Source organism: Pseudomonas sp. H3(2019), from assembly GCF_007713465.1.
In the GTDB taxonomy this organism is placed as follows: Bacteria; Pseudomonadota; Gammaproteobacteria; order Pseudomonadales; family Pseudomonadaceae; genus Aquipseudomonas.
This window is the reverse complement of record NZ_VMSG01000010.1, coordinates 1-56714: the sequence shown is the minus strand read 5'-3', so window position 1 is coordinate 56714 and position 56714 is coordinate 1. Positions and strand designations below refer to the sequence as shown.

General features: G+C 60.1%; 56 protein-coding genes (1 of these 56 running past the window's edge). 37 read left to right on the top strand and 19 right to left on the bottom strand.

Features of this window, described 5'->3' with window-relative positions:
* From tssC to FPT12_RS12180, 10 genes are all read left to right on the top strand, one after another.
* A protein-coding gene (gene tssC, locus FPT12_RS12225) for a type VI secretion system contractile sheath large subunit (protein WP_145016484.1) crosses the window boundary here: on the top strand, window positions 1-1326 show its 3' portion. The gene continues 168 nt to the left of window position 1, outside the view; the window shows 1326 of its 1494 coding nt (coding positions 169-1494); the start codon falls outside the window, past its left edge; the stop codon is at window positions 1324-1326.
* Between the two features lie 74 nt (window positions 1327-1400).
* On the top strand, window positions 1401-1901 hold the full coding sequence (locus tag FPT12_RS12220; protein ID WP_145016483.1) for an Hcp family type VI secretion system effector: 501 nt from the start codon (window positions 1401-1403) through the stop codon (window positions 1899-1901).
* Between the two features lie 15 nt (window positions 1902-1916).
* Window positions 1917-2360 carry a type VI secretion system baseplate subunit TssE gene (gene tssE, locus FPT12_RS12215; protein WP_145016482.1) on the top strand — a complete coding sequence of 148 codons (444 nt, stop codon included), beginning with the start codon at window positions 1917-1919 and terminating at the stop codon, window positions 2358-2360.
* Window positions 2344-4134 (top strand): type VI secretion system baseplate subunit TssF, encoded by a 1791-nt coding sequence (gene tssF / locus FPT12_RS12210; protein ID WP_145016481.1) that lies wholly within the window; start codon window positions 2344-2346, stop codon window positions 4132-4134. The genes tssE and tssF overlap by 17 nt, the downstream gene beginning before the upstream one ends.
* A complete protein-coding gene (gene tssG / locus FPT12_RS12205; protein ID WP_145016480.1) occupies window positions 4098-5123 on the top strand; it encodes a type VI secretion system baseplate subunit TssG in 1026 nt (341 codons plus the stop codon). Before tssF ends, tssG begins: the two co-directional genes overlap by 37 nt.
* Window positions 5124-5125: 2 nt before the next feature.
* A complete protein-coding gene (tssH, locus tag FPT12_RS12200; RefSeq protein WP_145016479.1) occupies window positions 5126-7675 on the top strand; it encodes a type VI secretion system ATPase TssH in 2550 nt (849 codons plus the stop codon).
* Window positions 7676-7702: 27 nt separating this feature from the next.
* A complete protein-coding gene (locus FPT12_RS12195) occupies window positions 7703-8248 on the top strand; it encodes a hypothetical protein (RefSeq protein WP_178098730.1) in 546 nt (181 codons plus the stop codon).
* A 138-nt stretch (window positions 8249-8386) separates the two neighbouring features.
* Entirely contained in the window at window positions 8387-9028 is a 642-nt protein-coding gene (locus FPT12_RS12190; protein ID WP_145016477.1) for a hypothetical protein, read from the top strand.
* Between the two features lie 77 nt (window positions 9029-9105).
* On the top strand, window positions 9106-11115 hold the full coding sequence (gene tssI / locus FPT12_RS12185; protein WP_145016476.1) for a type VI secretion system tip protein VgrG: 2010 nt from the start codon (window positions 9106-9108) through the stop codon (window positions 11113-11115).
* Between the two features lie 13 nt (window positions 11116-11128).
* Entirely contained in the window at window positions 11129-11671 is a 543-nt protein-coding gene (locus FPT12_RS12180) for a toxin-antitoxin system YwqK family antitoxin (RefSeq protein ID WP_145016475.1), read from the top strand.
* Window positions 11672-11680: 9 nt separating this feature from the next.
* Here FPT12_RS12180 and FPT12_RS12175 read toward each other — a convergent pair whose 3' ends face one another.
* Window positions 11681-12076: a DUF4280 domain-containing protein gene (locus FPT12_RS12175; protein WP_123583801.1), complete on the bottom strand. Its 396-nt coding sequence runs from the start codon at window positions 12074-12076 to the stop codon at window positions 11681-11683.
* Between the two features lie 189 nt (window positions 12077-12265).
* On the opposite strand from FPT12_RS12175, the gene FPT12_RS12170 reads away from it, so the two are divergent.
* A complete protein-coding gene (locus FPT12_RS12170) occupies window positions 12266-13333 on the top strand; it encodes a phosphotransferase family protein (RefSeq protein ID WP_145016474.1) in 1068 nt (355 codons plus the stop codon).
* Between the two features lie 38 nt (window positions 13334-13371).
* Window positions 13372-14139 (top strand): SDR family oxidoreductase, encoded by a 768-nt coding sequence (locus FPT12_RS12165; protein WP_145016473.1) that lies wholly within the window; start codon window positions 13372-13374, stop codon window positions 14137-14139.
* A gap of 59 nt (window positions 14140-14198) precedes the next feature.
* Here the strand turns inward: FPT12_RS12165 and FPT12_RS12160 are convergent, their stop codons facing one another.
* A complete protein-coding gene (locus FPT12_RS12160) occupies window positions 14199-15626 on the bottom strand; it encodes an FAD/NAD(P)-binding protein (RefSeq protein WP_145016472.1) in 1428 nt (475 codons plus the stop codon).
* Window positions 15627-15696: 70 nt separating this feature from the next.
* Window positions 15697-16260: a helix-turn-helix domain-containing protein gene (locus FPT12_RS12155; RefSeq protein ID WP_145016471.1), complete on the bottom strand. Its 564-nt coding sequence runs from the start codon at window positions 16258-16260 to the stop codon at window positions 15697-15699.
* On the opposite strand from FPT12_RS12155, the gene FPT12_RS12150 reads away from it, so the two are divergent.
* From FPT12_RS12150 to FPT12_RS12120, 7 genes are all read left to right on the top strand, one after another.
* Complete coding sequence (locus FPT12_RS12150) at window positions 16255-17283, top strand: DMT family transporter (RefSeq protein WP_145016470.1); 1029 nt, start codon at window positions 16255-16257, stop codon at window positions 17281-17283. The genes FPT12_RS12155 and FPT12_RS12150 overlap by 6 nt on opposite strands.
* A gap of 243 nt (window positions 17284-17526) precedes the next feature.
* Window positions 17527-20445 carry a monovalent cation/H+ antiporter subunit A gene (locus FPT12_RS12145; protein WP_145016469.1) on the top strand — a complete coding sequence of 973 codons (2919 nt, stop codon included), beginning with the start codon at window positions 17527-17529 and terminating at the stop codon, window positions 20443-20445.
* Entirely contained in the window at window positions 20445-20789 is a 345-nt protein-coding gene (locus FPT12_RS12140) for a Na+/H+ antiporter subunit C (protein WP_145016468.1), read from the top strand. Before FPT12_RS12145 ends, FPT12_RS12140 begins: the two co-directional genes overlap by 1 nt.
* Entirely contained in the window at window positions 20786-22471 is a 1686-nt protein-coding gene (locus tag FPT12_RS12135) for a monovalent cation/H+ antiporter subunit D (RefSeq protein WP_145016467.1), read from the top strand. The genes FPT12_RS12140 and FPT12_RS12135 overlap by 4 nt, the downstream gene beginning before the upstream one ends.
* Entirely contained in the window at window positions 22468-22956 is a 489-nt protein-coding gene (locus FPT12_RS12130) for a Na+/H+ antiporter subunit E (RefSeq protein WP_145016466.1), read from the top strand. The genes FPT12_RS12135 and FPT12_RS12130 overlap by 4 nt, the downstream gene beginning before the upstream one ends.
* Window positions 22953-23231 (top strand): K+/H+ antiporter subunit F, encoded by a 279-nt coding sequence (locus FPT12_RS12125; RefSeq protein WP_145016465.1) that lies wholly within the window; start codon window positions 22953-22955, stop codon window positions 23229-23231. Before FPT12_RS12130 ends, FPT12_RS12125 begins: the two co-directional genes overlap by 4 nt.
* The gene (locus FPT12_RS12120; RefSeq protein WP_145016464.1) at window positions 23228-23596 is read left to right on the top strand and encodes a Na+/H+ antiporter subunit G; all 369 of its coding nucleotides are present in this window, start codon (window positions 23228-23230) and stop codon (window positions 23594-23596) included. Before FPT12_RS12125 ends, FPT12_RS12120 begins: the two co-directional genes overlap by 4 nt.
* A 103-nt stretch (window positions 23597-23699) precedes the next feature.
* Here FPT12_RS12120 and rnhA read toward each other — a convergent pair whose 3' ends face one another.
* Together rnhA and FPT12_RS12110 are read right to left on the bottom strand one after the other, a co-directional pair.
* Window positions 23700-24152 (bottom strand): ribonuclease HI, encoded by a 453-nt coding sequence (gene rnhA, locus FPT12_RS12115; RefSeq protein ID WP_145016463.1) that lies wholly within the window; start codon window positions 24150-24152, stop codon window positions 23700-23702.
* A gap of 92 nt (window positions 24153-24244) precedes the next feature.
* Window positions 24245-25003 carry a class I SAM-dependent methyltransferase gene (locus FPT12_RS12110; RefSeq protein WP_145016462.1) on the bottom strand — a complete coding sequence of 253 codons (759 nt, stop codon included), beginning with the start codon at window positions 25001-25003 and terminating at the stop codon, window positions 24245-24247.
* 65 nt (window positions 25004-25068) lie between these two features.
* Between FPT12_RS12110 and gloB the strand changes: the two genes are divergently transcribed.
* From gloB to fabI, 8 genes are all read left to right on the top strand, one after another.
* Window positions 25069-25836 (top strand): hydroxyacylglutathione hydrolase, encoded by a 768-nt coding sequence (gene gloB, locus FPT12_RS12105; protein WP_145016461.1) that lies wholly within the window; start codon window positions 25069-25071, stop codon window positions 25834-25836.
* 99 nt (window positions 25837-25935) lie between these two features.
* Entirely contained in the window at window positions 25936-27369 is a 1434-nt protein-coding gene (locus tag FPT12_RS12100; RefSeq protein WP_145016460.1) for a LysM peptidoglycan-binding domain-containing protein, read from the top strand.
* A 196-nt stretch (window positions 27370-27565) separates the two neighbouring features.
* Window positions 27566-29392, top strand: a complete 1827-nt coding sequence (locus FPT12_RS12095) for an extracellular solute-binding protein (RefSeq protein WP_145016570.1) — start codon at window positions 27566-27568, stop codon at window positions 29390-29392.
* On the top strand, window positions 29389-31230 hold the full coding sequence (locus FPT12_RS12090) for an extracellular solute-binding protein (protein WP_145016459.1): 1842 nt from the start codon (window positions 29389-29391) through the stop codon (window positions 31228-31230). The genes FPT12_RS12095 and FPT12_RS12090 overlap by 4 nt, the downstream gene beginning before the upstream one ends.
* Before the next feature lies 1 nt (window position 31231).
* Window positions 31232-32305 carry a microcin C ABC transporter permease YejB gene (locus FPT12_RS12085; RefSeq protein WP_145016458.1) on the top strand — a complete coding sequence of 358 codons (1074 nt, stop codon included), beginning with the start codon at window positions 31232-31234 and terminating at the stop codon, window positions 32303-32305.
* 1 nt (window position 32306) lies between these two features.
* Complete coding sequence (locus FPT12_RS12080; protein WP_054597120.1) at window positions 32307-33326, top strand: ABC transporter permease; 1020 nt, start codon at window positions 32307-32309, stop codon at window positions 33324-33326.
* Window position 33327: 1 nt separating this feature from the next.
* Window positions 33328-34938 (top strand): ABC transporter ATP-binding protein, encoded by a 1611-nt coding sequence (locus FPT12_RS12075; RefSeq protein WP_145016457.1) that lies wholly within the window; start codon window positions 33328-33330, stop codon window positions 34936-34938.
* 19 nt (window positions 34939-34957) lie between these two features.
* Entirely contained in the window at window positions 34958-35752 is a 795-nt protein-coding gene (gene fabI / locus FPT12_RS12070) for an enoyl-ACP reductase FabI (protein WP_145016456.1), read from the top strand.
* Window positions 35753-35821: 69 nt separating this feature from the next.
* On the opposite strand, the gene FPT12_RS12065 is transcribed toward fabI, so the two are convergent.
* Window positions 35822-36676: a LysR family transcriptional regulator gene (locus FPT12_RS12065; protein WP_145016455.1), complete on the bottom strand. Its 855-nt coding sequence runs from the start codon at window positions 36674-36676 to the stop codon at window positions 35822-35824.
* A 114-nt stretch (window positions 36677-36790) separates the two neighbouring features.
* On the opposite strand from FPT12_RS12065, the gene FPT12_RS12060 reads away from it, so the two are divergent.
* Window positions 36791-37216 (top strand): VOC family protein, encoded by a 426-nt coding sequence (locus FPT12_RS12060; RefSeq protein WP_145016454.1) that lies wholly within the window; start codon window positions 36791-36793, stop codon window positions 37214-37216.
* 19 nt (window positions 37217-37235) lie between these two features.
* Here the strand turns inward: FPT12_RS12060 and FPT12_RS12055 are convergent, their stop codons facing one another.
* A complete protein-coding gene (locus FPT12_RS12055) occupies window positions 37236-39404 on the bottom strand; it encodes a xanthine dehydrogenase family protein molybdopterin-binding subunit (RefSeq protein WP_145016453.1) in 2169 nt (722 codons plus the stop codon).
* 2 nt (window positions 39405-39406) lie between these two features.
* Window positions 39407-39868: a (2Fe-2S)-binding protein gene (locus tag FPT12_RS12050; RefSeq protein WP_145016569.1), complete on the bottom strand. Its 462-nt coding sequence runs from the start codon at window positions 39866-39868 to the stop codon at window positions 39407-39409.
* Window positions 39869-40150: 282 nt separating this feature from the next.
* On the opposite strand from FPT12_RS12050, the gene FPT12_RS12045 reads away from it, so the two are divergent.
* Both FPT12_RS12045 and FPT12_RS12040 read left to right on the top strand, forming a co-directional pair.
* Entirely contained in the window at window positions 40151-40654 is a 504-nt protein-coding gene (locus tag FPT12_RS12045; RefSeq protein WP_145016452.1) for a VOC family protein, read from the top strand.
* A 36-nt stretch (window positions 40655-40690) separates the two neighbouring features.
* A complete protein-coding gene (locus FPT12_RS12040; RefSeq protein ID WP_145016451.1) occupies window positions 40691-41524 on the top strand; it encodes an AraC family transcriptional regulator in 834 nt (277 codons plus the stop codon).
* Between the two features lie 10 nt (window positions 41525-41534).
* Here FPT12_RS12040 and FPT12_RS12035 read toward each other — a convergent pair whose 3' ends face one another.
* Window positions 41535-42122 carry a LysE family translocator gene (locus FPT12_RS12035; protein ID WP_145016450.1) on the bottom strand — a complete coding sequence of 196 codons (588 nt, stop codon included), beginning with the start codon at window positions 42120-42122 and terminating at the stop codon, window positions 41535-41537.
* Window positions 42123-42400: 278 nt separating this feature from the next.
* On the opposite strand from FPT12_RS12035, the gene FPT12_RS12030 reads away from it, so the two are divergent.
* Window positions 42401-42685, top strand: a complete 285-nt coding sequence (locus FPT12_RS12030; RefSeq protein WP_145016449.1) for a hypothetical protein — start codon at window positions 42401-42403, stop codon at window positions 42683-42685.
* 69 nt (window positions 42686-42754) lie between these two features.
* Here the strand turns inward: FPT12_RS12030 and FPT12_RS12025 are convergent, their stop codons facing one another.
* A complete protein-coding gene (locus tag FPT12_RS12025; protein ID WP_145016448.1) occupies window positions 42755-42955 on the bottom strand; it encodes a hypothetical protein in 201 nt (66 codons plus the stop codon).
* 194 nt (window positions 42956-43149) lie between these two features.
* Here FPT12_RS12025 and FPT12_RS12020 point away from each other — a divergent pair, with 194 nt between their 5' ends.
* Complete coding sequence (locus FPT12_RS12020) at window positions 43150-43479, top strand: DHCW motif cupin fold protein (protein WP_145016447.1); 330 nt, start codon at window positions 43150-43152, stop codon at window positions 43477-43479.
* A gap of 81 nt (window positions 43480-43560) precedes the next feature.
* Here the strand turns inward: FPT12_RS12020 and fabV are convergent, their stop codons facing one another.
* Window positions 43561-44757: an enoyl-ACP reductase FabV gene (gene fabV / locus FPT12_RS12015; protein ID WP_145016446.1), complete on the bottom strand. Its 1197-nt coding sequence runs from the start codon at window positions 44755-44757 to the stop codon at window positions 43561-43563.
* 293 nt (window positions 44758-45050) lie between these two features.
* Between fabV and FPT12_RS12010 the strand changes: the two genes are divergently transcribed.
* Entirely contained in the window at window positions 45051-46406 is a 1356-nt protein-coding gene (locus FPT12_RS12010; protein ID WP_218570722.1) for a hypothetical protein, read from the top strand.
* Window positions 46407-46420: 14 nt separating this feature from the next.
* Here FPT12_RS12010 and FPT12_RS12005 read toward each other — a convergent pair whose 3' ends face one another.
* The 4 genes from FPT12_RS12005 to FPT12_RS11990 all read right to left on the bottom strand — a co-directional run bounded on the left by FPT12_RS12005 (window position 46421) and on the right by FPT12_RS11990 (window position 49514).
* On the bottom strand, window positions 46421-46756 hold the full coding sequence (locus FPT12_RS12005) for a hypothetical protein (RefSeq protein WP_145016445.1): 336 nt from the start codon (window positions 46754-46756) through the stop codon (window positions 46421-46423).
* A 112-nt stretch (window positions 46757-46868) separates the two neighbouring features.
* Complete coding sequence (locus tag FPT12_RS12000) at window positions 46869-47258, bottom strand: c-type cytochrome (RefSeq protein ID WP_145016444.1); 390 nt, start codon at window positions 47256-47258, stop codon at window positions 46869-46871.
* Between the two features lie 64 nt (window positions 47259-47322).
* On the bottom strand, window positions 47323-48321 hold the full coding sequence (locus FPT12_RS11995; protein ID WP_145016443.1) for a LacI family DNA-binding transcriptional regulator: 999 nt from the start codon (window positions 48319-48321) through the stop codon (window positions 47323-47325).
* Window positions 48322-48608: 287 nt separating this feature from the next.
* Window positions 48609-49514, bottom strand: coding sequence for a LysR family transcriptional regulator (locus FPT12_RS11990; RefSeq protein WP_145016442.1), 906 nt, complete (start codon window positions 49512-49514; stop codon window positions 48609-48611).
* Window positions 49515-49731: 217 nt separating this feature from the next.
* Here FPT12_RS11990 and FPT12_RS11985 point away from each other — a divergent pair, with 217 nt between their 5' ends.
* Entirely contained in the window at window positions 49732-50529 is a 798-nt protein-coding gene (locus FPT12_RS11985; protein ID WP_145016441.1) for a pirin family protein, read from the top strand.
* Window positions 50530-50610: 81 nt separating this feature from the next.
* On the opposite strand, the gene FPT12_RS11980 is transcribed toward FPT12_RS11985, so the two are convergent.
* From FPT12_RS11980 to FPT12_RS11970, 3 genes are all read right to left on the bottom strand, one after another.
* Window positions 50611-51015 (bottom strand): thioesterase family protein, encoded by a 405-nt coding sequence (locus FPT12_RS11980; protein WP_145016440.1) that lies wholly within the window; start codon window positions 51013-51015, stop codon window positions 50611-50613.
* 22 nt (window positions 51016-51037) lie between these two features.
* Window positions 51038-51808: a phytanoyl-CoA dioxygenase family protein gene (locus tag FPT12_RS11975; RefSeq protein ID WP_145016567.1), complete on the bottom strand. Its 771-nt coding sequence runs from the start codon at window positions 51806-51808 to the stop codon at window positions 51038-51040.
* A 99-nt stretch (window positions 51809-51907) separates the two neighbouring features.
* Entirely contained in the window at window positions 51908-52528 is a 621-nt protein-coding gene (locus tag FPT12_RS11970; protein ID WP_145016566.1) for a cell wall hydrolase, read from the bottom strand.
* Between the two features lie 230 nt (window positions 52529-52758).
* Between FPT12_RS11970 and FPT12_RS11965 the strand changes: the two genes are divergently transcribed.
* The 3 genes from FPT12_RS11965 to FPT12_RS11955 all read left to right on the top strand — a co-directional run bounded on the left by FPT12_RS11965 (window position 52759) and on the right by FPT12_RS11955 (window position 55469).
* Window positions 52759-53076 (top strand): DUF2388 domain-containing protein, encoded by a 318-nt coding sequence (locus tag FPT12_RS11965; protein ID WP_145016439.1) that lies wholly within the window; start codon window positions 52759-52761, stop codon window positions 53074-53076.
* Window positions 53077-53254: 178 nt separating this feature from the next.
* Window positions 53255-53590 carry a DUF2388 domain-containing protein gene (locus FPT12_RS11960; RefSeq protein WP_145016438.1) on the top strand — a complete coding sequence of 112 codons (336 nt, stop codon included), beginning with the start codon at window positions 53255-53257 and terminating at the stop codon, window positions 53588-53590.
* Window positions 53591-53705: 115 nt separating this feature from the next.
* Window positions 53706-55469 carry an L-lactate permease gene (locus FPT12_RS11955; protein ID WP_145016437.1) on the top strand — a complete coding sequence of 588 codons (1764 nt, stop codon included), beginning with the start codon at window positions 53706-53708 and terminating at the stop codon, window positions 55467-55469.
* Window positions 55470-55555: 86 nt separating this feature from the next.
* Here FPT12_RS11955 and FPT12_RS11950 read toward each other — a convergent pair.
* The coding region (locus FPT12_RS11950) for an MATE family efflux transporter (protein ID WP_145016436.1) at window positions 55556-56714 on the bottom strand (1159 nt) is incomplete at its 5' end.

Sequence of the window (56714 nt, the reverse complement as noted above, 5' to 3'; positions counted from 1 at the left end):
AAAGACATGGTCGTCGACAAAGACACCGTGGCGATGATCAATGACCGCATCAGTCGGATCGACGAGTTGATCAGCACCCAGCTCAACGAAGTCCTGCATCACCCCGACCTACAGAAACTCGAAGCCTCCTGGCGTGGCCTGCACCTGCTGGTGCAGAACACCGAAACCAGTTCCCGACTGAAACTGCGTTTGCTCAACGTGACCCAGAAAGAGCTACAGAACGATCTGGAAAAAGCCGTCGAGTTCGACCAGAGCGCGCTATTCAAAAAGATCTACGAAGAAGAATACGGAACCTTCGGTGGTCATCCGTTCAGCCTGCTGGTCGGTGACTACACCTTCGGCCGGCATCCGCAGGACATCGGCCTGCTGGAGAAACTTTCGAACGTTGCCGCTGCGGCCCATGCGCCGTTCATTGCCGCTGCCAGCCCGCGACTGTTCGACATGAACAGCTTTACCGAGCTCGCGGTGCCGCGTGACCTGTCGAAAGTCTTCGAGAGCCAGGAACTGATCAAGTGGCGCTCCTTCCGCGAAAGCGAAGACTCGCGCTACGTGTCGCTGGTGTTGCCGCACTTCCTGCTGCGCCTGCCTTATGGCCCGGAAACCTTGCCGGTGGAAGGCATCAACTACGTTGAAGACGTCAACGGCAGTGACCACAGCAAATACCTCTGGGGCAATGCGGCCTGGGCCCTGTCGCAACGCATCACCGAAGCCTTCGCCAAATACGGTTGGTGCGCGGCGATTCGCGGTGCCGAAGGCGGTGGCGCCGTCGAAGGACTGCCCGCCCACACGTTCCGCACCACCTCCGGCGATCTGTCGCTCAAATGTCCGACCGAAGTGGCAATCACCGACCGTCGTGAAAAAGAGCTCAACGACCTCGGCTTCATCGCCTTGTGCCACAAGAAGAACAGTGACGTGGCGGTGTTCTTCGGTGGCCAGACCACCAACAAGTCCAAGCTCTACAACACCAACGAGGCGAACGCCAACGCGCGGATCTCGGCCATGCTGCCTTATGTGCTCGCGGCGTCCCGCTTCGCCCACTACCTGAAGGTCATCATGCGCGACAAGGTCGGCAGCTTCATGACCCGCGACAACGTGCAGACCTACCTCAACAACTGGATCGCCGACTACGTGCTGATCAACGACAACGCTCCCCAGGAAATCAAGGCGCAGTACCCGCTGCGCGAGGCCCGGGTGGACGTTTCGGAAATCGCCGGCAAGCCGGGTGCCTATCGGGCCACGGTGTTTTTGCGGCCGCACTTCCAGCTCGAAGAGCTGACGGCCTCGATCCGCCTGGTCGCCACCCTGCCGCCACCGGTAGCCGCCTGACCTGCCTCCCGCCGGCCTGGCCGGCGGGTTTTTCTTTGCTTATCTAACGCGATTTTCTTCAGGAGTTACAGGCGATGGATTCAATCATTCTCGACCTCGGCGGCGACATCAAAGGCGATAGCTTGCTCGAGGGTTACAAGGACAAGATCGAAGTCATGTCCTACAGTCACAACGTCGCAATGCAGGTGACCAACGACGTCAGCAACTCGGAGCGTACCTCCGGCAAGCCGCACATCGGCGAGTTTACTCTGACCAAGTTCGTCGACAGCTCGACCCCGACTCTCAACGAGTACTGCTGCGCCGGCAAACCGATCCCGGAAGCCAAGATCACCATCGGGCGTAATGCCGCCGAAGGCAGCGGCCAGTTGATGCCCTTCATCATTTACACCCTGACCAACGTGGTGCTGTCCAACGTCAGCGTCAGCGGGGGCACGGGCGGTAAACCGGTGGAAACCCTCTCGCTGAACTTCACCAAGATCAAGTGGGAACTGACCGCCCAGAAAGACGATGGCACCAAGGAAGGCACGGCCGCTTCGACCTGGGACCTGGCCGCCAACAAGCTGATCAAGGGCTGATGGAGTACCCCGACAATGACCGGCACCGGCATTCTGCCGCCGCTATTCGAACGCCTTGCCGCCAGCGAGGCGGATACCGTGCAGGCATTCGATCGCCAGGCACTGTTGGAGTCGGTCCGTGTCGAGTTGCTGCGTTTGTTCAATACCCGTCGTGGCCAGCGCCCGCTGACCACGCCGCCAAGCGTTATTGACTACGGCATCGCTGACTGGACTGCACTGCAGCAACAGCGCAGCGACGACCGTCGTCAACTGTCGCGGCAGATTCGCGAAGCCATCGACGCCTTCGAACCACGCCTGCGACTCGATGCGGTCGACGTCACACCGGTCCCCGAAAATCCGCAACAGCTGAGTATCAGGCTGCAAGGTGAGCTACGCAGCGGCAAGCAGCATTGGCCTGTCGCATTCGTCATCGAGAACGCCGGCGATGGACTTGAGGTGCGCAATGAGCGACTCGATTGACCCGCAATTGCTTGATTATTACCAACGGGAACTGACCTGGCTACGCCATGCCGGGAGCATTTTCGCCGAACGCTATCCCAAGGTTGCCAGACGCCTGGAGCTGTCTCCCGGCGAATGCCCGGACCCGCATGTCGAACGTTTACTGGAAGGTTTCGCCTTGCTCGCGGCGCGCCTGCAACGGCGACTCGACGACGATTACGCCGAGTTCAGCGACGCACTGCTGGAACAACTGTATCCGCTGACCATGCGGCCGCTGCCGTCTTGCGCCATCGTCCAGTTCGAGCCGGATCCGAGCAAGGGCAACCTGGCCGGTGGTTACCCGCTGCCGCGCGACACGCCGTTGTACGTCACCACCCGCCACGGTGAAAGCATCCACTTTCGCACCAGTGCCGCCGTTCACCTCTGGCCGCTGGAAATCAACGAAGCCTTGCTGCTGGGAAGCGACGAAGCCCAGGCCCTGACCGGCGTCGCCCAGGCACGCTCGGCCCTGCGCTTGAGCCTGCGCTGCCTGGGTCAAAGCCAATGGGCAGAGCTCGGTATCGAGCAGTTGCGCCTGCACTTGGCCGCGTCACCCGTGATCAACGCCAACCTCTACGACTTGCTCGGCGCCCATGCGATTCAGCTCCTCGCCGGGCCACCCGGCAGTGCCCCGAAAGTGCTGGCCGGGCTGCCGAAAATCGTCGGTTTCGCCAATGATGAAGTCCTGCTACCCGATGAAGACGGCGTGCATCCGGGGATGCGTTTACTCGCCGAGTACTTTGCCTTCCCGGACAAATTCAATTTCTTCGACGTGCCGCTGGCGGGTGCAATCAGCGACAACCAGACGCTGTATCTGTACATTGTTTTCGACCACGCACCCGGCAGCCGCCTGCACTTGCAGGCCAGCGATATCGCGCTGGGTTGCGCGCCGGTGATCAACCTGTTCCCGCGGACTTCCGAACCACTGCGCCCGGACGGCACTCGCAGCGAATACCGCCTGGTTGCCGACAGCCATCGGGAAAACAGCGTCGAAATCCACAGCATTCGTGCCCTGCGCGCCAGCACCTTGCACGGAGTGCAGCGTGTACCGGCGTATTACGGCAGCCAGCACGGCGGCAACCACCGCTGCTATTGGCACGCCCGGCGCATCAGCGGCATGACCCCAAACCGCTTGGGCACCGACCTGATGCTGAGTCTGGTGGACACCCAGCTCGACCCGTTTGAAGAAGTGACTGAACTGAGCCTGACCGCCGAGCTGCTCTGCACCAATCGGCATCTGGCCCAAAGCCTGTCGGCTGGAACACCGCTGGGCTTCGAGCGGCCGGGGCCGATTGCCTCGGCGCGCTTGCGTAATCCGCCGAGCCCGCAAAGCCTGCCGCGGCTGGACGGTGAATCACGCTGGCGGCTGGTCTCGCAATTGACCCTCAATCATTTGTCATTGGTCGAAGGTCCGCAGGCGCTGGACGCACTCAAGGAAATCCTCGCGTTGCATAACCTGCGTGACGAGGCCAGTGCTCTGCGGCAGATCGAAGGTCTGCTGAGCCTGAGCTGCGAGCGCGTCATTGCACATGTTGGTGAGGACGCCTGGCGCGGCTGGCGCAATGGTCTGGAGGTTCGCTTGCAGCTCGATCCGCAGCATTTTGTCGGCACCAGCGCAGTGCTGTTTTCAGCGGTGCTGGCGCAGTTCTTTTCACTCTATGCCACGGCCAATCGCTTCGTGCGCACGGTGCTGGTTGAATCAGACAAGGAGATCAAGGCATGGCAACCCCAAGCCGGCATGCCGCTCTCCCTCTGAGCCTGAGCCAACAGCTGCGCCGCGATCCTCAGGCGTTCGAGTTGTTGCAGGCCTTGTTGCTGCTCGAACGCGAGCATCCGCAAGCCGAATCGCTGGGCAGCGGCACTGCGCCGCAGGCTGAAGCGCTGCGTCTGCGCGGCCCGCTGACGCCGTTGTTCGCTGCCAGCCAGGTTGAAAGCCTGAGCGACGAAACCGGCCACAAACCGACCCTGACCACCCCGGTTTTCGGCCTCGGCGGGCCGGATGGGCCACTGCCTTACGCCTATCAGGAATGGCTGCAACAACGGGCCCGCGCCAAGGATTATGCACCGGCCGAATTCCTCGACCTGTTCCAGCACCGACTCCTCAGCCTGCTCTACAAAGTGCTGCGAAAACACCGGATTGCCGTGGGCTTTTCGGTGCCGGGCACGACACCGGTGCACGCTCAGTTACGAGCGTTGACCGGCCTGCTGCCCAAGGCCCTGCATGATCGTCAGGCGATTCCCGATGCCGCCGTGCTGGCGTGCAGCGCGTTGTTTGCTGACGGGCGCCGTTCGCTTGCAGGCTTTGCCGCCATCGTGCGCGAACAGTTCGAATTGCCGGTCGAGCTCAGCGCCTATCACGGCGCCTGGCGCGAGATTCCACCCGCCAGTCGCAGCCGCTTGCGGCCTGGTGGGCGCAACCTGCAACTGGGGCGCAGTGCCGTGGCCGGCACGCGAGTCTGGGACGAACATGCCGGAATTCGTCTGACCCTCGGCCCGCTGACACCCACCCAGGCCGCTGCTTTCTTACCGGACGGTGAAACGCACGCGGACTTGGCCAGCCTCAGCGCGCTGTATTTCGGCCCGGACCTGGAGTGCACACTGGTGCTGCTGGTGCGTGGCGCCAGCCCGATCAAACTCGGTCGCCAGACACCGCCGCTGTTGAGCTGGAACGGTGGCCTGCAACGCCAGTCCAGCCTCACCCTGCAACGCATCGAGACTCGTCTTCGTCAGCTGGAGATCACCTGAACATGGAACTGGCCAGCCTGATCGGACGCCTCAACCCGGACAACCGCCGCGCCCTGGAACGGGCCGCCCAGCGTTGCCTGCAACGCGGTCATCATTACGTTGAGATCGAGCACCTGTTGCTCGAACTGCTGGAAATCGAGGGCGGTGACTTCGCCTACCTGCTGCCACGTTTCGGCCTGGAACGCGATGCCCTGACGGCGGAAATCAACAAGGCCCTGGAACTGTTCAAGACCGGCAGCACCCGCACCCCGGCACTCTCGGCGCAGACCATCGGCCTGTTGGAAGACGCCGTGGTCCAGGCCAGCGTGCTTGGCCTTGAGAGCATCCGTTCCGGCCTGTTGCTATTGGCGTTGCTCGACCGTGATGAACGCCGCAGCCTGTTGCTCAACAGTGCGTCGTCGCTGCTGCGCATTCCTCGGGATGCCCTGCGTAGCAATCTGCTGGAATGGACCGAAAGCTCCCGCGAACACGTCGGCGGCCCACGTCCGGTAGCCACGGCCGCCGGTAAACCCCAGCAGAAACAGGACTCGGTGCTCGACCAGTTCACCCAGGACCTGACCGCCGACGCGCATGCCGGGCGCATCGATCCCATCGTCGGGCGTGACGGCGAAATTCGCCAGTGCATCGACATCCTGCTGCGCCGTCGCCAAAACAATCCGATTCTGGTCGGCGCGCCCGGTGTCGGCAAAACCGCGGTGGTCGAAGGCCTGGCCCTGCGCATCGCCGCCGGGGACGTACCGCCGTCGCTGCAAGAAGTCAGCCTGCGAGTCCTAGACCTTGGTTTGTTGCAGGCCGGCGCCGGGGTCAAAGGGGAATTCGAGCAACGGCTCAAAGGCGTGATCGATGCCGTCCGCAGCGCGGAAAAACCGATCATCCTGTTCATCGACGAAGCCCACACCCTGATCGGCGCCGGCGGTGTCGAGGGCGGAAGCGACGCCGCCAACCTGCTCAAACCGGCGCTGGCCCGTGGTGAACTGCGGACCCTCGCTGCGACCACCTGGCTTGAGTACAAAAAATACTTCGAGAAAGACCCGGCCCTCGCCCGACGCTTCCAACTGGTGCAGGTCGAAGAACCGGATGAAATCACTGCCGTGGAAATGCTCCGTGGGGTGGCCGCCAAACTCGAACAGCACCACGGCGTGCAGGTGCTGGATGCAGCGATTCATGAGGCGGTGAAGCTGTCCCATCGCTACATCTCTGGCCGGCAACTGCCGGACAAGGCCATCAGCGTGCTCGACACCGCCTGCGCGCGGGTCGCCCTCGGTCAACACGACGTCCCGCCACCACTGGAAAGCCTGCGTCATCGCCAGCAAAGCCTCAAGGATGAAGTCGAACGCCTGCGCCGCGAACAGGCCACCGGCCTCGATCACCGTGAGCGCATTACCGTGCTCGAGACCGAGTCCACCAGCAACGTGCAGGCCATTCGCGAGCTGGAGATTCGCTGGAGCGAAGAACGCGTCGCCGTGCGCGAGCTGCTGGAAACTCGGCGCGAGCTGCTGGCCTTGAGCGAACGCGCCGACAATGACAAACCGGACGACGTCACTGATGGACGCCTCGACCATCTGGCCGCCGAACTGCTGCGCCTGGAAGCCGGCCTCGACGCCATTCGCCAGGACGACCCGCTGGTGCCGGAACAGGTCGACGCGAAAACCGTCGCCGCGGTGATTGCCGGCTGGACCGGCATTCCGGTGGGCAAGATGCTCGCCGATGAAGCCCACGCGGTGCGAACTCTCGGCCAGCGCATGAGCCAACGGGTGATGGGCCAACGCACCGCGCTGAACACCATCGCCCAACGCTTGCAGGCGTATCGCGCCGGCCTCACCGATCCGCAAAAACCGGTCGGCGTGTTCCTGCTGGTCGGCCCCACCGGCGTCGGCAAAACCGAAACCGCCTACGCCCTGGCCGATGCGCTGTACGGTGGCGAACGCAACCTGATCAGCATCAACCTCTCGGAATATCAGGAAGCCCACACCGTCAGCCAACTCAAAGGCGCCCCGCCCGGCTACGTCGGCTACGGCAGCGGCGGCGTGCTCACCGAAGCCGTGCGCCGCAAACCCTATTCCGTGGTGCTGCTGGACGAAATCGAAAAAGCCCACCCGGATGTGCTGGAGGCTTTTTACAACGTCTTCGACAAAGGCCTGATGGAAGACGGCACCGGCCTGGTGGTGGACTTCAAGAACACCGTGATGCTCGCCACCAGCAACGTCGGCGCCGAACTGCTACTCGACACACCGACCGCGCACATGGACAGCGATGCCTTCACCGAAGCCCTGCACAAAGTCTTGCTGAAAGCCTTTCGGCCGGCATTTCTGGCGCGCATGACCGTGGTCGCATACAGGCCGCTGGATGAGACGACGCTGGAAGGGATTGTGTTGGCGAAACTGGAGAAATTGCGTGCTCGCTACAAGGCCGCGACCGGCAAGCAGTTTGAGTTTGATGCCGGGATTGTGCAGGCCGTGTTGGCCAAGTGCAGCGCGGCGGGTGCGCGGGATGTCGAGAATGTGCTGATGACGCAGGTGACGGGGAAGTTGGCGGAGTGGGTGTTGGAATAGCTGTCCTCCTCCGATTGCCCAGTAATGATGAAAGCTGGTTATTTGAATGCTTTTTCTTTTACAGGAGTGACGAAAATCATGGCGTATGCGCAATCCACACTCACGGCGGCAAATATTTCCACACACGATCCCTGGACGCCCTTGGTGAACTCAATCATCAACACTGGAAAAATCTACGGCGAGGACGTGGAGGTGATTGGCGCGGTTGGCGGTACCGGGCTGGTGACGACTACCCGCGCGGGGATGCTGGTGCTTGACGGTCTCAAGATCGGTCAGAACAGGGCTCATATATCCATTGTCCCCAATGACTCCGGGATGTGGACTTATTTCCATGTCACGTTGGTCGGAGGAACAAACAATGGTTCGATCTATTACCAGCTTGAAGTTGACGAAGACAAAGAGCTTGATGTTAAAACATCTTCTAAAAGCCTGATGAAAGAAGAAGGCAAAAAGGCAAAAATATCCACAGCCACCCATACAATCAACTCCCAGCCAGAGAACCTGCTTGGTGAGATAACGATACTGATGCAGAAGTTGATCGGGAAGAGTTTTTCAGAAGGTGAAGCGACTTAGTCGAGGGATTACCACATGTTTTACCGTGAACAGAAAAATAGAAAAGCGGACAGATTTATTTTTGAAAGCCGCAAATCACTTAGGCGACATTGAAAATATATTTACCCCCTTTTCCACCGTTAATGAAAGGTTAACGTTATGTATCAGATCCAGGCTTTTTCTCAAAATAAAATTATGGCTCGGGTATCAACTCCAATACCAACAGCCGGCCTATGTTTCAGGGTGACTTTCAAATGGGCCGCATGCAATATGGCTGGCGGCAGATTCAAATACAACGAGTCCGAGATCAACGCGGATAAAACAGCAAGTAAACATGTAGCCTATCGCCAGGAAACCCTGCGCATGTACGCAGCTCACAATAATAACCTTAGTGCATCCGCGTTCAGCAGATACGTGCTACTTGACTGGCATGAAACTCGAGATTTCGTAAATAATTGGGGGCAAAGAATTGTCGATGCTGACAAAGCCGTTTTTTCCGGTATATCCGTTTTTCGCCAGAGAGATGAATCCATTCGCGAATGCCTGCATGAAATAGGTACAGGTCCGGGAGTAACTGTGCTCGCAGTTTTTTATGGACACAATTCAAACGGCTCCGCTTGGGGCCATGTAGTTGCATTTTGCGGAAGAGGCGCCCCCGGTACTGGAGGCCCCTGTTTTTTTGATTCCAATTATGGGGTTTATGGTTTTTCTGAAAACGACGACATTGGAACATGCTGCTGGGACTTCATCAAACACAACTATGGCAGTCCCGATGCCTTCAACACCATGGTACTCAGATGAGTATTAAGATTACAGAACGGGGACAATTTTATTTTTACAATAAATTCAAATCATTGATCTCTGTTTGAGGTTGTTCAATGCCCCGCACCACAGACAGCAATACAACCCTCTCCCTCACCGCCTCTTCACTGTCGGCGCTTTACCCTGAGTCCCTTTCCGGTGAGGAATCCCTGAACGCCCTGGGCTCGCAAATCCTGAATGGCCTCAACGATGGCACCTCGCTCACGCTCAACTCAGCCATCTCCACCCACCTCACCACCACTTTGCACAACGACACCCTGACCCGCCCGCTCGATGCACTGGTCGCCGAGATCCGCCAACTCCCTGCCGACGCCACTGCCGAGCGCTATCAGTTGGTACTGCGTCCCTGGCTCTGGTGGCTGACCCTGGCCAGCAACAACCGGGTGTTCCAGAACCTCGCCACCTCGGACATCGTCACGACGATTTTCAAGGCTCACGGCTTCACCGATTTCCAGCTGAAGCTCACCGGCAGTTACACCCCACGCGAGTACTGCGTGCAGTACGGCGAAACCGATTTCGCCTTCGTTTCGCGGTTGCTGGAGGAGGAAGGGATTTTCTGGTTTTTCACCCACGAGGATGGCAAACACACGCTGGTGCTCGGGGACAGCAACGATGCCTTCGTGCCCATCTCCAACGGGCCGAAGGTGACGTATCTCGGGCAGCGAATGGGCGAGCGCGAATTGCATGGCATCCGTTCCGGACAAGTCTGTGTGCAGGCGGTGGCCGGGGTATATCGGGCGACGGATTATGAGTTCACCACACCGACCACGTCCCTCTACGATCAGGCTGAAGCCGTGGCCGGGCCGCGTTCCATCTACGAACATCCGGGCGGTTACAACGCCAAGGCCCGGGCTGATGCGCTGACCAAGCAGCGGGTGGACGGCTTGCGCAGTCAGGAAAAGCGCTTCGTCGGCGAGAGCGATTGCCGTTGGCTGGTGCCAGGGCACTGGTTCACGCTGGCCGGTCACGATGACCCGACGCTGAATATCGATTGGGTGGTGACGGCGGTCACTCATGAGGCCAGCCATGACAGCTACCGCAACCGCTTCAAAGCCATCCCCAAAGCCACGCCTTATCGTCCGGCGCGGCTCACGCCCAAACCACGGATGCACACGCAAACGGCACTGGTGGTCGGCAAATCCGGCGAGGAAATCTGGACCGACCAGTACGGCCGGATCAAGTTGCAGTTCCCCTGGGATCGCGACGGCAAGAATGACGAAAGCAGTTCCTGCTGGGTCCGCGTGGTGCAGCCGTGGAGTGGCAAAGGCTTCGGCATGCAGTTTGTGCCACGGATCGGTCAGGAGGTGATCGTGACCTTTATCGACGGCGACCCGGACCGGCCATTGGTCACCGGCTGCGTCTATAACGGCGACAACGCCCTGCCCTATGCGCTGCCAGCGAACCAGACCCAGTCCGGGATCAAGACCCACTCATCCAAAGGTGGCGGCGGTTTCAATGAGCTGCGTTTCGAGGACAAGAAGGACGCCGAAGAGGTGTTTCTGCAGGCGCAGAAGGACTTCAAGATCAATGTGCTCAACGACACCACTGCCAGCGTCGGCCATGATGAAATCCTCACGGTAAAGAACGCCCGCACCCGTACGGTCAAGGAAGGCGACGAGACCGTGACCCTGGAAAAAGGCAAACGCAGCGTGACGATCCAGACCGGCAGCGACAGCCTCGATGTCAAGGACAGCCGCACGGTGAAGGTCGGTGCCAATCAGAACCACAGCACCGGCGGCAACTACGAACACAAGGTCACTGGCGATTACAGCCTGACGGTGGACGGCAACCTGACCATCAAGGTGAGCGGCACCCTCACGCTGCAAAGCGGTGGCAGTTTCGCGATCAAGAGCGGCGCCGATCTGGCGGCCCAGGCCAGCACCTCGATCAGTCAGAAGGCGGGCACCTCCCTGAGCAATCAAGCCGGTACGGAGCTGACCAACAAGGCCGGCACCACGCTGACCAACGACGCGGGAATCAGCCTGACCAACAAGGGCGGCGCCGAGCAGACCGTGGACGGCGGCGGCATGCTGACCATCAAGGGCGGACTGGTGAAGGTCAATTGAGGAGCGACAGAGGATGTCATCGGACAAACTGGAACTGGAACGCGGTGACAGCCGACTCGACGGGCGAATGCTCGACGGCCAGCTGGAAGGTCCGCTGCACATCAAGGAAACCGGAAAGCCCCAGGCAGCCTTGAATTACAGCCAGGGCGAACTGCATGGGACGAGTCTGCTGTATCACCCCAATGGCAAGCTGTCGGCGCAGATGCCCTTTGTGCATGACAAGTTACAGGGCGTCGCGACGTTTTATGCGCCGCAAGGCTGGCTGCAACGCAAGGCCACGTATCGCCGAGGTCTGCTGCATGGCGAAGCGAGCAACTATTTTCCCGATGGGCAAGTGGCTGAAGTGGAGTGTTACCGCGACGGCGTACGTGAAGGGGTTTACCAGCGGTTTCACCCCAACGGCAAACCAGCCGTCAGCGCCCGCTACCTCAACGGTCAGTTGCTTGAACCGGAGCAAGCCTTTGCCAGCGATGGACGACCGCTGGGCGCCGAGGGCAAGCCGATTTCGCGAATGCGCTGGTGGTGGATACGCTGGACGGATCCGCAGCAAGCCTGAACCCGTCGTTCAAGGGATCAACATCTGCATCTGCCCCGGCATCGCGATCTTGATCACCCCGGCCCAGTTGCACATCAAGGTGCTGTTGGCATCCAGCGCGGGCATGTTTCCCAGTAACAGGGTCGGCGGGCCACCCGGAATCCACGGGGCGGCGGTGGCCGGAATGCACGGCATCGGCGTCAGAACCCCGAGGGCAGCAGCGGTGGCCGCTGCGACCATTGGATTGGCCGGGCTCATGCACATGCCAAACGGCATGATGTTCAGCAGTGGAATGTGATCCATGATGTTCGCCGCCGGCATGCCCCCGGTCAGCGTGCGGTTCACCGGCAGCACGTTGAGCACCCCCGGCGCCGCACCGAAACTGCATTGCAGGGTCGCGGTGGCGCACACTTGCGGACAGCCCATGTCGAATCTCCTTCCTGAAAGCGATGCTCCTCTGAACCATAGTCCGCCGAGCCTGTTCTCGCACATCAGGAACGCTGATTATCCAGCAACACGCTAACCTATAAGACCTTGTCGCGCTTGTGGCGCCCTCGGGGCGCCATTAGATTAGACAATGATGTCTGGCCACCAAAATAAGCAGAAGGGATAAGCATGGCGCTTACTGACCAGTCCACCCGCATCCGCTCTGGCGAAGAACTCGATGCCAGCCTGATCGATCCGTACCTCAAGGCGCACATTGCGGGCCTGAGCGGGTTGCCACAGATCAGCCAGTTCCCCGGTGGCGCTTCGAACCTGACGTACCTGCTCGAATACCCCGAGCAGGAGTTCGTGCTGCGCCGGCCGCCGTTTGGCCACAAGGCCAAGTCCGCCCACGACATGGGCCGTGAGTTTCGCATTCTCAATCAGCTCAAGGACGGTTTTCCGTACTGCCCGAAAGCCTACGTGCACTGCACCGACGATTCGGTGATCGGTGCCGAGTTCTATGTAATGGAACGGGTCAAGGGGATCATCCTGCGCTCCGAACTGCCACCGGAACTGAGCCTCGACGCCGCTAAAACCGAAGCCTTGTGCAAGAGTTTCATCGACAAGTTCGTCGAGCTGCACCGCGTCGATTACCAGGCCTGTGGCCTGGCCGACCTGGGCAAGCCGCAAGGTTATGTCGCGCGGCAGATTCATGGCTGGAGCGAGCGCTACGAAAAAGCCCTGACCCCTGATGCGCCGAGCTGGCAAGCGGTCAAGGACTGGCTCAACGACAAAATGCCAGCCGACCACCCGACGTCGAGCATCGTCCACAACGACTACCGCTTCGACAACGTGATCCTCGACCCGAACAACCCGATGCAGATCATCGGCGTACTGGATTGGGAACTGACCACCCTCGGCGATCCGCTGATGGATCTGGGCAACACCCTCGCCTACTGGATCGAAGCCGGCGACCCGGCACCGGTGCAACTGATGCGCCGTCAACCGAGCCATGCGCCCGGCATGCTGACCCGTCGCGAGTTCGTCGATTACTACGCCGAGCGCTCGGGGATCCAGATCGACAACTTCGACTTCTATTACACCTATGGGCTGTTCCGCCTGGCCGGTATCGTGCAGCAGATCTACTACCGCTTCTTCCATGGCCAGACCCAGGACAAACGCTTCGCGCAGTTCATTCACATGAACAAACTGCTGGAGCACATGAGCCTGCAAGTCATCCAGAAATCCAGCCTCTGATCGCGCCCCTGGCGCCACGCCCATCACAAGGAAAAACCATGTCCAAGACTCAGTTGTTCGACCTCGACGGTAAAATCGCTTTCGTCTCCGGCGCCAGCCGTGGCATCGGTGAAGCCATCGCCAAACTGCTGGCCCAGCAAGGCGCCCACGTGATCGTGTCGAGCCGCAAACTCGACGGCTGCCAGCACGTGGCCGACGCGATCATCGCCGACGGCGGCAAAGCCACCGCCATCGCTTGCCACATCGGCGAGATGGAACAGATCACTCAAGTGTTCGCTGGTATTCGCGAGCAATTCGGTCGCCTGGACATCCTGGTCAACAATGCCGCGACCAACCCGCAGTTCTGCAATGTGCTGGACACCGACCTCGGCGCCTTCCAGAAAACCGTCGACGTGAACATTCGCGGCTATTTCTTCATGTCGGTGGAAGCCGGCAAGCTGATGCGCGAAAACGGTGGCGGCAGCATCATCAACGTCGCCTCGATCAACGGCATTTCGCCGGGCCTCTTCCAGGGCATCTACTCGGTGACCAAGGCGGCGGTGATCAACATGACCAAGGTCTTCGCCAAGGAGTGCGCGCAGTTCGGCATTCGCTGCAACGCCCTGCTGCCAGGCCTGACCGACACCAAGTTCGCCTCGGCGCTGGTGAAAAACGACGCGATCCTGAAGACCGCGTTGCAGCAGATCCCACTCAAGCGTGTGGCTGATCCGAGTGAAATGGCCGGTGCGGTGCTGTATTTGGCGAGTGATGCGTCGAGCTATACGACAGGGGTTTCGCTGAATGTGGACGGTGGCTTCTTGTCCTGATTCTCTGTCTTCTGCTACATGATCGTTCCCACGCTCTGCGTGGTAACGATCATCATCTTTCAAAGCGCCAGCCGCAGTGCCAGCGCCTTGGCCTGGCTGGCCACATCGGTCACCGCCGTGCTTTCCCACCACACCCCACGCAGGGGCGGGCCCATGGCGAACAAACGTCGGGCAACTTGCCCCTCGGCATCCATTACCGCCCCACTCGCATCTGCCGCGATCCCCAGCGCCAATGGCCCCGGTTGAATCAATCCCTGGGCCAACAACTGCTGCGGTAATGGCCGGGCGACCCGGCGCCAGTCGTATTCGATGCCGCTGGAGTTGATCAGCGCATCGCCACTGACCACCGTCACTTCAGACTCCCCGCGCCGACGAATACGAATGCTCACTCGGCCCTCCGCCGAGGGCGCCAGGCCCTTGAACGACGCAGCCTGAATCCGCAAGCGCCCTTCCTGGTGCAAACGCGCCACCAGCTCGGCACTCAAGGGTGGCGATCGATGATGATGACTTTCCCACCACGGCCGCACATGCCGCACAAACTGCCGGCGCTGCACATCCGTCGCCTGGCTCCACAGCCGCCCGATATGCGCCCGCACGGTATCCAGCGGCGCCTGCCAGTCGATACCGTCCGCCATCGCGGCACGACAATGACGTCGCAGTTCATGCATCAGCTGACGCGGGCTGCGAATGTCGGGATCTTCGGCCAGAAAATCCACCCACGCCGGTGGCTGACGCCGCACATGCGGTAACAAGCCGTGACGGGAAAACACTTCGATCGGTCCACGATGCCCGGCCTGCTCCAGCGACACCACGGCATCGACCATGGTCAGACCCGAGCCGATGATCAACACCGTCGACTGCGGATCAAGCTGCGTCATGGCCGCCACATCCCAAGGGTCCACTGCGGCGGCGTTCAAGCCACTGGATTCGGTTTGCGGGGTTCGTGCGGCCGGGAACAGGCCGGTCGCCAGCACCGCAAAAGTGCCGCGCAAGCGCGTTCCATCACTCAAGGTCAGTAACGTCGCGTGTTCATCGGTTTGCAGGTCGACCACTTCCCCGCGCACATGCTCGACGCTTGAGCCATAACGCGCGCCGACCGCCTGGGCTTCGGCCAACCGTTGCTGCACATACAGGCCGAACATGCCCCGAGGCGGGAACAACTCGGCGACCGGCACCGACTGCTGGTCCGACTCGGGCCAGCCGCCATTGGCAATAAAGGCCGTCAGCCATTGGGTCAGGTCATCGGCGTTGTCCGGGTCGACGCTCATCCGCGCAGCATTGCCGTTCAGCGTATGACCCAATTCAACCGCGCTATAGGCCTCGCCCCGACCCAACTCGGCGCGGGGTTCGATCACCAGCACCTGACGCTTGCCGGGCAAGCGCAGCAACTGCATGGCCAGTAACGCGCCGCTCAAGCCACCGCCGACGATCAGGATGTCAGCGTTGCGAATAATGTCTGTTGCTTGTCCGCCAGGAGTTTCAGTCATGCGGTTCTCACGGATCGAGGGGAATGTCTGAAATGTATCACTGCGTGGTTATCGGGACCGATGATATGTTTCAGAGCACCACATTACGCACAAACCGCGTCGCCACCGTCCCGTCATTGCGATAGGCGTGGGGCCGGTTACTGGCGAAGCTGATGAACTCGCCTGTCGCGAGAATGCGCTCTTCATCCCCCAGCACCAACGTCAGGCTGCCTTCAAACACATACAGCTGTTCACTCCAGCCATCGGCATCCGGCTCCGAAAGGTATTGCTCGCCCGGCTCCAGCCGCCACTCCCAGAGTTCGACTTCACGGCTGGCATTGGCCTTGGCCAACAGCACGGCTTTACTGCCGGGGATCAAGCCGGCCCACGCCAGTTCGTTGATGCGGCTCGGGTCGCGCACCTCGGGGGCCTGAATCAGGTCGCTGAAAGCTACGTCCAAGGCTTCGGCCACCCGATCGAGGGTGGTCAGGCTGACGTTTTTTTCACCCGCCTCAATGGCCACCAGCATCCGTCGGCTGACCCCGGATTTTTCCGCCAACGCAGTCTGGCTCAACTCTGCGGCATGACGCAGGCGTCGGACGTTCTGGCTGACGTGTTGCAAGACGGAGGCCCGTTGGCCGGAATCTTTGTGCACTATATTGCTCACTTAGTGGGTTTGCGCAGTATACTGCCCAACTTCGGGCGCATTGTGCGTCCCCCTCAGGTAGCGCGCAAGGCCATGACGTCGGTGAATACTTCCAAACCCTCTGCCTTTTTCTCGCGGTTCAGCAAAGCTGAATGCGTGCTGGTACTGATCACAATGGTCTGGGGCGGGACGTTTCTGCTGGTGCAGCAAGCGATGACGGTCAGCGGGCCAATGTTTTTCGTCGGCCTGCGCTTTGCCGCAGCGGCGTGCATCGTCGCGCTGTTCTCCTGGCGCAGCCTGCGTGACCTGACTCTGTTCGAACTCAAGGCCGGGGCGTTCATTGGCGTAGCGATCATGCTTGGCTATGGCCTGCAAACCGTCGGTTTGCAAACCATTCTCAGCAGCCAATCGGCATTCATCACCGCGCTTTACGTGCCGTTCGTACCCTTGCTGCAATGGCTGGTGCTGGGACGGCGGCCGGGGTTGATGCCGAGCATTGGCATCATGCTGGCGTTTACCGGGTTGATGCTGCTCTCGGGCCCTGCCGGAGCATCGTTGAATTTCAGTTCAGGGGAAATCGCCACGCTGATCAGCGCCGTCGCCATCGCTGCCGAAATCATTCTGATCAGCACCTATGCTGGCCGAGTCGACGTTCGACGGGTCACCGTGGTGCAACTGGCGACTACTTCAGTACTGGCATTTTTAATGATCGTGCCGACTCAGGAAGCGCTTCCCGGCTTCTCCTGGCTGCTGTTGGCCAGTGCGGTGGGCCTGGGCGGCGCCAGTGCGGCGATTCAGGTCGCGATGAACTGGGCGCAGAAAAGCGTCTCACCGACCCGCGCGACGCTGATCTATGCCGGCGAACCGGTCTGGGCCGGTATCGCCGGGCGCATTGCGGGTGAACGGCTGCCGGGGCTGGCACTGTTCGGCGCGGCATTGATTGTCGCGGCGGTAATCGTTAGTGAGTTGAAGACCAAGGGTAAAGCCGCGGCTGAAACCGCGGATGAGTTGGAGCGGGAGTCCGTGGAGTAAGCCTGGAAATACCATCGTTCCCACGCTCTGCGTGGGAATGTCTCACCGGACGCTCTGCGTCCGCTCTTGGGACGCGGAGCGTCCCTGGCTGCATTCCCACGCAGAGCGTGGGAACGATCACTTCGAAACAATGTGAATCAGGCGTTTTCAGCCTACCTTGTAGGATCCTGCCACAGCTTGGCGGTTGGTGATCCGGGGCTCGGCACGTATGATCCTTCACAAACTTCCGCAGATTAGAAGCCTATGTCCCTGATAGTTCTACTGCTTCTGCCTTTTATTGGCAGCTGTCTGGCAGCCTTGCTGCCGCACAACGCGCGTAACACTGAATCGATACTTGCTGGCCTGGTTGCCTTGATCGGCACCGTCCAGGTGGCTTTGCTGTATCCACAGATCGCCCACGGTGGTGTGATTCGCGAAGAGTTCTTCTGGCTACCGAGCCTGGGCTTGAATTTCGTCCTGCGCATGGACGGTTTCGCCTGGCTGTTCTCGATGCTGGTGCTGGGCATCGGCACGCTGGTGTCGCTGTACGCGCGGTATTACATGTCGCCGGACGACCCGGTGCCGCGCTTCTTTGCATTCTTCCTGGCGTTCATGGGCGCCATGCTCGGGCTGGTGATCTCCGGCAACCTGATTCAGATGGTGTTTTTCTGGGAGTTGACCAGCCTCTTCTCGTTCCTGTTGATCGGCTATTGGCACCACCGCGCCGATGCTCGCCGTGGCGCCTACATGGCGCTGATGGTGACCGGTGCCGGTGGCTTGTGCCTGCTGGCGGGGGTGATGCTGCTCGGCCATGTCGTGGGCAGCTATGACCTGGACAAGGTCCTGGCCGCCGGCGATCTGATTCGTGCCCATGCGCTGTACCCCATCCTGCTGCCGCTGATCCTGATCGGCGCCTTGAGCAAAAGCGCCCAATTCCCCTTCCACTTCTGGCTTCCCCACGCCATGGCCGCACCGACACCGGTCTCGGCGTATCTGCACTCGGCGACCATGGTCAAGGCCGGGGTTTTCCTTCTGGCACGGCTGTGGCCGTCGCTGTCCGGCAGCGAAGAATGGTTCTACATCGTCAGCGGGGCTGGCGCCTGTACGTTGTTGCTCGGCGCTTACTGCGCAATGTTCCAGAACGACCTCAAGGGCCTGCTGGCCTACTCGACCATCAGCCATCTGGGCCTGATCACCCTGTTGCTGGGCCTGAACAGCCCGCTGGCCGCCGTCGCGGCGGTGTTTCATATTCTCAACCATGCGACCTTCAAGGCCTCGCTGTTCATGGCCGCCGGAATCATCGACCACGAAAGCGGCACCCGCGACATTCGCAAGCTCAGCGGCCTGATCAAACTGATCCCGTTCACCGCGACCCTGGCGATGGTCGCCAGCGCTTCGATGGCCGGCGTGCCGTTGCTCAACGGTTTCCTTTCGAAAGAGATGTTCTTCGCCGAAACCGTGTTCATCAATGCCTCGGCCTGGATCGAGACCACCCTGCCGATCGTCGCGACCATCGCCGGTACATTCAGCGTCGCCTATTCGCTGCGCTTTACGGTGGATGTGTTCTTCGGCCCAACCGCTTCCGACCTGCCGCACACCCCGCACGAACCGCCGCGCTGGATGCGTGCACCAGTGGAATTGCTGGTGTTCACCTGCCTGGTAGTGGGGATCTTTCCGGCCCAGGTGGTCGGCCCATTGCTCGCCGCCGCGGCCCTGCCGGTGGTGGGTGGAACCTTGCCCGAATACAGCCTGGCGATCTGGCACGGCTGGAACGCGCCGATGATCATGAGCCTGATCGCCATGTCCGTCGGTATCGTTGTATACCTGCTGCTGCGCAACCCGCTCAAACGCGGACGGTTCGAATACCCGCCGATCATCGGCCGGCTCAACGGCAAGCGCCTGTTCGAACGTAGCCTGGTGGTGATGATGCGTCTGGCTCGACGCCTTCAGCGGCGGATCAGCACTCAGCGTCTGCAAACCCAGCTGTTCCTGCTGGTGCTGGTGGCGGTGTTGGCCGGTTTGATTCCAATGCTCCACAGCGGCTTGAGCTGGGGCGAGCGGCCGAAGATCCCCGGCTCGATCGTCTTCGTCACGCTCTGGTTGCTGGCGATTGCCTGCGCGTTGGGCGCCGCCTGGCAAGCCAAGTACCACCGACTCGCGGCCCTGACGATGGTCAGTGTCTGCGGCATGATGACCTGCGTCACCTTCGTCTGGTTCTCGGCGCCGGACCTGGCCCTGACCCAATTGGTGGTCGAGGTGGTGACCACCGTGCTGATCCTGCTTGGCCTGCGCTGGTTGCCACGGCGGATCGAAGAGGTCTCGCCACTGCCCAGCAGCGTGCCCAAGGCGCGAGCTCGCCGTTTGCGCGACTTGCTGCTGTCGAGCGCGGTCGGCATCGGCATGGCACTGCTCGCCTACGCCATGCTGACCCGCCAGACACCGAACGACATTTCCTCGTTTTACCTCAGTCGCGCCCTGCCCGAAGGTGGCGGCAGCAACGTGGTCAACGTGATGCTGGTGGACTTCCGCGGCTTCGACACCCTCGGTGAGATCACCGTGCTGGTGGCCGTTGCGCTGACAGTGTTTGCCCTGCTGCGACGCTTCCGCCCACCGAAAGAAAGCATGCAACTACCGGCACAACAGCGCCTGCTGGCACCGGACGTAGTCACCGATCTGGTCAACCCGCGTCACGCCAGCGATACCGCGCTGGGCTTCATGATGGTGCCGGCGGTGCTGGTGCGCCTGTTGCTGCCGATTGCAGTGGTGGTGTCGTTCTACCTGTTCATGCGCGGGCACAATCAACCGGGCGGCGGATTTGTCGCGGGCCTGGTGATGTCGGTGGCGTTCATCCTGCAATACATGGTCGCCGGCACTCAGTGGGTCGAGGCGCAGATGAGCCTGCGGCCGGTGCGCTGGATGGGCACCGGGCTGCTCTTCGCCACGCTCACCGGTCTCGGCGCGATGCTCGCCGGTTATCCGTTCCTGACCACCCATACCTGGCATTTCGGGTTGCCGTTGCTGGGCGAGATTCATATCGCCAGTGCGCTGTTCTTCGACATCGGCGTGTACGCCGTGGTGGTGGGTTCGACACTGCTGATCCTGACTGCCCTGGCGCACCAATCGGTGCGTGGCCACAAGCCGAGCAGCCAGCCTAAACCCATTGCCAAGCCAGGAGCGGCCTGATGGAAGAAGTCATCGCAATTGCCATTGGCGTACTGGCGGCCACCGGGGTCTGGCTGGTGCTGCGCCCACGGACCTTTCAGGTGGTGATGGGCCTGTGCCTGCTGTCTTACGGGGTCAACCTGTTCATCTTCAGCATGGGCAGCCTGTTCATCGGCAAGGAGCCGATCATCAGGGACGGCGTGCCGCAAGACCTGCTGCATTACACCGATCCGCTGCCCCAGGCGCTGGTACTCACCGCCATCGTCATCAGCTTCGCCATGACCGCATTGTTCCTGGTGGTGCTGCTGGCATCCCGGGGCCTGACCGGTACCGACCATGTCGATGGCCGGGAGCCTAAAGAATGAGCTGGATGCCCCATCTGATCGCTGCACCGATTCTGCTGCCGTTACTGACGGCGGCGCTGATGTTGATGCTCGGCGAAAAACACCGTCCGCTCAAAGCCCGGATCAACCTGTTCTCCAGCCTGCTGGGACTGGGGATTTCCGTACTGTTGCTGCAGTGGACCCAGGCGCAAGGCGTGCCCGGCTCCATCGGCGTGTACCTGCCGGGTAACTGGCAGGCACCCTTTGGCATCGTGCTGGTGGTCGATCGCCTGTCAGCGCTGATGCTGGTGCTGACCGGAATCATCGGCGTCAGCGCCCTGCTGTTCGCCATGGCCCGCTGGGACAGTGCCGGCGCAAGCTTCCACGCGCTGTTCCAGATTCAACTGATGGGCCTCTACGGAGCCTTCCTGACCGCCGATCTGTTCAACCTCTTCGTGTTTTTCGAAGTGCTGCTGGCGGCGTCTTACGGCTTGATGCTGCACGGTTCGGGGCGCGCGCGGGTGTCGTCGGGTCTGCATTACATTTCGATCAACCTGCTGGCCTCGTCGCTGTTCCTGATTGGCGCCGCGCTGATCTATGGCGTCACCGGCACCCTGAACATGGCCGACCTGGCGCTGAAGATCCCGCTGGTGCCGGAAGCCGATCGCGGCTTGCTGCATGCCGGCGCGGCGATTCTGGCTGTGGCATTCCTGGCCAAGGCCGGGATGTGGCCGCTGAACTTCTGGCTCGCGCCCGCCTACTCCTCGGCCAGTGCTCCGGTGGCGGCGCTGTTCGCGATCATGACCAAGGTCGGCGTCTACACCTTGCTGCGTCTGTGGACCCTGCTGTTCTCCGGCCAGGCCGGTGCGTCGGCATACTTTGGCGGCGACTGGCTGACCTACGGCGGCATGGCGACGATTATCTGTGCGGCGTTGGCGATCCTCGCCACGCAGCGCCTGGAGCGCATGGCCAGCCTGAGCATCATGGTGTCGGCGGGCATCCTGTTGTCGGCCATCGGTTTTGCCCAGCCGAGCCTGATCGGCGCGGCGCTGTTCTATCTGGTCAGCTCGACCCTGGCGCTGAGCGCGCTGTTCCTGCTGGCGGAGCTGATCGAACGTTCGCGCACCGCTATCGAGATGCCGCTGGACGATGAAATCGAAGCGCTACCGCGACCATCGCAATCCTCACCGCCGACCAAGGGCATCAACCTCGACGACGATCAGAAAGCCGTGGTCGGTCAGGTGATTCCCTGGACCATGGCCTTCCTGGGTCTGAGCTTCATTGCCTGCGCCCTGCTGATCATCGGCATGCCGCCGCTTTCCGGGTTCATCGGCAAACTCGGCTTGCTCAGCGCCCTGCTCAACCCGTTGGGCCTTGGCGCCTCGGGCGAGCAGCCGATATCGAACACGGCGTGGAGCCTGCTGGCGCTGTTGATCCTGTCCGGGCTGGCCTCGTTGATCGCCTTCTCGCGCTTGGGTATCCAGCGCTTCTGGACGCCCGCAGAACGCCCGTCACCGGTGCTGCGACGCCTGGAATGCGTGCCGATCTTTGCCCTGTTGGCCTTGAGCATCGCGTTGACCTTCAAGGCCGAACCGCTGATGCGTTACACCCAGGCGGCCGCCGACACCTTGAACAATCCGCAGCAATACGTGATGGCGGTACTCGGCACCCGCGCCGTACCCAGCCCCGAAGCCAAGGCTGCGATGCAGGAGGTGCAACCATGAAACGTCTGTTCCCTGCCCCCTGGTTATCGTTGGCCCTTTGGTTGCTGTGGCTGGTGCTGAACCAGTCCATCAGCCCGGGCAACCTGCTACTGGGTGCGATACTGGGTTTTTGCGCACCACTGATGATGCGCAAGCTGCGACCGCTGCCGATCCGTATTCGTCGTCCCGGAGTAATCCTGCGCCTGATCTTCCTGGTCGGGTGTGACGTGTTGGCGTCCAACCTCGCCGTCGCCTGGGGCGTGCTGAACGCCGGGCGACGGCCGCCACACTCGAAGTTCATCAAGGTGCCACTGGACCTGCGTGACGCCAACGGCCTCGCGGCGCTGTCGATGATCACCACAGTGATTCCCGGTACAGTCTGGTCGGAGCTGGCACTGGATCGCAGCATTCTGATGTTGCATGTGTTCGATCTGGATGACGAGGCGCAATTCATCCAGCACTTCAAGGCGACTTATGAGCGCCCCTTGATGGAGATTTTCGAATGAGTGCCCTGCTCTCGAATGCGGTTCTGTTCAGCCTGTTCATTTTCTCGCTGGCGATGGGGCTGACGCTGATTCGTCTGTTCAAGGGTCCATCGGCGCAGGACCGGGTTCTGGCGCTGGATTACCTGTATATCCTCGCCATGCTGATGATGCTGGTGCTGGGCATCCGCTATGCCAGTGACACCTACTTCGAAGCGGCGCTGCTGATCGCGCTGTTCGGCTTCGTCGGCTCGTTTGCCCTGGCGAAATTCCTGCTGCGTGGCGAGGTGATCGAATGAATGAGCTGGGTCAGATGTCTTTGTGGGTCGAGATCCCGGTGGCGATCCTGCTGGTCGCCAGCAGCCTGTTCGCGTTGATCGGCGCCATCGGCCTGCTGCGCTTGAAGGACTACTTTCGGCGCATGCACCCGCCGGCTTTGGCTTCGACCTTGGGCGCCTGGTGTGTGGCGCTGGCGTCGATCATCTTTTTCTCGGCACTCGAGTCGAGTCCGGTGTTGCACGCCTGGCTGATCCCGATACTGCTGTCGATCACCATGCCGGTCACCACCCTGCTGCTGGCGCGTGCGGCGTTGTTTCGTAAACGCATGGCCGGGGATGATGTGCCGGCTGAAGTCAGCAGCCGGCGGACAGAACGCGAGCGTTGAGCCGGAAAAATCCCAGCCTGCAACAGCTCACAGGGTGTACGCCATTCCCACTCCTGGGGCTGTCGATGGTCCGGGCCGCGTCCGGACGATCTTTTCAGGTGGATCAGTCCTGCTTGTAACCCCGGACGTCGTCGACGCCACGGTTGGCCAACTGGTCGGCGCGTTCGTTACCGGGATGCCCGACGTGGCCGCGTACCCACTTCCAGGTGACGTTGTGGCGATTGACCTGCTCGTCGAGCAGCTTCCACAGGTCAGCGTTTTTTACCGGCTCTTTCGCTGCGGTTTTCCAGCCGCGCTTCTTCCAGTTGGCCATCCATTCGTTGATGCCTTTCATCACGTATTGCGAGTCAGTGACCAGCAATACGTCGCAGGAACGCTTGAGTTCTTCAAGGCCACGAATCGCGCCCATCAGTTCCATGCGGTTGTTGGTGGTATTGGCTTCACCACCCCAGAGTTCCTTTTCAACGCCCTTGCACACCAGTAGTGCGCCCCAGCCGCCAGGGCCAGGGTTGCCCTTGCAGGCGCCGTCGGTGAAGAGTTCTACGCTATCGCTCATGCCAATCTATCCAGAAAATGTCTGTGGCTTGCCGATCAATGATCGACAACGCCCGAGGCCGGGCAAGCCCGGCCGGAAAAATAAAATGTTTATCACGGCTCGCTGTGGCGTCGATTGACCTTGGCCATCGGCAGCGGGATCAACTTGCCCATAGGCTCGCGGCGCACCTGGCGGACCGGCCGCAAGCCAACGACGATCTTGCGCGCCACCAATAAATAGAAGCCACCACCTGACAGCTGCCAGTCACCGGCCTTGCGTTCCCAACCGGTCAAGCGGGATTGCCATGCCGGGGACGCAAGCGGCGGACGATAGCACCCGAAGCGGCGTTTCTCCAGCGCAAACCCCAGCAGGTTGAGCCAGTCGGCGACCCGCGACGGCGAAATGCAGCGCGCCTTGCGCATGGCGTCGCTCGCAAACACGTGGCGCAGCCCCCAGCTGCTCCAGGGGTTGATCCCGACAATCAACAGGTGCCCGCCGGGACGCACCGCGCTGGCGGCTTCACGCAGCAGGCCATGCGGCGACAGGCAGAAATCCAGCCCGTGTTGCATCACCACCACGTCGGCGGCGTGCTCACTGATCGGCCAGGCCTGTTCTTCGCAGACTATTTCCACACCCGGCAGCGGTGCTCCCAGGCGGACATTGCGCTGCACCTGTTTTGCCGCCGGCGGCGTTTCGGCCGAAGGACCGTAATGCACCAGGTAGCCGCCAAAGAAACGCCCCAGTTCGTCTTCGAGCATCCGGCGTTCTTCGCTCAACAAAAATTGCCCGATGGGACCTGACAGCCACTCGCGAGCGGCACTGATCAATGCCAGCCAGTCAGGATCAGCCTGAGCGAACGCTTTATCGGTCATTGCATTCTCCAACTCGCCAAGAAGCTCTAAGATGCACCATTGTTTTCCGCTTGGCGAATCCTGCGATGATACAGATCAGTGCCCTTCCCGCCTTCACCGACAACTACATCTGGTTGTTACAGGATCACCGCAGCCAGCGCTGCGCCGTGGTCGATCCGGGTGATGCCGCCCCCGTGCAGGCCTGGCTGGCCATGCACCCGGAATGGCAGCTCAGCGACATTCTGGTCACCCATCACCACCATGATCACGTCGGCGGCGTCGAACGACTCAAAAAAGCGACGGGCGCCACCGTCTACGGCCCGGCCAGCGAAAACATCCCCGGACGTGACATCGCCCTCAACGATAATGATCGCGTCAGCGTACTCGGCTTGGAGTTCGACGTGTATGCGGTGCCGGGCCACACACTGGGTCATATCGCTTACTACCATCAGGGTCTGCTGTTCTGTGGCGACACCCTGTTCGCCGCCGGTTGCGGACGCCTGTTCGAAGGTACGCCGGCACAAATGCACCACTCCCTCAGCCGCCTGGCCGCGTTGCCCGAAGACACACTGGTGTACTGCACCCACGAATACACCCTGAGCAATCTGCGCTTTGCCGCGGCTGTCGAGCCGAACAACCCGGACATTGCCGAGCGTCTCGAGAAAGTCTCCCAATTACGCGAGTCGGGTGGCATGTCGCTACCGTCAACCCTGGCGCTGGAGAAACTTACCAACCCTTTTCTGCGTACTGGCGAAACATCTGTTAAAGAAAAAGCAGACGAACGGAATGGCCTGGATAACCGGGCTCCGAGTGAGGTTTTTGCGGCTCTTCGAGCTTGGAAAGATACGTTCTAGACAGGGCCACTATCGGTCCAAAAATTCTGAATGGTTGACCGCACCCCGTACGCTTTCTAGAATCGCCCGACATTTTTGCCCGGAACTAACTTCCAGCCAATGTCGTCATCTATTCGTAAATCCATCAATTCAGACGCATTGACCCGCTTGGCTCAAGCCATCGCGGTGGCTGTGTCCGCCACCCTGGCGGGCTGCCAAAGCACCAGTCATGTGCCACAAACCGACGTGGCACATACGCTTTCCACCCGGACCAAACAAAAACCTATCTGGCTCAGCGAGAAGCCAAGCCCACAAGCCGCGCAGGACGTCTGGGAGCGCATGCGCCAGGGCTTCCAGCTGCAGGACGGGCTGGGCGTCAACCCGCGCATCGAGCAACAGCGCCTGTGGTTCGCCAGCAATCCATCGTTTCTTCAAGGCGCCAGCGAACGTGGCAGCCTGTACATTCACTACATCGTCGAACGCCTTGAAGAGCGCAACATGCCGCTGGAACTGGCGCTGTTGCCGGTGATTGAAAGCGCCTACAACCCGATGGCCTACTCGCGCGCCGATGCGGTCGGTCTGTGGCAGTTCATCCCGTCCACCGGGCGTTACTTCAACCTGCGTCAAACCCGCTTCTACGACGGCCGTCGCGACATTACCGCGTCGACCATCGCGGCGATGGACTACCTGACCCGCCTGCACGACATGTTCAACGGTGACTGGCTGCTGGCCCTGGCGGCCTACAACGCCGGTGAAGGCACGGTCAGCCGGGCCATCGAGCGTAACGAAAAGCTCGGCCTGCCAACCGACTACTGGAACCTGCCACTGCCGGCGGAAACCCAGGCCTATGTACCCAAGCTGCTGGCGTTGTCACAAGTGGTGTTGTCGCCAGAAGCCTATGGCGTGAACCTCAACCCGATCGCCAACCAGCCCTACTTCGAAGTCGTCGAAATCAACCAGCGCATGGACCTGTCCAAAGTTGCCGCGGTGGCCAACATCGACGAAGACGAACTGTTCCAGCTCAACCCGGCCTTCAAGCAACGCACCACCATCGACGGCCCCCAGCACCTGTTGGTGCCGACGTCCAAGGCGCAGTTGCTGACCGCCAGCCTGTCGACCATGAAACCTGAAGAGCTGATCAGTAAGCGTCCGCTCAAACCGGTTTTCGAAGGTGCAGACGACCGCGAGTTGGCAACGCTCAAGCGCAGCTACCGGGTCAAACGCGGCGACAGCCTGACGCAGATCGCCAAGGCGAACAAAGTCGAGGTCAAGGACCTGCAACACTGGAACAAGCTGAACGGCAAGGACCTCAAGGTTGGCCAGACCCTGGTGATGCGAGACACCAGCAAGAGCAAGCGCAGCGGTGGACGCATCAGCACGGTGGTTGCGGCCAACAACAAGAAGCAGACCCAGTACAAGGTCAAGCAAGGCGACTCGCTGTACATCGTCGCCAAGCGCTTCAACGTTGAGATGCAACACCTCAAGCGCTGGAATCCACGTGTTGGCCAGGCCCTCAAACCTGGACAGGTGCTGACGGTTTCTTCCCCGCGCTAAAAAACAAAAGATCGCAGCCTGCGGCAGCTCCTACGGACATCGATCCATGTAGGAGCTGCCGAAGGTTCGGGCCGCGTTCGGACGATCTTTTTTTGCCCCTGAAACCTGCTTTCACCCCCTGCCTTTTTCCTGTCGATACAAGCTGTTACTGTACGATCCACAAAGCCCAAGCCGCCTGGACCGGATCTCTGCCTTGATACGTCCCCTCCTGCTCCTAATCAGTCTGGCCTTGAGCTTCCCCGCAAGCGCAACGATCAGCGAAAGCCATGGTTATGCGCAGTTCGGCACACTCAAGTACCCGGCCAAATTCACCCACTTCGACTGGGTCAATCCGCAAGCGCCCAAGGGCGGTACATTGCGGGTCATGGCGTTTGGCACCTTCGATACGCTCAACCCCTATACCTTCAAGGGCACCAGCCCGGTCGCGACCCCGAATTTTCTGCAGTACGGCATCAACGAGCTGAACGAACCGTTGATGGTCGGTACCGGCCAGTACGCGCCGTCCGGCGATGAACCTGCCTCCAGTTACGGGTTGATCGCCCAGTCTGTCGAATACAGCGAAGACCGCAGCTGGGTAGTGTTCAACCTGCGCCCGCAAGCACGTTTTCACGACGGTACGCCGATCACCGCCTACGACGTCGCGTTTTCCTATCGCTTGCTGCTCAAGGAAGGTCATCCGCAATACCGCACCAATCTTCAGGAAGTGCAGCGGGTCGATATCCTTAACCCACAGCGCATCCGTTTCGTGTTCAAGCGTGCCGGCAATCCGTTGCTGATCCAGCGCCTGGGCGAGTTGCCGGTGTTGCCGCAGCACTACTGGGAAGGTCGCGACTTCAAGGCGACCACCTTCGAACCACCACTGGGCAGTGGCCCCTATCGCATCACCGAGGTTCAACCCGGGCGGCAGCTGGTGTTCGAGCGGGTCAAGGATTACTGGGGCAAAGACCTGCCGGTCAATCGCGGCAAGTACAACTATGATCGCGTTGAAGTCGAGTTTTATCGCGACAGCGACGTGGCGTTCGAGGCATTCAAGGCCGGCGAGTTCGATATCTACATCGAGCACCAGGCCAAGAACTGGGCCAATGGCTACAGCTTCCCGGCCGTGCGGCGGGGCGAGGTGATCAAGGCGCAGATCGACCACCAGATTCCGACCCAGACCCAGGGCCTGTTCATGAACACCCGGCGCGGTACATTCGCCGACGACAAGGTGCGTGAAGCCCTGGGCTTGATGTTCGACTTCGAATGGACCAACCGCGCCCTGTTCAGCGGAGCCTACAAACGGGCCATGAGTTATTACCCCAACAGCGAATTCACAGCCACCGGCTTACCGGTCGGTCATGAATGGCTGATGCTCTCGCCCTACCGCGATCAGCTTCCTGCCAAGCTGTTTACCGAGCCCTTCAGCCTGCCGCAGACCGACGGCCGCGGCATCCCCCGGGAAACCCTGCGCCGGGCGCTGGGTTTGCTCGCCGAGGCTGGCTGGAAGCTCAATGGCCAGCGCCTGCAGAATGCGGCCGGGCAGCCACTGCGTTTCGAGATTCTGCTGGTCAATCCAAACCTGGAGCGCATTCTCCAGCCCTACGCCGAGAACCTCGCCAGTATCGGCATTGACGCACACCTGCGCACCGTCGACCGTGCGCAATACAAGCAGCGTCTGGACCAGTTCGACTTCGACATGATCCTGATGACCCTCGACCAAACCCTCAGCCCCGGACTTGAACAGTGGCAGTACTTCCACTCGAGCCAGGCCTCGGTCAAGGGCAGCAAGAATTACGCGGGCATTGCCAACCCGGTGGTCGATCATTTGCTGGAACAACTGCTCGCGGCAAAATCCCGTGACGAGCAACTGGCGGCCGGCAAAGCGCTGGACCGGGTGCTGCTGTGGCAGCACTACTGCATCCCCAACTGGTATATCAATTATCATCGCCTGGCGTACCGCAACCGGTTCGCCTTCGTCACCACGCCGCCCTACACCCTGGGACTGAATGCGTGGTGGCTGAAGACTTCGGAGAAAGCCCAATGATGCGTTTGCGTACCCTGCTGGGTCTGGTCTTTGCAGGACTTGCCTGCACGGCTCACGCTGCCCCGCAGCACGCCTTGACCCTGTACAGCGAGCCGCCGAAATACCCGGCCGATTTCAAGCATTTCAACTACGTGAACCCGGACGCGCCCAAGGGCGGGATCTTCCGTCAGGCCGGCTTCGGTGGCTTCGACAGCCTCAACCCGTTCATCAGCAAAGGCGTACCCGCCGGCGATATCAACCTGATCTATGACACGCTGGCCAGACAGAGCCTTGACGAACCTGTCACCGAATACGGCCTGATCGCCGGCAAGATCGAGAAAGCTCCAGACAACACGTGGGTGCGCTTTTACCTGCGCCCCGAGGCACGGTTCCACGACGGCCACCCGGTACGTGCCGAAGATGTGGTGTTCAGCTTCCAGACCTTGATGAAAAGCGGCTCGCCGCTCTATCGCGATTACTACAGCGACGTCGACAACGTGATCGCCGAGGACCCGTTGCGGGTGCTGTTCACCTTCAAGCACACCAGCAACCGCGAGCTGCCGCTGATCCTTGGACAGCTCTCGGTATTACCCAAGCACTGGTGGGAACACCGCGACTTCAGCAAGGGCAATCTGGAGATTCCGCTGGGCAGCGGCCCGTACAAGGTCGCTGAGGTCAAGGCCGGGCGCTCGATCCGCTATGAGCGGGTCAAGGACTACTGGGGCAAGGACCTGCCGGTCAATCGGGGCTTTTACAACTTCGACACCATGAGCATCGATTACTACCGCGACAACACCGTCGCGCTGGAAGCGCTGAAGGCCGGACAGTTCGATTACTGGCTGGAGATGAGCGCGAAAAACTGGGCCAACGCCTACAACACTCCTTCCGTCACCGAGGGTCGCCTGATCAAGGAACAGATCCCTAACGGCAACCCCACCGGCATGCAGGGTTTTGTCTTCAACCTGCGCCGCCCGGTGTTCCAGGACGTGCGCGTGCGTCAGGCCCTGAGCCTGTTGCTGGACTTCGAATGGACCAACAAGCAGCTGTTCAACGGTGCCTACGCACGCACCCGCAGCTACTTCGAAAACTCGGAAATGGCCGCCACCGGCCTGCCGGATCAGGACCAACTGACGATCCTCGATCCGTTCAGAGGCAAAATCCCCGATCAGGTCTTCAGCGAAGCGTTCCAGAACCCGGTGACCGATGCCAGCGGAATGATCCGCACCCAACAGCGCAAGGCCTATCAACTGTTGCAGGAGGCTGGCTGGCGGATCGTCGACGACAAGATGGTCGACGTCACCGGCAAACCGGTGAGCATCGAGTTCCTGCTCGCGCAGACCGAGTTCGAGCGGGTGCTGTTGCCGTTCAAACGCAACATGAGTGACCTGGGGATCGAGCTGGTGATTCGTCGGGTCGACGTGTCGCAGTACATCAACCGCGTGCGCTCGCGCGACTTCGACATGATGGTCGGCAGCTTCCCGCAGTCCAGCTCACCGGGTAACGAACAGCGCGAATTCTGGAAGTCCGAAAGCGCCGACAAACCCGGCAGCCGCAATTACATGGGCCTGAAAGACCCGGTAGTCGATGAGCTGGTCGAAGAGCTGATCAACGCCGACTCGCGCAAAAGTCTGGTGGCCCATACCCGGGCGCTCGACAGGGTGTTGCAATGGGGCTATTACGTGATCCCCAACTGGCACATCAAGACCTGGCGCGTGGCGTACTGGAATCACATTGGCCACCCGAAAGTCTCTCCGACCAATGACGTGGGCATCTCCACTTGGTGGATCAAACCCGACGCTAAACCTGCGATCGAAGTGCTGACCAAAGAACAAGCCGATCCTGCGGGCATGGAGCAATAAGATGCTGGCGTATATTTTTCGGCGACTGTTGCTGATCATTCCAACCCTGTTCGGCATTCTGCTGATCAACTTCGTGATCATCCAGGCCGCGCCCGGCGGCCCGGTGGAACAGATGATCGCCAAGCTCGAAGGTTTCGAAGGCGCTACCAGCCGCATTGCCGGCGGCGGTGCCGAAGTCTCGGTGGCTGGCTCCAGCTATCGCGGCGCCCAGGGCCTGGACCCGGCGCTGGTCAAGGAAATCGAGCACATGTACGGCTTCGACAAGTCGGCACCGGAACGCTTGTGGATCATGGTCAAGAACTACGCCACCCTGGATTTCGGCGACAGCTTCTTCCGTGACGCCAAGGTCATCGACCTGATCAAGGAAAAGCTACCGGTATCGATCTCCCTCGGGCTCTGGAGCACGCTGATCATGTACCTGGTGTCGATCCCGCTGGGGATCGCCAAGGCCACCCGGCACGGCAGCCACTTCGATGTCTGGACCAGTTCGGCGATCATCGTCGGTTACGCGATCCCGGCGTTTCTGTTTGCGATCCTGCTGATCGTGGTGTTTGCCGGCGGCAGCTACCTGGACTGGTTCCCCCTGCGCGGCCTGACCTCGAACAACTTCAGTGAATTGAGCTGGGCCGGCAAGATCCGCGATTACTTCTGGCACATAGCACTGCCAGTAACGGCGCTGGTGATCGGTAACTTCGCGACCATGACCCTGTTGACCAAAAACAGCTTCCTCGACGAGATCAACAAACAGTACGTCGTCACCGCCAAGGCCAAGGGCCTGACCCGGCATCGCGTGCTGTATGGCCATGTGTTCCGCAACGCCATGCTGCTGGTGATTGCCGGTTTCCCTTCGGCCTTCATCGGGATTTTCTTCACCGGTTCGTTGCTGGTGGAAGTGATCTTCTCGCTCGACGGCATGGGCCTGATGAGTTTCGAAGCGGCGATCAACCGTGACTACCCGGTGGTGTTCGGCACCCTGTTCATTTTCACCCTGCTGGGGCTGGTGGTGAAACTGATCGGCGACCTCACCTACACCCTGGTCGATCCACGGATCGACTTCGAACACCGGGAGCATTGAGATGAACCTGTCCCCTCTCAATCGCCGACGTTTCGAACGGTTCAAGGCCAACAAGCGCGGCTGGTGGTCGCTGTGGCTGTTTTTGATCCTGTTTGGTGCAAGCCTCGGTGCCGAGCTGATCGCCAACGACAAGCCGCTGGCGGTGCATTACGACGGCCAATGGTATTTCCCGGCACTCAAGCGTTACCCGGAAACCACCTTCGGCGGCGAATTCCCGCTGGAAGCCAACTACAAGAGCCCGTACATCCGCGAACTGCTCAAGGCCAAGGACGCCTGGACCTTGTGGGCGCCGATCCCGTTCAGCTACCAAAGCATCAACTACGACCTGAAAGTCCCGGCACCGGCACCGCCCTCGGCAGACAATCTGCTGGGCACCGACGATCAGGGCCGCGACGTGCTGGCGCGGGTGATTTACGGCTTCCGGGTGTCGGTGCTGTTTGCCCTGACGCTGACCATTCTGAGTTCGATCATCGGCGTGATTGCCGGCGCCTTGCAGGGTTTCTATGGCGGCTGGGTCGATCTGGCCGGGCAGCGCTTCCTGGAGATCTGGTCGGGTTTACCGGTGCTGTACCTGCTGATCATCCTCGCCAGTTTCGTGCAGCCAAACTTCTGGTGGCTGCTGGGGATCATGCTGCTGTTTTCGTGGATGAGCCTGGTCGACGTGGTCCGCGCCGAGTTCCTGCGTGGGCGTAACCTGGAATACGTACGCGCTGCCCGCGCGCTGGGCATGCAGAACGGCGCGATCATGTTCCAACACATCCTGCCCAACGCCATGGTCTCGACCATGACCTTCATGCCATTCATCCTCACGGGCGCCATCGGCACCCTGACCGCGCTGGACTTCCTCGGCTTCGGCCTGCCGGCAGGCAGTGCATCGCTGGGTGAACTGGTGGCTCAGGGCAAATCCAACCTGCAAGCGCCGTGGCTGGGAATGAGCGCCTTTGCGGTGCTGGCGCTGATGTTGAGTTTGCTGGTGTTTATCGGCGAGTCCGCTCGCGATGCCTTCGACCCGAGGAAGTGAAATGAATCAGGACAATCTGATCGAAGTGCGCAACCTCTCTGTCGAGTTTGTGGTCGGCGAAAGCGTGCAACGGGTGGTGGAAGGCGTCAGCTTCGACATCAAGCGCGGTGAAACCCTGGCACTGGTCGGCGAAAGCGGCTCGGGCAAGTCGGTGACGGCGCACTCGATCCTGCGCCTGCTGCCCTACCCCTTGGCGCGGCACCCCACCGGCACTATCACCTACTCCGGGCATGACCTGCTGTCGCTGAAAGAGAAAACCATCCGGCACATTCGTGGCAACCGGATTGCGATGATCTTTCAGGAGCCGATGACCTCGCTGAACCCGCTGCACTCGATCGAGAAACAGATCAACGAGGTGCTGGGCATTCACAAAGGCCTGACCGGCAAGGTCGCGACCCAGCGCACCCTGGAGCTGCTGGAACTGGTGGGGATTCCCGAGCCGCACAAACGGCTCAGGGCCCTGCCCCATGAGTTGTCCGGCGGCCAGCGTCAGCGCGTGATGATTGCCATGGCCCTGGCCAACGAACCGGAACTGCTGATCGCCGACGAACCGACCACCGCACTGGACGTGACGGTTCAGCTGAAAATCCTCGAACTGCTCAAGGAGCTGCAAGCCCGTCTGGGCATGGCGCTGCTGCTGATCAGCCACGATTTGAACCTGGTCCAAAGAGTCGCGCATCGCGTATGTGTCATGCAGAAGGGGTGCATCGTCGAACAGGCGTCGTGCGAGGAGTTGTTCCGCGCGCCGCAGCATCCTTACACCCGGGAGCTGCTGGCAGCGGAACCTCGTGGCAACCCGGCAACCAATGTCGTCGGCCCGCCACTGCTGCAAGTCGAGGACCTGAAAGTCTGGTTCCCGATCAAAAAAGGCTTTTTGCGCAACACCGTCGATTACGTCAAAGCGGTGGACGGAATCAACTTCAGCCTGCCTCAGGGACAGACCCTGGGCATCGTCGGCGAGAGTGGTTCGGGCAAGTCCACGCTGGGACTGGCGATTTTGCGGTTGATTGCCAGCAAAGGCGCGATCCGTTTTGAAGGCAAGTCGTTGGACTGCCTGTCGCAACAACAGGTAAGGCCGCTACGGCGGGAAATGCAGGTGGTGTTTCAGGACCCCTTCGGCAGCCTGAGCCCGCGGATGAGCGTGAGCCAGATCGTCGGCGAGGGCCTGCGGATACACCGGATCGGTACAGAGACCGAGCAGGAACTGGCGATTATCGCGGTACTCAAGGAAGTCGGTCTGGACCCGGCAACCCGGCACCGCTATCCCCACGAGTTTTCCGGCGGACAACGGCAGCGAATCGCCATTGCCCGAGCCCTGGTGCTGAAACCGGCGTTGATCTTGCTGGACGAGCCGACCTCGGCCCTCGACCGCACCGTGCAACGCCAAGTGGTTGAACTGCTGCGCTCACTGCAAAGCAAGTACAACCTGACGTATCTATTCATCAGCCATGACCTGGCGGTGGTTAAAGCGCTGAGTCACCAGTTGATGGTGATCAAGCACGGCCAAGTGGTCGAACAAGGTGACGCGCAAGGTATCTTTGCCGCACCGCAACATCCCTATACACAGCAGTTGCTGGAGGCCGCTTTCCTGGCACCAGCCACTGCGCAATAACCTGAAAGAGGAGCAACACATGGGTTTTCTCGCCGGTAAGCGCGTACTGATCGTCGGTGTCGCCAGCAAGCTGTCCATCGCATCCGGCATCGCTGCCGCCATGCATCGCGAGGGCGCTGAGCTTGCCTTCACTTATCAGAACGACAAACTCAAGGGTCGAGTCGAAGAGTTCGCACAAGGCTGGGGTTCGAGCCCTGAGCTGTGCTTTCCGTGCGACGTGGCCAGCGATGAAGAAATCGCCAGGGTTTTCGAAGCGCTGAGCAAAAAATGGGACGGCCTGGACTGCATCGTGCACTCCGTTGGCTTCGCTCCGGGCGACCAACTGGACGGCGACTTCACCGAAGCCACCACCCGTGAAGGTTTCCGCATCGCTCACGACATCAGCGCCTACAGCTTCGTGGCCCTGGCCAAAGCTGGCCGCGAGATGATGAAGGGCCGCAATGGCAGCCTGCTGACCCTGTCGTACCTGGGCGCCGAGCGCACCATGCCGAACTACAACGTGATGGGCATGGCCAAGGCGTCCCTGGAAGCTGGCGTACGTTACCTGGCCGGCTCCCTGGGCCCGGAAGGCACCCGCGTCAACGCCGTATCGGCTGGCCCGATCCGCACCCTGGCCGCTTCCGGGATCAAGAACTTCCGTAAAATGCTGGCCGCCAACGAAGCGCAAACACCGCTGCGTCGCAACGTCACCATTGACGAAGTCGGCAACGCCGGCGCCTTCCTGTGCTCGGACCTGGCCTCCGGCGTCAGCGGCGAAATCATGTACGTGGACGGTGGTTTCAACACCACCGCCATGGGCAACATCGAAGAGTAATGTTCGCGTTTTAACAAGAAACCCGCCGATTGGCGGGTTTTTTGTACCTTGTGCAAATCCTGTAGGAACCTAAACCAGGCATCGCGCAAACAACTGCTGGATCGGTTGTGTACGCTGGCTGTAGCGCTGCAACAGCACGATCTCCCGATAGAACGTCAGTTCGCCCAGCGAGATGATCCTGACCTTTGCGCCATAGTCCAGCCAAAGCCCCGCCTGGGGAATCAACGCCACGCCCAGCCCGCACTCGACCATTTTCACAATCGCTTCCAGCTCGTCCAGCTCCAGCGCGACTTTGACCTCAATCTGCTGCTCGCGCAGAAAGCGTGTCACCAGCCGTCCACCGAACGAGTTGCGGTCATAACGCACATGCGGGTGCGCGCTGAGCAGCGGCAACGGATCCTCACCTTCAAGGTCCAGCGGCACGATCAATACAAAAGGTTCCTGCCGGATCACCTGGGCAGACAGTTCCTTGGGCAGCTCAAAGGGTGGCTTGATCAGGATCGCCAGATCAAGCTCGCCGGCGTCGACCTGACTCAACAGGTTGAGTGACACGCCAGGCACCAGTTTCGGTTCGAGCAACGGCGCCTGCTGTCGCAAGCGCAGCAATGCCTGGGGCAGCAAACCGGTTTGGGCAGTCGCCACAGCACCGACTCTCAATTCGCCGCGAAACTCACTGACGTCGTCAATGACGGCCATGCGCTGAAAGGTTTCGAGGATTTCCCGGGCCATCGGCAACGCCCGTTGTCCCGCTGCGTTAAGGATGGCCTGACGGCCGGTGCGGTCGAACAGACGAATACCCAGCGCCTGCTCCAGGTTGCGCATTTGCGCGCTGACGGCTGACTGCGTAAGGCCAATGTGCATGCCGGCTGCGGCGAACGTGCCATAGCGAGTCACCGCGATGAAGGTTTTCAGTTCACGCAGCATGAGCGCCTCAATTGATCGATTTTATTTGAGCTGGAGGCAAAAATTATCGTCTTTTAATCAAAAATCACAAGACTAGAATCAGCTCAACTCTCCTGTCATCGAGGCTTGAACGTCATGCGTCTCTCCCCTTTTCATCTGGCCATCCCGGTATACGACCTTGCAGCCGCGCGGCTTTTCTATGGCCAGGTGTTCGGCCTGGACGAAGGACGTTCCAGCGAGCACTGGGTAGACTTCAACTTTTTCGGCCACCAATTGGTTATCCACGAACACCCGAAAACCGCCACCCAGGAATCCGCCCACACCAATGCCGTGGACGGTCACGACGTGCCGGTTCCACATTTTGGTGTGGTGCTGTCGATGGAGGCATGGGAGTCCCTGGCCGAACGGCTCACGTCGCTGGGCACGCGCTTCGTGATCGAACCCGGTATTCGCTTCAAAGGACTGGTAGGCGAACAGGCGACGATGTTTCTGTTCGACCCGTGCGGCAACGCGCTGGAGTTCAAGGCGTTCAAGGACATCGACCAGTTGTTCGCCAAGTAACCTTCAGCGCCGTTGCATCTCACACCCCCGCCAGTTGCAAGGGCAGTTCACGCAGACGTTGCCCCGTCAGGGCGAACACCGCATTGGCCACCGCCGGCGCTGTCGGTGGCACCCCGGTCTCGCCGATGCCGCCCGGTTTTTCAGTGCTGGGGACGATGTGCACCTCGACCACGGGCATTTCATTCAGGCGCAACACCTGAAAGTCATGGTAATTGGACTGCACCACTTTCCCGTCCTTGAAGGTCAGCTTGCTGTGCAAGGTGAACCCCAGGCCGAAGGTAATACCGGACTCCATTTGCGCGGCGATGCTCGCCGGGTTCACCGCAATCCCGCAATCGACTGCACAGACCACGCGGTGCACGCGAATCTTCAGGTTGTCCTGGGACACCTCGGCCACCTGCGCGACGTAACTGCCAAAAGACTCATGCACCGCCACGCCCAACGCATGCCCCGCAGGCAACGGCGCCTTCCAGTTGGCCTTCTCCACTGCCAGATTCAACACGCCCAGATGGCGCGGATGCTCCTTGAGCAAGGTCCGTCGGTATTCCACTGGATCCTTGCCGGCCGCCGTGGCCAGCTCATCGATCAATGACTCGACGACAAATGCCGTGTGGGTGTGCCCCACAGAGCGCATCCAGAGCACGCTGATGCCGGTTTTTGGCGAATGCAGGTCAACCAGATGGTTGGCCAGGCCCTTGATGTAGGGACTGTCGGCCACGCCTTCGACCGAGGTGGCATCGACGCCATTCTTGACCATCGTCGCTTCGAATGAGGTGCCGTCCATGATCGACTGCCCGACCAGTACGTGCTGCCAGGCCTGGGGCATGCCCTTGGCGTCCAGGCCTATGCGCGCCTTATGGAGGAACGCCGAGCGGTAGTAGCCACCGCGTATGTCGTCCTCCCGCGCCCAGACGGTTTTCACTGGCGCGCCGGCCGCTTTTGCAACTTGCACCGCTTCACTGACAAAGTCCGAGGTCGGATTGGCTCGACGGCCAAAACCGCCTCCGAGGAATTCGGTATGAATCTCGACCTGCTCGGGTTTGAGCCCGGTGATTTTCGCCGCGACCATTTGGTCCAGCGTCTGGAATTGGGTGCCGGTCCAGATCTCGCATTTGTCCGAGGTGATTTTTACCGTGCAGTTAAGCGGCTCCATTGGTGCATGGGCCAGGTAGGGAACGTTGTATTCAGCTTCTACAGTCTTCACTGCCTTGCTCAACGCAGCACTGATGTCGCCTGCCTGGCTGGCCGGAGTGCCGGGGATCGCGGCCAGTTTGCGGAAGTTTTGCAGCAAGACGTCGCTGTCCAGATCGGCATTGGGCCCCAGGTCCCAGTCGATTTTCAGCGCATCGCGACCGAGTTTCGCGGCCCAATAATGATCGGCCACCACGGCTATGCCCGTCGGCACCTGCACGACTTTATGCACGCCCGGCAGCGCCAGTGCCGCTGCGCCATCGAATGATTTGACACTGCCACCGAACACCGGCGAGCGCGCGACCATGGCCGTCAGCAACCCATCGAACTGCACGTCCATGCCGAATTTCGCCTGGCCGGTGATTTTTTCCGGGGTGTCCAGGCGCTTGGTCGGTTTGCCGATGATCTTCCAGTCTTTGGCCTCCTTGAGTTTGATCGACGCCGGATCCGGCGCCGGCAGTTGGCCCGCGTCATTGGCCAGCTCACCGTAAGTGGCGCGCTGATCGCCGGCGATCACCACGCCCGGTTCGGTTCGTACCTTTGAGGGTGCGACGTTGAAGCGCTTGGCGGCGGCCTCGATCAACATCAAGCGTGCGGCAGCGCCGGCCTGACGGTAGCGGTCGAATTCCATCCAGGTCGAGGTCGAGCCGCCGGTGATCTGCATGCCACCAAAGGCTGGCAGACCATAATCAGCTGCCGATGCCGGTGCATGCTCGACACGGATCTTCGTCCAGTCGGCGTCCAGTTCTTCAGCTATCAGCATGGTCAGGCCGGTCCAGATCCCCTGCCCCATTTCGGAGTGCCCCAACAGAATGGTCACGCTGCCATCGGGGGCGATGCGCAAAAAGGCGTTAGGGGCGAACACTGCGTCCGGCGTCGATGCAGCCTGCGCGAAGCGATTGCTCCCAGGAATGACAAACGCCACTACCAGGCCTGCACCGAGAACGGCAGTGCTTTTCAAAAAATCCCGTCGAGAAGTCTCGATCTTCGCGTTCATCGTCATGCCTCCCCGATTTGCGCAGCACGTTTGACCGCCGCACGAATACGCGGATAGGTCCCGCACCGACAGATATTGCCCGACAGCGCCTGATCGATATCACTGTCGCTCGGCGACGGGATTTTCGCCAGCAAGGCTGCCGCTGACATGATCTGCCCCGACTGACAGTAACCGCATTGCACCACGTCGATCTCGGCCCAGGCACGTTGTACCGGATGCGAACCGTCGCTCGACAAGCCTTCGATAGTGAGGATTTTTTGCCCGTTGGCGACGGCTGCCGCCGGAGTGATGCAGGAGCGCAACGGCGCGCCGTCGACATGCACCGTGCAGGCACCGCACTGGGCCATGCCGCAGCCGAACTTGGTACCGGTCAAATGCACGACATCGCGCAACACCCACAACAGCGGCATGTCGCCGGGGACTTCCAGGGATTGGTCTTTGCCATTGATATTGAGCGTCAGCACGGCAGCCTCCTCAGTCACTCACGATGTCCTTTCATGGCGTCACTGTGGCAACGACTGCCTACGCGCGCCTCGGTTTATCCATTGAGCTAAGCGCAATTTTCCCGAAGCCTTGAATTGCACGACCACCGGTCACAAAAAAGGGCTTCGCCGACCAGGAAGAACGCTCGAAAACGCAGACTCCACATACAAATACTCTTGCCTTGTCGATTGACGGCGACTCCGGACGACCACCGGCTGACTACGCTAATAGTCCAGCCTGATCATTCCTGGAGGAGAACCTTCATGTCGCGCATTCAGAAACTCACGCCCTGCCTGTGGTTCGACGATCAGGCCGAAGCCGCTGCACAGTTCTACTGTTCGGTGTTCGAACACTCGACCATTACCGCCATCACTCACTATGGCAAAGCCGGTTTCGAACTCCATGGCCGGCCCGAGGGTTCGGTGATGACCGTCAGTTTCGTACTCGATGGCCAGACCTTTACCGCACTGAATGGCGGCCCGGTGTTTCGCTTTAACGAGGCCGTTTCGTTCCAGGTCAACTGCCATACCCAGTATGAAATCGACCATTTCTGGAATGCGCTGTCTGCCGGTGGTGACAAACAGGCCCAGCAATGCGGCTGGCTCAAGGACAAGTTCGGCCTGTCCTGGCAAATCGTGCCCGTCGTGATGATGGAAATGATGACCGACAGAGACACCGCCAAATCCCAGCGCGTCATGCAGGCGATGTTGCAGATGAAGAAACTCGACATCGCCACACTCCAGCGAGCCTTTAACGACGAGAGCTAATACACTCCCCACTGGATTGCCAAAGGACGCTCGCAGATGAAATACGCCATTGCCAAAGATGCCGACAAGGCCCCACGCTTCTGGCGCGATGACGCACTGCCCTTCATCGAAGCGCGCTCCATCGCCGACGGCCGCGAAGTCTGCTACGCCCGACATTCCCACGAGCACTTTTCCATCGGTGCGATCACCGCCGGGCGCAGCACCTATCTCTATGAGCAGTCGGTGTTTGAAGTCGGCAGCGGCACCGTGGTGCTGATGAACCCCGGCGATGTCCATGCCTGCAATCCGATTGACGATCAACCGTGGTCCTATCGCATGCTGTATATCGATACGCCGTGGCTGACCGATCTTCAGCATCAATTGGGATTCAGCGCAGAATTGGGCTTTCGGCGCTTTTCAACCACCCACTGCGACGATGCCGAGCTGTTTAGCCGGCTTAATCAGTTGTATGACGTCCTGCTCGACGAACAGCTGGAGACGCTGCAAAAACACAGTGCCGCTGTAGCGTTTTTTACTGAAGTGCAGCAAATGCTCAATCCGGCTGAATTGAGCGTTCGCGAACCCAACCTCAAGCTGGAGCGAGCGGCCGAGTACATCCGCGACAACTGCACCCTGTCGCTGAAACTCGAAGATATCTGCGAGGCGGCAGATTTGTCGGCGTCGTACCTGATCCGCGCTTTCAAGCAGCATTACGGCATGACGCCCCACGCGTTTTTGGTCAACCATCGCATCCAGTTCGCCCGCAGCCAACTGCGTCGGGGCAAGTTGATTGCCGACGTGGCGCTGGAAGCCGGGTTCTCTGATCAGGCACATTTTCAGCGAGCGTTCAAACAGCATTTAGCCGCGACGCCGGGGCAGTATCGCGGTTGAAGCCCGAGATTTATGGCAACAGCAAGTAACCCGCACTCACCGCCAGCAACGACGCCATGAACCGGTTAAACAACCGCATACCGCCGGCATTGCTCAGGTACTGTCGCAGAAAGGTCCCGGCATAGGCCCAGCAGGCCACCGACAGATAGCAGACCACCAGATACACCGCCGCAAACTGCCAGACCAGTTGCGCCTCGCCATCGGCAACAAAAGCCCCCATCCCCGCGGCACAGGCCAGCCAGGCTTTCGGGTTCAGCCATTGCATGAGCGCGCCGTAGAACATCGTCGGCGCCTGCCCTGAATCACCCGCACTGAGCCGACCATCGTCAGTGGCGAGCTTCCAGGCCATGAACAGCAGAAACGCCACCCCGAACAACTGCACCGCACGCGTCAGCGAAGGCCAGAGCTGCAGCAATTCATGCAGGCCCAACCCCATCAACACCAGCAACAGCACAAACCCCAGCGTCGCACCCGCCACATGCCGTTGGCTGGCGCGAAAGCCGTACTGCGCGCCGGAGCTCAGTGCAACGATGTTCACCGGCCCTGGGGTGATCGACGACGCCAGCGCAAACGCGGCCATGGAAATGATCAGACTCATTGCACACCTTCTTCAATAACTTCGGGACACCCCGGCGCTTAAAGTAGGAGAACGCTGATAGGCCTGTATTGAAGAAAAACACCCCCGTGCAGTCCTCGACATTTCAAATCGAACGCGTCGGTCACCCGGGTGTCATTAATAGTAATGGGATCGCGGTCTCTGACCCTCCTCACACCGTTGAACGGGCTGCGAGTCCAGACAGAAGAGCAGAGTCACCGATAGGGATATGGCAAGTGACCCGTGCGCTACGCCGAAATCATTGCGAAGGAGATCCACCGATGGTGACTCACTATAAGACTGCCGGGCATCTGGCCTGCGGCCGCCATGGCAGCAATCTCACGTCTACGACTGAATTTGCCCGCGTCAAATGCCGCAGCTGCCGTAATACCGATGCGTTCAAGGACGCCCGAAAAGACGCTCGCAACGCAGCACGCCGAGCGGCCCGTAGAGCCAAAGTCGCACATGCCGCGATTGACTGGCGCGCGTCCTGGATCAAAAGACTCAGCGAGATGCCGGGCAAGCAACGGCTCCCACGGGGATTCAGTGGCCAGCCCTACGTTTAGAGTTGTGAAGGCAGCTGGATCAGTACGCCGATGATTGCCATCGGCGTATCCGGTTTGCACATTGCCGAATCAGTCGTGCTGAAGCAGCCCCGAACTGTATTGATTAAAATTGTTGCCGATCGCGCTACCGCCAAAGCTCATCTTGTTGGCGCTACGGCCGTCGAATTGATGGCAATCCTCTGAAAAACAACTGCTGGTTGTCACGCCAGAGCACGCGCTCAACAACAACGTGCCGGCGATCAAGAATGCTTTGACGAGGTTCAACTTCATTTTTCCGTTCCCCTTGGCTGGAAGCGAGGCGATGCACGATCCGAGATAACCATCCTACGCCGCCGGATCACCAGAAACATAATGAAACATCACAACCTGACAGCAAGGGTTCAGCGCCTGGAGAGGCGCCATCCATTGACAACCCACCTCCAGCTGGGTAAATCGGTTCTTTCTCCTGACTTCAAGAGCTCGCCATGGATATAGCAGCCATCCCGTTCGGCACCACCGACTGGTCGACCATCGAACCCACCGTCCACGCCGGCGAACGCGGCAGCGCCTATTGGCGCACCCAGCAGTTCGGCGCAATTCGCGTCCGAATGATCGAATACACCGCCGGTTATCTGGCAGACCACTGGTGCTCAAAGGGCCACATCCTGCTGTGCCTCGAAGGCGAACTGCACACCGAGCTCGAAGATGGCCGCCAGTTCGTGCTGAAACCCGGCATGAGCTACCAGGTGGCGGATAACGCTGAGCCTCACAGATCGTCGACGCTGACGGGAGCGAAGCTGTTTGTGGTTGATTGACCTCGCGTCGCTAGGCTGAAAACAAAAGGGGCGGACTTATTTGAAAAATAAATCCGCCCCCTTCTTTCCTACTCTTGAGACTTAAGCCTGGACCAGGTTGGAGATCTTGACGTCCGGATCGACGTCAGCCTCGTAGTCCACCCCTTCGATCCCGAAGCCGAACAGGCGCAGGAACTCCGCCTTGTAACCGGCAAAGTCGGTGAGTTCGTAAAGGTTGTCATTGCTGACCTGATCCCAGAGTTGCTTGACGCGGTCCTGGACTTCAGGCGCCAGCTCCTTGTAATCCGCGCGCAGACGCCCTTCTTCGTCCATGACAGGAGGATGGCCGAACAAGCTGTCTTTGTAGAGCGCGTAGACCTGCTCGATGCACCCTTCGTGTGTGCCCTGCTCTTTCATGACCTTGAACAACAAGGACAGATACAGCGGCATGATCGGGATCGCCGAACTGGCCTGGGTCACTACCGCTTTCAATACCGAAACCCGTGCATCGCCGCCCAGGTCCGCCAATTGCTCGCGAATCTTCAGGACTTTCTGGTCCAGGTCTTTCTTGGCCGCGCCAATCGAGCCATTCCAGTAAATGTCGTGGGTCAGCTTTTCGCCCAGGTAGGTGAATGCAGTGGTTTTCGCCCCCTCGGCCAGAACGCCCGCTTCGTGCAGGGCGTCGATCCACATCTGCCAGTCTTCGCCACCCATGACCTTGACCGTACCGTCGATTTCTTCCTGGGTCGCTTCGGCCAAGGTGGTCACGTTGACCTCTTCCTTGTCGGTGTTCAGGCCGCGCTGGGTCACCGACTTGCCGATCGGCTTGAGCGTCGAGCTGTAGACTTCACCGGTTTTCGGATCGGTACGACGCGGTGCGGCGAGGCTGTAGACCACCAGGTCGATCTTGCCCAGGTCGCGCTTGATGGTCTCGATGGTCAGGCGCTTGACTTCATCGGAGAACGCATCACCGTTGATGCTCTTGGCGTAGAGGCCTTCCGATTCGGCGAACGTATGGAACGCCGCGGTGTTGTACCAGCCGGCGGTGCCGAGTTTGCCCTCGACACTTTCACGCTCGAAGAACACGCCCAGTGTCTTGGCGCCGCAACCAAAGGCCGCCGTGATGCGCGCAGCAAGTCCGTAGCCGGTCGATGCACCCAGCACCAGGACATTTTTTGGCCCATCGGTGATCTGTCCTTGCGCACGGACGTAGTCGATCTGATTCTTGACGTTGGCTTTGCAGCCAGTGGGGTGGGTAGTCACACAAACAAAACCACGAACGCGCGGTTTAACGATCATAAATATCTCCCTCTTCCAAGATGCCGAGAGCCAACACTGGCTATAAAAGTCATAGACGCTGGGAAAACGGAAGCGTCACGGTGGCGGGCCGATTCATTGACCTCACTCTCCGGGCCTGTCGCGAATCCAGCGCATACCCTCGATGATTTGGGCTGCCGTTTCCAGTCCGAAATTGGCGTTATTCAAAAACAGCCTAACAGGCGCCGGTGACATTCTGGACGAACCCGTTTCCATTGCTAGCGTAATCCGTAGAAACACCTCAGATCGTCAGGAGCAGTCCGGTGAACAGGCCCATGGAAGAGCTTTATGGCGGTAGGCGCAGGACTTATCTGTTCAAAGAGTCGCACCTGAGACCACGGCAACGGGCCCTGCTTCTGGCGCTGATTCTGTTGTTCATCAACGGTGTCGGTCGGTTGTTCATGGTGGAAGTGGTCGGGCTTGATGGCGCAATCCTCCATCTTGTGGTGGTCCTCACCGCCTTCGCCACGGTGATCTGTGGCGCCCCACTCATCATGTTCCTGAGCCTGGGCTGGTTTACCCGCTACAGCGAATTCCAGAACAGCTTGAAGGGCGGTGCCCTGGCGGCCTATCTGCAACGCTTCTGGTCGACCAGCCTCATCCATTCACTCCAGGACGAAGGAAAACTGGGTCAGAACAGTTCAGTCGATGATTGGCGAGCCTGCTCCGACAAGAACCCGGAACTGTGCGAGCGTTTGTTTGCGCGGATCTACCATGAGCAATATGGATTGGTGCCGTTTATTGTGCCTTTCATCATTCTCTTGTTGGTGGCTTATGCCGCAGCCGCCTTGGTCGCCTCCAATTATGTCATCCCCAACTGCGACGACACGCTTAAAGTGGCGTGCGTGTACAAGCTCGGGATTCCACTGCTGGTCAGCTCGCTGGCGGGGGCTTTCATGTTTGTCGTGAGCGACTCCGTCCTCAGTATCCGCCGCAAATCACTGAACATTTCCGATGTGTATTGGTACTCCCTGCGCCTGTTTCTGGCCATTCCGCTGGCAATGGTGATCATGAATGCCGGCGGTGGAGATGGCCCGCATATCGTCACCGCCTTTGCTTTGGGGACCTTGCCGATAGATCCGCTGATGAAGATCGTACGAAGACTGGGTTTTCCCCAACTCACCGATCAGGACAAGAGGGACGGCAGTTCAGACAAGTTGCTTGTCCTTGAAGGCGTGACCCTGCCGGTGGTTGCGACGCTGGAATCAGAGGGTATCAACTCGATCGAGCAGGTGGCTGCGGCGGATCCGGTATTGCTTTCAATCCGCAGCGGATTCCCCTTCAGGTTCACCTTGCGCCTGGGCTCCCAGGCTATTGTACGGCGCCATCTCGGGGAAAACGCGGCCAGGCTACTTCCGGTGGGGCTGGCAGATGTCGTTCCGATTTTCCTGCTGGTGCGGGCACTCGATACCCCAGCGCTGCCAACCGGGGATTCCCCCGACAAGTACGACGGACCGTTTCCGCGGATCGAGACGCCCGATGCGGTCGTCCAGAACGCGGCCACCCGCCTTTTCCCCGATGACAATGACATGCAACGTCAGGCCATCATCCGAATGAAATTTCGTCAAATTGCCGCCGAAGAATATACGGTGATGCTGGCACGGATAACGCCGCCCGATACCGGGTTGTAACTATAGGGCGACCGTCATTTACGCGCCAACTTATACCTGACGCACTCGTCATAGAAACTTTGTCGGACAGCCTCGGGCTTGAACCTGGATTTACTGTCGTAGGTTTGTTCGGTGATGCCCATGGCCATCATTCGCATCCAGCCCTTGCTGAACTTGTAAGCCTGGATCTTCTGGCGAGCGGCATACAGCGAGACCCCGGACAGCTTGAGTTCCTGGGCCCTTGCCGCAGTACCCGCGCCCCAACTGCACATAAACCGATCATTGGGCATCAACTCTCTTGCCTGGACAGAGACCGCAATGCTCGCCAGTACCAGCGAGATCGGCACGATCAATACATTGCGCATTTGCATTCCGCCTAACCACCTGAAAATAAAGTGATTCTGGCGGCAATTTTGAGGCCTCGGGGCCAGCAAAATGCCTTCTGTCAGGCTTTATGGGGATGGTTTTTGCCGAGGGTACGGATTATTGCGGCTGAAATGTCTGAAGGTAGGCCAACAGGTTTTCGATCTTTTCCGGATCGCTGATCCCCCAGAAAATCATCCGGGTTCCGGGGACTACTTTTTTTGGCGCTTCGATGTAGGCGGCCAGCGTTTCGCGGGTCCAGACCACGCCTGATGATTTCATCGCGGTAGAGTACTGGTAGTCCGTTGTGCTGCCGGCAGGGCGCCCAAAAATGCCATTGAGCTGCGGACCAAAAGAACCTCGGGCTGAATCGCCCACTTGATGGCAACCGCCGCATATTCGGTTAAAGAGTTTCCCACCCGCTTCAGCATTGCCGGCCGCTTCTGTCGGAGTGCTGAATATGCCTGTATTGAGTATCAAGGCGACGGTTAGTACTGCGGCTTTCTTCAAGTTCTGCTCCTCATCGGGTATTGCCTACAGCTTTAAAGAACTACAGCTTGCTCTGTGGCCGCTATTACCAGGATTTACGCTCCACGAGGGGGCATGAAACCCTGTGAATAGAGGGTTCATTCCTGCTTTCGATCAAGTGCTGAGCGGCACGCCGGCCCATTTCGTAATACGGGAGTTGCACGGTGCTCAGCGGTGGATAGAACAACTCGGCAACGCCGATCATATTGTCGTAGCCAAGCACGGCCACATCGGCGGGAATCCGCAGGCCACGACTGAGCAGGTATTGATAAGCGACCAACGCAATCCGGTCGTTGCCACAAATAAGCAGATCGAAGGTCGGCTTTCCATCCGACTCACGCAATTGCTGCTCCAGTGCTACAACCGTCTCCTCATAGGCGTCATCGGTCGACAGGTTGTATTGGGGAACACTGTTCAGGGGGACACCGCCCTCTGCGAGGGCGCGAACCAATCCCTGCTGGCGCAACTCCCAGGCGAGACTGCTTTGCGGCAGGTTGATGCACAACGGATGCTGGTAGCCACGCTTCAGTGCTTGCCGCACGGCCTGGTACTGACCGTCTTCGTCATCGGGTACGTAACAGGCCACGCCTGGCTCTGAACTCATGCAGTTGCTGAGTACCAGCGGCAGGCTGCGGAGCACCTGGGGAATCTCGACGGTACGAAGCTGCATGGCGCTGAAGATGATCCCGTCGGGCTGATGCGACAGCATCAGGTCGATGGTTTGCTGACTCGGCGGAGCCTCGAACACGTTGAGAATAAAGACGTTCCAGCCGTTTTCTCGGGCCGTGCGCTCCATTGAAAGCAGCATTTCTACGGCGAAGGGGGTTGTCGCGGTATCCAGCGCGAAGACTCCAATGGTCTTGCCACTGGAGTGACCGCCACGGATCTTGCGCGCAGAAAGGCTGGGGACGTATCCGAGGGCCTCGACCGCTTGACGAACTTTCGCCAGCGTTTCCTGGTTCAGCTTTTCCGGGGTATTGAGCGCCCTGGAAACGGTCATGAGGGAAACCCCCGCCAGCCGTGCGACATCTTTAACTGAAGCCATTCGCGGGTGCCATTGCTTGTCTGGTCGGGCATCATGTCATGCTTGGCAAAAGCATGACAACACGATGCCGGCAGCGTGCGGCACGAACGGTCTATCAGGGGTGTTCAGAGCTGAAGATCGGCCAGGTTCCAGGCCGAAGCCGGCCCAAACACCCCTACCCCGTTGACCGAAAAAGCGCTGATCGCGAGGCTGTCGGGCCGTGGATAAATCCGGCTGCTCAAGCTATAGGCACCGTCGTCTGGTTCTAGGAGCCCTCAAGGGCTAAACCGACACTGCAACGCTTGATATCACTCGCCTTCAGCCAGCGCGTCCTCCCGTAAATGCTTGATGAGCTGGTCGACGAAAACACTGACCGCACGCGGCACCTGCCGACGGCTGGGATAGACAATGTGCAAGCCGTTGTTGAAACGCCCGTGCTCGGGCAAAACCTGAGTCAGTCGCCCGACCTGCAAACTCTCACGCAAGATCGCCATCGGTAACAGGCAAATGCCCAAGCCAGCAATAGCCGCCTTGAGCTGTGCCTGGGCGGTGTTGGCACTAAACCGGCCCGTCACCTCGACACTGACGGAACCTTGTGGCCCGTCGAGATTCCAGGCAGTGCGCGGCGCCTGCCTGGAGCGTCGAATACATTCGTGCATCGACAGGGCCTGCAGCGTGTCCGGCGTGCCGTGAGCCTGTAAATAATCGGGGCTGGCCGCCAACACCTGGCTTCCGGTGCCAACCCTTCGCGCGACCAGGCTGGAATCCGGTAATTCACCGGCTCTGATGGCGACATCGATCCCTTTGTCGATCAGATCGTCCCGGCTATCGCTGAGCAGAAAGTCCAACTGCACGCCAGGGTACTGGTGAAAGAATTCCGCGACCCAGTCCATCAGATAAACGTCGAAAAAATCGGCGGGGGCCGCAACCCGCACGGCACCGCTCGGTTCCTGGCTCTCCCCTGCCAAATGGCGAGCCGCCTCTATCACCTCATTGACCTGCGTTGCACTGCGATCGTGCAAGGATCGTCCTGCCTCGGTCAGCACCAGCTTACGGGTGGAGCGCTGCAACAAACGCACCCCCAAATGCTCTTCCAGCTGACTGACCCGGCGACTGAGGGTATTGGCCGGCATGCCCATGCGGCGCGCTGCGCTGGCAAAACTGCCCGCCTGCACCACCTGGACAAACATCGCAACTTCATTGAGATCCAGCACCGCATTACTTCCATAAATGGACGAGTCAAAGCCGATTATAACCACTTATCAAGGTATCACTGGCTGGATACGCTGGAATCCACGTCAAACCATTCAAGGGTGCTACATGACACTTTCAACAACGAGATTGAGTCCCCTCGCCTCTCCTCGAGTACCTGACTCGCGCAAAATCAACCTGCGCACCCGTGGTCATGGGCACGGCCCGATTGTTCGGCTCATGAGTCCCTCGGACCTGGGCCAGTTACTCAAGCCGTTTGTGTTTCTCGACCTGTTCGCCGCGGATGCCTCGTTCATTGGCCACATGCCGCTGCATCCCCATTCGGGGATCGCGACCATTACCGTGATCACTGAAGGCAACCTGCGCTTTGACGATCCGGACTCAGGCTCCGGATTCATTGGCTACGGTGGAGTCGAATGGATGCGCGCAGGCGCGGGTGTCTGGCATGGTAAAGAGATGTCTGCCGGCACCTCGGCGCGGATCCAGGGGTTTCAGCTGTGGATCGCGCTACCCGCCGACCTGGAAAACGCACCTGTCGACAGTCAGTACCTGGAAGCATCCGCCATCCCGGAGGTTGGACCGGCCCGCGTCATTCTGGGTAACTATCAGGGTATCCGCAGCCCTGTGCGCGCGCCCTCAGGTGTGAATTATTTGTTGGTCACCCTGGCCGCAGGTCAAACCTGGGAGTACCAGCCACCGTCCGGGCACGAGGTTCTTTGGCTCAGCGTCAGTCGGGGTGCGGTGCATTCGCCGGAGCTTATCCAGGTGGGAGAACTCGTCGCCTTCACGCCAGGTAACGGTGCGTTGAAACTTGAGGCCGGGGATAAGCAAGACGCGGTATTTGTGCTGGGGTCGGCGATTCCTCACCCGCACGACCTGAAGATGGGCAGCTACTCCGTGCACACCAGCCTGGAGGCGTTGAAAGCCGGAGAGGCAAAGATTGCGGAGCTGGGCAAACGTCTACAAGCAGAGTCCGTGCAGAGGTCCGGATCGGGTTCAGTGCCAATCTACAAATGACGCCACCTGGAGTGTGATCATCCCGCTCTGCACACTGTCGCGATCAGAACACCCGCTGCGCAAAAACCGCAGCAAGGATGCTCATGAAAGCAGCGCCCTCAGCGCTGCTGGCATGGCTACAACCTCCTTGGTTTCGGGTGAGATACACACGTGAGTGACATTGGCGGTGAAAGACAATGTGTCACTGTCGAGAAAGCCCTCGACTGAAAAAGTGAAGGAGTGAGTCCCTAGTTTCTCCACGCTGACCTTAATGCTCAACTCGTCGTCCCACGTCAAAGGCCTTAGCAGCTCCAATGACATGGCGCGCACCGGAGGCAATATATCGAACCCCATCAGCGTTCTGAGTCCGGGCGCTCCCAGCCATCTATCAAGCGCCGTATAAATGGCTTCCACTGCAAAATATGAAAATCGCGGGGTGTAAACCACACCTGCCGGGTCGCAATCTCCAAATAGAATGGTTCTGCTGACGAAAACCGCTTTAGGCATCAGTCTGTTCTTCCTTGAATTGTCAGTCGTATTCCGCTTCCTGATGCTCCCCCAACAGGCGCCGTTGACGCGGTGTCGCGGCGGCCAGCACGCTGGGGTTGAAGCGCCAGTGCAGGTAAGGCGAGAACTTCTGTGCCACCATTCGCCGGCCGTAGTGTACCTGCAACAGGTAGCGCATGCGGTCGGGGGTTCGGTTGTCGCTACCGGCGTGCCACAGCTCACTGCGAAACATCAGCGCGTCCCCGGCCCGACACAGCACTGGCTTCGCGATACAGCCATGCCACTGGTTTTCGCCGCGAGCAGGCGCGCGTCCGGCTCGGTGGCTACCGGGAATCACCCGAGTGGGACTGAGGTCGGCATCGATATCGTCGAGATAGAGTTGTGCGGTGCAGATCTGCATCGGCAACTCGAAGGCCGGATCGGCCAGCAGGCTTCGCGGCAGTTCCATCACCAGGTAATCCAGGTGCAATGGAGCGCCGATGAAGCCAGGATGGCAGCGCCAGGCGGTCTGGCCAATGATGTGACAATCGTCTCCCAGAGCCGCTTCGGCCAGTTCGATGATCCCGTTCAGGTCGAGAAACGGCAGCCAAAACGGGTTGCGGTTGAACACGCACTTGTAATGCTCAAGCAAGCCGCTGTAGTCCCAGTGCTCGGGATTCAGGCCATCTATTGCATGGCGCAGCGCGCTGATTTGGGCGCTATCCAGCACGCCGGGCAGCACCACGAAACCGTCCTGATGCAAGGCTTGAAGGCGATTGGCAGTCAGTGATGACAAGCGCTCGGTGGTGTCCATGTTGCGCACCCGGGGAAATGCCGATAACTCCCACTCATACTGGCACTGCGCGGGGGGCTTCGCCACGTTTGCATCCTGACGGAGTCTGAGCGAACGCGTCTATCGTGCGGTACCGTCGTGAGGCTTATAGAAGACAAATTTTCGGGTCTCGGCGGTCTTGATGTATTCCCTGGCCCATTCGGGTTTCACGTGTTTACTATGGAAATACATGGCGCCATGGGTGCGGTCCGTGAGTTGGTGATTGAGCGCTTTTCGCGCTATTTCCGTGGCAGCTGCATAGGGAGCGTCTTCGTCGGCATGATCCGAACGTCGATCACACCACCACGAAAACTGGCAGGCATGCTTTTGCGAACCTTGCTTGACCACCTCGCACACCGTACCTGGAAAACCTTCATGGCCGAGCCGGTTCAACACAACATTGGCGACAGCTTCCATGTCGGCCAATTCCCCACCTTTGGCCTCCCAGAAAATAGTGCGTGAAAGGCAGGTAATTGCGTCCTTCAAAGGTGCTTTGCCTGCCGGATCGACCGCCTGCGCTTCAGAGGGCGTGATCGTCTCGGTCTTGGACACAGGTGCCACACTGCCTTTTTCTGCAGTCTTCTGCTCCAGGACTTGCGCCTTGTCCACCGCCACCGCCTTGTTTTCCACTTGGTCTGCCGCGCTCGCCTGCCCGCCGAAAAGGGCTATCGCGAGGCAGGTGGCTATCCAGATCAGGCGCATGGTCGAACCTTCTTGCCGAGTCATGTTGGCGACTCCGCTTATTGCGGTCGACACCGCAGCAATCCAATCATTCCAACAGACTGACAGCAGGTAACCATTTCAGCTGCGTATGTCCACTCACCCTTCTGGTTTGCGTGTAGATATGCCGACAACGGGGAACTCCTGCCTGCCGCCACACCTCCAAATTCAGGTAGTACATCCGTTGCTTCATCCATTCGGAGGACGCCGTCATGCGTCGCACACTTGTCATCACTTCGCTAATCCTTTGTCTGCCCTTTGGTTCGGCCTTTGCCCGTGTGGATGCACGCGATGTCGCCACCTCGGCAGGTGTTTCCGCATCCCTTTACTCAACGTTCAAGGACCATAAACTGGTCGTTTCTGCCCGCGATGACGCTTCCAGCTTCGTGGCGAGTGGAGGTGCCATTCGCGGTGCTTATCTGGAGTCGGAGTTGCAACAGATTCGACGCGAGCACCCAGAGCTCAAGGCCAGCGACGAAGATCTGGCTCAAGCAATTCTCTTTCAATCCGAGGCACCTGCTGATCACTAGAGGCATACGCACGTCAGTGACAGGCCTTGGGGTTCACCGGGATGATGACGTTGGCCAAACGTCCAGGTCCTCGGCCTCTGTGCTGACGTGCACCACCGACCAGGAACTCCTGTCCGACACCGCGGATCAAAAAACATAAGACCGGTCATTCAGGCCTCATGTTTTCGGAGGACTCGCCATGCGACGTATATTCCTCATTCCATTGCTGGTGCTTTGCCTGCCCTTCGGCTCGGCCATGGCCCACAGGCGCCATTACCCCGATATTGATGCGCGCGATGTGGCGACGTCGGCAGGGATTTCCGTGTCGCTGTACTCGACGTTCAGAGACGACAAAATCGTCACGCCAGCCCGCGAAGACCTCTCCAGCTTCGTCGCGAGTGGCGGCGCCATTCGCGACGCCAATCTGGAGTCGATATTGATGCAGGCTCGACACGATCATCCTGGCCTCCAGGCGAGTGACGAAGAGCTGGCCCAAGCGCTGCTTGTTCAAGATCAGCTGCCTGCCGGTCACTAGAGTTCTATGCACGTCAGCGGCGGGCCAACCGGCCCGCCGCGCATTGCCACCTATACTCAATTTCACCTCCCCCCTCGGGGCCTGCACTGCCAACAATAAGAAGCAGAGGTGGAACATGGTCTGGCAGCAAGTCTACGATCCCTTCGGTAACCCGCTGGTCTCGACCCTCATGGCGGCGTTGCCGGTGGTGGTGATGCTCACGTCCCTGGCGTTTTTCCATCTCAAGGCGCATATCGCAGCCTTGCTGGCGCTGAGCACGGCCTTGCTGATCGCCATCTTCGCCTTCGGCATGCCGGCGAACATGGCCGGTTCCGCCGCGCTGTTAGGCGCCGCCACCGGCCTGCTACCGATTGGCTGGATCGTGCTCAACATCATCTTCCTGCATCGGCTGACCACCGAGAACGGCTCGTTCAAAGTCCTGCAGGATTCCCTCGCGCGCATCACCGACGATCGTCGATTGCAATTGCTGCTGATCGCCTTTTGTTTCGGCGCCTTCTTCGAAGGCGCGGCGGGGTTCGGCACGCCGGTGGCGGTGACCGGGGCTATTCTGATCGGGCTGGGTTTCTCGCCCCTGGCCGCGTCCGGCCTGGCGTTGATTGCCAACACCGCGCCAGTGGCGTTCGGGGCCTTGGGCACCCCCATCATCACCTTGGCCAAGGTCACCGGGCTGGATGAAATGGAACTGTCGATGATGGTCGGCCGGCAGCTGCCGTTCTTCTCGGTGCTCGTGCCGTTCTGGTTGATCTGGGCCTTCGCCGGTTGGCGCAAGATGCTGGAAATCTGGCCGGCGATTCTGGTGGCCGGGGTCAGCTTCGCAGTGCCGCAGTTCCTCGTGTCCAACTACCATGGGCCGATGCTGGTGGACGTGATTGCCGCACTGATTTCCATGGCCTGCCTGACCGCTTTTCTCAAGGTCTGGAAACCCGCCCGCGTGCACACCTCCGCCGCCTTGTCGGGGCGAGTCGACGACTCGAAAATAGACGAGTCGCGGGACGAAAAACCGCTGGCCAGCACAACCTTTGCCAGCGATGCCCGGCCCGCTGTCATGCGCGCGTGGATGCCCTGGATCATCCTCACGGTCTTCGTCTTTGCCTGGGGCACTCAAGGCTTCAAAAACATGTTCGACACCCGTCCGGCCATGGACCCGCAAACCCACTCGGCCAAGCTCGATCCGCAGGGTAAGCCGGTGAGCGAGGCGAACCCGATCTTCGCACCGGCCCTGACCTTCACTACGCTGCACTTGCAGGTCGAGAAGGTTCCACCCGTGGTGCCGCAACCGAAGCCTGAGGAAGCGATCTACAAATTCACCTGGTTCACCAGCACCGGCAGCGGCATCTTGCTGGCGGCGATCTTCGGCGGGCTGCTGATGGGTTATTCCATCCCGCAACTGATGAGCCAATACCTGCGAACGCTGTGGGTGGTGCGCTATTCGCTGATTACCATCGCGGCCATGCTCGCCCTCGGCTTCATCACCCGCTATTCCGGCCTGGACGCGACCATGGGCCTGGCCTTCGCCGCCACCGGGATCTTCTACCCCATGTTCGGCACCCTGCTCGGCTGGCTCGGCGTTGCCTTGACCGGCTCGGACACCGCGTCCAACGTACTGTTCGGCGGCTTGCAACGAGTAACTTCGGAACAACTGGGCATCAGCCCGATCTTGATGGCCGCCGCCAACAGTTCCGGCGGGGTCATGGGCAAGATGGTCGACGCCCAGTCGATCGTGGTGGCCTCCACCGCCACCCGCTGGTACGGGCATGAAGGGGAAATCCTGCGCTATGTGTTTTTCCACTCCATCGTGCTGGCGATACTGGTCGGTGGGCTGGTCACGTTGCAGGCGTATGTGGTGCCGTTCAGCCATTTGGTGGTCGGCGGCCATTGATCGACACGAGGCGGGTTGTTTTCCTTTAGCCCCATGCCCGGGTTCTTCGTTCGGGCATGGAGCGTGGCGGTCAGCATCGCGCGCTCTTACACCAGCCGCTCGATCTTCTGATGCTGCCAGATGATGGTGTAATACGCCGTCTGCAACATCAGCATCCCCAGATAAGCCAGCGGAAACGCCATCCATACCCCTTGCAATCCGAACCGCGCATCCAATAAATACGCCATCGGCAATTGCACCCCGACCACGCACACGATCGCAATCGCCACCGGCACCATCACCGTGCCGCTGGCGCGCATGATGCCGCCGATGACCGCCTGGAAGCCGAACACCAGCAGGCTCCAGAGCATGATGTGCAACAGGTGTTCAGCCATGGCCCGGGTGGACGGATCGGTGAGGAACAACCCCAGCAACCAGTGCGACAGCAAATACCCCAGCACTATCAGCCCGCCGGTCAGCCATATGTTGATCAACAGCCCGGTGCGCAGGATCGGCCCGATCCGCTCGATGCGCCCTGCCCCGATGGCCTGGGCGCCGAGGATCGACGCCGTGATCGCAATCGACAGCGCCGGGAACTGCACGTAATTGACGATCTGCGTCACCGCCCCGTACGCCGCCGTCGCCTGGGAACCGTGCTGGTTGACCAGCGCCAGAATCACCAGCTCCGACAGCGACAGCACCACCATCTGCAACCCCGTGGGCAGGCCGATGCGCAGCACTTTGCCGAGGATCTCCAGGTCCAGCCGCATCGCCGCAAAAAACGCCCGATCCGGCGCCAACGGATGGCCCTTGCGAATCAACCGCCACGCCAGCCAGGCCATCGCCGACAAGTTACCCGCCAACCCGGCAAACGCCGCACTCTGAATGCCCATCTGCGGCAGCCCGAACCAACCGCGAATCAACGCCGGCGTCAGCGCCAGCCCGATACACGTCGACACCAGCAACGCCACCAGTGGCGACAGCGTATCGCTGACCCCACGCAACAACTGGGTAAACAGCACATAAACCAACAGCGACGGCAGGGTCCACATCATCACATGCGCATACGCCACCGCATCGTCCAGCACATCCGCCGGCGTCCCCAACCCCTGCAACGCCGGCCGCGCAAACACACTGCCCACCACCGCCGCCACCAAGCCGATCATTGCCCCCAACAGCAGCGTCGTCCCGGCAATCGCCTTGACCATCTGCGGCTCCCGCGCCCCCCACGCCCTGCCCCTTATACACATCTGACGCCGCCGACGA

Bases quoted from the DNA above. Each gene is read 5' to 3' on its own strand.
- tssE (WP_145016482.1), top strand. From the start codon at position 1,917: ATGACCGGCACCGGCATTCTGCCGCCGCTATTCGAACGCCTTGCCGCC.
- FPT12_RS12010 (WP_218570722.1), top strand. From the start codon at position 45,051: ATGGAAGAGCTTTATGGCGGTAGGCGCAGGACTTATCTGTTCAAAGAG.
- tssI (WP_145016476.1), top strand. From the start codon at position 9,106: ATGCCCCGCACCACAGACAGCAATACAACCCTCTCCCTCACCGCCTCT.
- FPT12_RS12100 (WP_145016460.1), top strand. From the start codon at position 25,936: ATGTCGTCATCTATTCGTAAATCCATCAATTCAGACGCATTGACCCGC.
- FPT12_RS11975 (WP_145016567.1), bottom strand. From the start codon at position 51,808: ATGGACACCACCGAGCGCTTGTCATCACTGACTGCCAATCGCCTTCAA.
- FPT12_RS12195 (WP_178098730.1), top strand. From the start codon at position 7,703: ATGAAAGCTGGTTATTTGAATGCTTTTTCTTTTACAGGAGTGACGAAA.
- FPT12_RS12085 (WP_145016458.1), top strand. From the start codon at position 31,232: ATGCTGGCGTATATTTTTCGGCGACTGTTGCTGATCATTCCAACCCTG.
- FPT12_RS11980 (WP_145016440.1), bottom strand. From the start codon at position 51,015: ATGCCTAAAGCGGTTTTCGTCAGCAGAACCATTCTATTTGGAGATTGC.
- FPT12_RS12180 (WP_145016475.1), top strand. From the start codon at position 11,129: ATGTCATCGGACAAACTGGAACTGGAACGCGGTGACAGCCGACTCGAC.
- FPT12_RS12160 (WP_145016472.1), bottom strand. From the start codon at position 15,626: ATGACTGAAACTCCTGGCGGACAAGCAACAGACATTATTCGCAACGCT.
- FPT12_RS12125 (WP_145016465.1), top strand. From the start codon at position 22,953: ATGAGTGCCCTGCTCTCGAATGCGGTTCTGTTCAGCCTGTTCATTTTC.
- tssH (WP_145016479.1), top strand. From the start codon at position 5,126: ATGGAACTGGCCAGCCTGATCGGACGCCTCAACCCGGACAACCGCCGC.
- FPT12_RS12040 (WP_145016451.1), top strand. From the start codon at position 40,691: ATGAAATACGCCATTGCCAAAGATGCCGACAAGGCCCCACGCTTCTGG.
- FPT12_RS12025 (WP_145016448.1), bottom strand. From the start codon at position 42,955: ATGAAGTTGAACCTCGTCAAAGCATTCTTGATCGCCGGCACGTTGTTG.
- fabV (WP_145016446.1), bottom strand. From the start codon at position 44,757: ATGATCGTTAAACCGCGCGTTCGTGGTTTTGTTTGTGTGACTACCCAC.
- gloB (WP_145016461.1), top strand. From the start codon at position 25,069: ATGATACAGATCAGTGCCCTTCCCGCCTTCACCGACAACTACATCTGG.
- fabI (WP_145016456.1), top strand. From the start codon at position 34,958: ATGGGTTTTCTCGCCGGTAAGCGCGTACTGATCGTCGGTGTCGCCAGC.
- FPT12_RS12020 (WP_145016447.1), top strand. From the start codon at position 43,150: ATGGATATAGCAGCCATCCCGTTCGGCACCACCGACTGGTCGACCATC.
- FPT12_RS12075 (WP_145016457.1), top strand. From the start codon at position 33,328: ATGAATCAGGACAATCTGATCGAAGTGCGCAACCTCTCTGTCGAGTTT.
- FPT12_RS12110 (WP_145016462.1), bottom strand. From the start codon at position 25,003: ATGACCGATAAAGCGTTCGCTCAGGCTGATCCTGACTGGCTGGCATTG.
- FPT12_RS12090 (WP_145016459.1), top strand. From the start codon at position 29,389: ATGATGCGTTTGCGTACCCTGCTGGGTCTGGTCTTTGCAGGACTTGCC.
- FPT12_RS12190 (WP_145016477.1), top strand. From the start codon at position 8,387: ATGTATCAGATCCAGGCTTTTTCTCAAAATAAAATTATGGCTCGGGTA.
- FPT12_RS11960 (WP_145016438.1), top strand. From the start codon at position 53,255: ATGCGACGTATATTCCTCATTCCATTGCTGGTGCTTTGCCTGCCCTTC.
- FPT12_RS12035 (WP_145016450.1), bottom strand. From the start codon at position 42,122: ATGAGTCTGATCATTTCCATGGCCGCGTTTGCGCTGGCGTCGTCGATC.
- FPT12_RS12135 (WP_145016467.1), top strand. From the start codon at position 20,786: ATGAGCTGGATGCCCCATCTGATCGCTGCACCGATTCTGCTGCCGTTA.
- FPT12_RS11955 (WP_145016437.1), top strand. From the start codon at position 53,706: ATGGTCTGGCAGCAAGTCTACGATCCCTTCGGTAACCCGCTGGTCTCG.
- FPT12_RS12065 (WP_145016455.1), bottom strand. From the start codon at position 36,676: ATGCTGCGTGAACTGAAAACCTTCATCGCGGTGACTCGCTATGGCACG.
- FPT12_RS12005 (WP_145016445.1), bottom strand. From the start codon at position 46,756: ATGCAAATGCGCAATGTATTGATCGTGCCGATCTCGCTGGTACTGGCG.
- FPT12_RS12060 (WP_145016454.1), top strand. From the start codon at position 36,791: ATGCGTCTCTCCCCTTTTCATCTGGCCATCCCGGTATACGACCTTGCA.
- FPT12_RS11985 (WP_145016441.1), top strand. From the start codon at position 49,732: ATGAGTCCCTCGGACCTGGGCCAGTTACTCAAGCCGTTTGTGTTTCTC.
- rnhA (WP_145016463.1), bottom strand. From the start codon at position 24,152: ATGAGCGATAGCGTAGAACTCTTCACCGACGGCGCCTGCAAGGGCAAC.
- FPT12_RS12055 (WP_145016453.1), bottom strand. From the start codon at position 39,404: ATGAACGCGAAGATCGAGACTTCTCGACGGGATTTTTTGAAAAGCACT.
- FPT12_RS12080 (WP_054597120.1), top strand. From the start codon at position 32,307: ATGAACCTGTCCCCTCTCAATCGCCGACGTTTCGAACGGTTCAAGGCC.
- FPT12_RS12140 (WP_145016468.1), top strand. From the start codon at position 20,445: ATGGAAGAAGTCATCGCAATTGCCATTGGCGTACTGGCGGCCACCGGG.
- FPT12_RS12170 (WP_145016474.1), top strand. From the start codon at position 12,266: ATGGCGCTTACTGACCAGTCCACCCGCATCCGCTCTGGCGAAGAACTC.
- tssF (WP_145016481.1), top strand. From the start codon at position 2,344: ATGAGCGACTCGATTGACCCGCAATTGCTTGATTATTACCAACGGGAA.
- FPT12_RS12145 (WP_145016469.1), top strand. From the start codon at position 17,527: ATGTCCCTGATAGTTCTACTGCTTCTGCCTTTTATTGGCAGCTGTCTG.
- FPT12_RS12175 (WP_123583801.1), bottom strand. From the start codon at position 12,076: ATGGGCTGTCCGCAAGTGTGCGCCACCGCGACCCTGCAATGCAGTTTC.
- FPT12_RS11970 (WP_145016566.1), bottom strand. From the start codon at position 52,528: ATGCGCCTGATCTGGATAGCCACCTGCCTCGCGATAGCCCTTTTCGGC.
- tssG (WP_145016480.1), top strand. From the start codon at position 4,098: ATGGCAACCCCAAGCCGGCATGCCGCTCTCCCTCTGAGCCTGAGCCAA.
- FPT12_RS12220 (WP_145016483.1), top strand. From the start codon at position 1,401: ATGGATTCAATCATTCTCGACCTCGGCGGCGACATCAAAGGCGATAGC.
- FPT12_RS11965 (WP_145016439.1), top strand. From the start codon at position 52,759: ATGCGTCGCACACTTGTCATCACTTCGCTAATCCTTTGTCTGCCCTTT.
- FPT12_RS12030 (WP_145016449.1), top strand. From the start codon at position 42,401: ATGGTGACTCACTATAAGACTGCCGGGCATCTGGCCTGCGGCCGCCAT.
- FPT12_RS11995 (WP_145016443.1), bottom strand. From the start codon at position 48,321: ATGGCTTCAGTTAAAGATGTCGCACGGCTGGCGGGGGTTTCCCTCATG.
- FPT12_RS12120 (WP_145016464.1), top strand. From the start codon at position 23,228: ATGAATGAGCTGGGTCAGATGTCTTTGTGGGTCGAGATCCCGGTGGCG.
- FPT12_RS12130 (WP_145016466.1), top strand. From the start codon at position 22,468: ATGAAACGTCTGTTCCCTGCCCCCTGGTTATCGTTGGCCCTTTGGTTG.
- FPT12_RS12045 (WP_145016452.1), top strand. From the start codon at position 40,151: ATGTCGCGCATTCAGAAACTCACGCCCTGCCTGTGGTTCGACGATCAG.
- FPT12_RS12165 (WP_145016473.1), top strand. From the start codon at position 13,372: ATGTCCAAGACTCAGTTGTTCGACCTCGACGGTAAAATCGCTTTCGTC.